Genomic DNA, 42,918 nt, shown 5'->3' with positions numbered 1-42,918 from the left:
GCAATACTTACCTTAAAACTCGCTTCATACACCGCTGGGCGGCCCATGGCTTTCTTTTTCATAATTAGTAATTTAATTTAGCTTACGCTTCTTACCAAATATGTAAAGCCAATCCTGAATTAATACATTTCGGGGGGGCCAAAGTCCGGGGTTAACCTTCCGTCGACATTCGGTCAAGGTAGGCTCATCCTCCCTTCATCTTCCGTTCCGGAACGGAAGATGAAGGGAGGATGAGGCTAGGTTGACTATATGTCAAGTAAATAAAAGTAAACCAGATCGACTTCGGCAGCACTATCTTACAAACGGCTTTGTGATGTAATCATAATCGTTCTTACCCCTCTCTCAGCGTTAGTTTAACATTGTTTAGAAAAATCCGCGTTATCAGCGCGTCCGGATAAATATCCATTTCGTTAATGGGGCATACGCCCGGCAGCTTCTGTATCACTAAGCGGAATGACGAATAGCAATTATGATTAGCACGGTGCAAGCCCCAAAGGCAATAACCGGGGAAACAAAACGCCGATAGGCTCCGTTAGGAGCCGCAGTGTTTGTAGCGCGGGGTTTTCAACCCCGGGGATAGACGGGTTTCAACGCCATGATGATGGTTTAACGCCGGAATGAAACCCCGGGGATAGACGGGTTTCAACACCATGATGATGGTTTAACGCCGGAATGAAACCCCGGGATGAACGGGTTTACCCCGGAATGCAATCCCAGAGCATGCCCTGGTATCACCACCGGAAATCCCAGGTTTAACACATCCAATTCTTCAATATCCCGTTGATCTTTTCAAATTCAATGAGGAACCCGTCATGGCCGTAGGTAGAATCTATCTCATAATAGGTGGCCTGCGGGATATGTTGGGAGAGGAACAGCTGTTCTTCCGGCGGACAAAGAATATCACTCGTGATGCCTACGATCAGGGCGGGCTGGGAGATGAGGGCAAGCGCTCCTGCAAGGTCGGTATTGCGGCCGCGGGATATGTTGTGACTGTCCATCGCTTTGGAGAGTAGCCAGTAAGACTGGGCATTGAAGCGCTTCACCAGTTTATCGCCCTGGTATTCGATATAGGAAGAGGCCCTGAAATGATCAGTCTTTTCATTGTCAGGGTCTGACTGTGTACGTACGAAGGTCTGGTAGTTACGGTAGGTGAGCATACCGATCGCGCGGGCTGCTTTTAAACCTTTGGCGCCGGCGGCATAATGGTCTTCCTGCCAGGAGTGGTCGGCCTCGATGGCCAGTCGCTGGGCCGTATGAATGGCAATACTCCAGGCGCTTTCGGAGGCGCCGGTGCACAGCAGGCCGAGACGGGAGATCACTGCCGGTTCCAGCAAAGCCCATTCCAGGGCCTGGTAACCGCCCATAGACCCACCCAGCAGCAGTTTTACCTGCTGTATACCCAGGTGCTGACGGAGCAATACATGCGCATTCACCATATCCCGTATCGTTATCTTCGGGAAGGAATGGAAATACGGCTTGCCGGTAACAGGATTGTGGGAGAGCGGTCCGGAGGTGCCATAACAGGAGCCCAGAATGTTGGCGCAGACAATAAAGTCTTTCTCAGGATCAATCGCCTGACCAGGCCCAATCAGTCCCTTCCACCAGTCCATCACGTCAGAGTTGGCCGTCAGGGCATGACAGATCCACACCACATTGCTCCCTGTACTGTTCAGCGTACCATACGTATGATATGCAACATGCAATTCCGGCAGGACGGCGCCGGATTCTAAGGTAAATGGCTGTTTATGATGGAAGTTATGTACTGTCAATGCCCCTGAAAAATTTGCGCAAAGCTAAGTTAAAAAATGCTTAATGCATAATGACCTTGAGATAAGGGGGTATTTGGGATTTGCCTTCGGGAGAAGTATCTTTGGTAAATAATTTAGCTACAAATGAAGATATCGCTACAGAGAATAGATGATGCGTTCAACATGGAAGCAGTTGACCAGAACGGACATAAGGTTTTAATGGATTCTTCCGTGGAAAACGGAGGAAAGAACAATGGTGTCAGACCTATGCAGATGCTCCTGATGGGACTGGGTGGTTGTTCTGCCATTGACGTGGCCATGATCCTGAAGAAACAACGTCAGGAACTGACCGATTTCCGTATAGAGATTGACGGGGAAAGAGAAAAAGGCAAGGAGCCTTCCATCTGGGAAAAGGTACACGTGATATTTCATCTCAGTGGCGATATTGATCCGGATAAAGCAGCCCGCGCTGTGGAACTGTCTATGACTAAATATTGTTCCGTTGCGGAAACCCTGCGCAGGGCAGGCGGAGACCTCACCTGGGAAACAAGAGTGAACGGGTAACCGTGATCCTGATAAAAGATGCCGGACAGGTATAACATGACCTGAACGGCTTATTATTCTTATCAATCAATATAGCAGCATAAACCGATGGAGAAAAACCAATACCGGCCGGAGACCAATGCCGTAAGGATACAGACAGAAAGGACCTGGCAGATGGAACACTCTACGCCGCTTTTTCTGACTTCCAGTTTTACGTACGACAGTGCGGAAGAAATGCGCGCCACCTTCGCGGATGAGACGGATAATAATATCTACACCCGTTTCAGTAACCCGAACGTGGATGAATTTGTACAGAAAGTCTGCGCCCTGGAAGGTGCTGAAGCAGGATACGCTACTGCCTCTGGTATGAGTGCGGTATTTGCCAGTTTTATGGCGCTGATGAATGCAGGCGATCACCTGATATCCGCCAGCTCTATCTTTGGATCTACTCATACCGTTATCACTAAATTCCTCCCTAAATGGGGTATTGAATACAGCTATTTCGATATCAATAAGCCCGAAACCGTTGAAGCGCTGATCAAGCCTAATACAAAGATGATCTTCGTGGAAACACCTTCCAATCCGGGCCTGGAAATAGTAGATATGAGCCTGCTGGCCAATATCGCCAATAAACATAACATCATCCTCAACGTAGACAACTGCTTTGCCACACCGGTATTGCAGCGTCCTATCGCGGATGGCGCACATATCGTGACCCACTCTGCCACCAAATGGATGGACGGACAGGGGCGTGTATTAGGAGGCGTTGTAGTGGGCAAAAAGGAACTGATCAAAGAGATCTACGCCTTCTGCCGCAGCACAGGTCCTGCCATGTCTCCCTTCAATGCATGGGTGCTGAGCAAGAGCCTGGAAACATTACACATCCGTATGGCCCGTCATTCAGAAAGCGCGCTGGCCCTGGCGAAGGGATTGGAAGGCAATCCGCATATCAGCTGGGTGAAATACCCCATGCTGGAAAGTCATCCGCAGCATGCTATCGCCAAAAAACAGATGAGCGGCGGCGGTGGTATTGTATGCTTCGAACTGAAAGGCGGTCTGCAGAGCGGTACCCGCTTCCTCGATGCGCTGAAGATGCTGACACTCACCGCCAACCTGGGCGACAGCAGAAGCATCGCTTCTCATCCTGCCAGCACTACACACGCGAAGCTGACCGATGCTGAACGTGCGAAAGTTGGTATTACACCCGGAATGATCCGCATTTCCGTTGGATTGGAAAATGTGCAGGATATCCTGGAAGATATTCTGCAGGCACTGGAACAAAGTAAATAAAGATATAGCAGCCGGGAAGTATCGCTCGTACTTCCCGGTATATATTTCCCTCGTTACCCGATCTGCATAACCCGAAGAGAAGGTCTCCAAGCAGATATGACCTTGTATCAGATAATATCATCCGCTAATATTTCTTATCTTCCCATATATGAAATCCGTACCTCGTTTTATCCTCATTATTGTGCTCAGCTTTCTGGGTGGTTATTTCTTTTCATGGTGGACCGTGGCAGTAGCGGCATTCCTGGTAGCGGTATTGATACCATTACCTCCCTTACGCTCTTTCCTGAACGGCTTTATCGCCGTGTTCCTGTTATGGCTGGCATTGGCATTCTTCAAAGACATCCAGAATGACCATATCCTGGCCAACAGAATGAGTGAATTGATCGTTAAAGTAAGAAACCCAATCCTGATCGGCCTGGTCAGCGCATTCATTGGCGGCCTGGTGGCTGGTCTCGGCGGACTGACAGGCAGTTACCTTCGTTATAAGAAAAAGGCGGTTGCCTGAATCACAGGTAGCCTTATCACCCACCTGTTAAAATTGAGATAAAAGCACTGCGGCGTACCCGCGTATTCCCCGTAAACAGTATATTTATCCGGTAGAATGCTCCACAGGAGGTGGAAACTTATTACCTATAATTATCCGATATGCCCAGAACGTTACTAGCCTTTATTTTCCTTTTGATTGCATATCATACCCAGGCAGGTATCATACGGGGTAAAGTGACCAATGAAAAAAAGGAAGCGCTGCCTTTTGCTTCTGTATTCATTAAGGGAACCACTAATGGTACTACCACTAATGCAGCCGGACAGTTCCATCTCGATGTGCCGGCAGGGACCCATATATTGGTCTGCCAGTATATGGGATATAAAAAGGAAGAAAAGCAGGTAACAGTTACAGCTGCCGACCAGGAGATCGATTTCGTGCTTGCTCCACTCAGTCTTCAGATCAAAGAAGTAGTTGTAAAATCAGGTGGAGAAGATCCTGCCTATGCCATTATCCGTGAGGCGATTAAAAAACGGTCTTTCTATCTGGACCAGGTAAAGGAGTATACCTGTAACGACTATATTAAAGGTATCTTTAAGATGCGGGATATGCCCAATAGTTTCCTCGGGCAGAAGATCGATAAGGATGACCTGGATGAAATGGGACTCGATTCCACCAAACAGGGCGTTGTGTTCCTCTCGGAGTCGGTCACCAAAGTAGCGGTCAAAAGGCCCGATGATGTGAAGATAGAAGTATTGTCGGCCCGTCAGAGTGGGGGCGGTTTTGGCTTTAGTTTTCCGGCGTTCATTGATTTCTATGAGAACAACGTGACCGCCATGGTCTCCCAGTTCAATAAACGGGGTTTCATATCACCCATTGCCGAAAATGCATTGTTCTATTACAAATACAGGCTGGAAGGGGTCTTCCAGGATGATGGCAAAACAGTGAATAAGATCAGGGTGATCCCCCGGCGTAAATATGAACCCCTGTTCTCCGGTTATATTTTTATCACGAATGATGACTGGCGCATTCACAGTGTCGATATGATGGTGACACAGGAATATCAGCTGGAGATCATGGATACATTGCATATCACCCAGATACATGTTCCTGTAAATGCTGACGTATGGCGTACAAAAGACCAGGTCATCAATGTAACGATCAAGCAGTTTGGTTTCGACGTAGTGGGTAGCTTTGTGAACATTTATTCCAATTACAATCTCACACCCAATTTCCGGAAAAAATATTTCGACCGGACCATCATGCGCTATGATACCGCTTTTGACAGGAAGCAACTGGCCTATTGGGATAGTGTGCGCCCGGTACCATTGGAACCGGAAGAAGTGTCAGATTTCCGCAAAAAAGACAGTATAGCACGTGACAGGAGAGACAGTGCACGATCTGCCTGGCGGCTGGACACTTTGCGCAGCAGGCAGAAACCGGTTAATCCGCTGAAACTGTTGTATAGTATGGGGGGAGTGGAACATAAGTTCTACTTCAAGCGGGATACCGGTATTTACTATCATACACTGGAAATCAAGTCCTTACTGACACAGCTTGAATATAATACCGTAGAAGGCATATCCGTCAACCTTGAACCCAGGTTGACATTTGATCTGCCGGGAAAACAGGCACTGAAGATCACTCCCCGCATAAGATATGGCTTTAGTAATACCCATTTGAATGCATATACATACCTGTCATGGCAAAAGGAGGCAAAACTGGCAGGACGGTATGGAGACAATACCTGGACGATAGGAGGAGGGAAACGCATCTCCCAGTTCAACCGCGACAACCCTATTTCGCCGGCCGCAAACATCTTTTACACCCTGCTGTTCAAGGAAAACTATATGAAGCTGTATGAGAACTGGTTCGGGGAACTGCGTTTCAGGCGCCGGTTTGAGAGCAGTGCCACTATTACGGCGGGCGTCTCTTACGAAGACAGGATCCCGCTGGTGAATACGACGGACTACAGTTTCCGGAAAGACAGCAGCAAACATTTCCTGCCCAATCACCCTTACGAGCTGGCAGCCATTCCTTTTAACAGGAATCAGGCCCTGGTACTGAACCTGGCGTTTTCTTTCCAACCCGGACAACGGTTTATTGAGCTGCCGGACCGGAAGGTGGCCATCGGTTCAAAATACCCGGTATTTCGTGTAGGGTACAGTAAGGGGATTCCCGATATTGCGGGCAGCGACGCTAATTTCGACAAATGGAATTTTGAGATGCGGGACAACGTTAACCTGAAACTTTTCGGGGAATTTCAGTACCGTTTTGGGGCGGGCGGATTCCTCAATAGTCAACATGTGGACATCCCCGATTTCCAGCATTTCAACGGCAACCAGACTTTTTATAATATCAATTACCTGAACAGCTTCCAGCTGGCGCCCTATTACAGATACAGTAACACCGCCTCCCTGTATGGAACGGCAAATGTAGAGCATCACTTTAACGGCTTGCTGACCAATAAGATACCTTTATTCAACCGGTTGAAATGGAACCTGGTGGCAGGGTCAAATGCTTTCTATATTAATCGTGATAACAATTATGTAGAAGTTTTTGCGGGACTGGAAAATATTCTGAAAGTGATCCGCGTTGATGTAATTGCAGGATATCAGAGTAAAGACGATACCCGGATCGGTGTAAGGGTCGGTTTCGGTGGATTGTTCGGCGGCCTGGTAAGACCACAACAGGAAGAATAGTGCAAAAAAAAGGGAAAGCCGTTTTGACTTTCCCCTGCTTGCCTAAAATCTTTCCTTTCTTGCTTTATAACTTTCTTTGGGATCCCGATCGTAGAAGTAAGCAAGTAGGCGGTAAATCCATAAACCGACTATAAAATAAAGGATGTAGAGAAGAACTGTACTCATAAATTCACATTTTTGGGTTAATCTGTTTTTTGCTTGTCCGATACCTTAATTTCAAAAAGGATGCCAAGTCTTACTATTATTTTATATACGATAATAATCAAATAGTTATAAATGATGGGATATGTTCAAAGTTAACTGAACAATTTCCCGGTGTTTCACGTTGTAGTAAGTGTAAACATATTTTAAGCCAGTTTACCTGTGTATCGTATAACATTTTCATGTGAATTCTCTAACTCAATTATCCCTCATGAAAAGAATTGCAATGATTGCCTTTATTCTTGGTATTTTGATGGCAACCCTGGCCTATGTGGCACAAGTGAATGACTGGAACGGTCTGCCTGAATACCTCACTGTAGGGTTTGCCGGTTATGTGCTGATTATCAGTGCTACCGCTTACTATCTGACAGCGATCCTGTACGAATGGTCCAGGGAAACGGAGACCTGGCAGGGAGAACTCTGAGAATTTTCTTAACTTTGCGGCGCCGAGCCAGTTTTAGAGGTTTAGACAGACTTTTGGTCAGACTTTTCTGATCTGTCTATTAAAACTCAATGCTGGTAAGGCGATAACTGAAATTTTGCTCACAAGGCAAGTGTTCTTAAAATTTCTTTACGCAAAATGGCATTACACAACAGAGTATCTGCCGCCGAACTCAAAGTACGGCTGGCAGCCGAGACATTCCGGCGCGTCACTACATCTTTCTACCAGTACGCAAAGATCGAAGATCCCAACGCTTTCCGTGACGAATTATACCAGCGGCTTTTTGCCCTGGGTGTATTCGGCCGCATCTATGTAGCCCACGAAGGTATCAACGCACAGGTCAGCATTCCCGAACACAATTTTGAGGCTTTCAGGGACACGCTTTATTCTTATTCTTTTCTCAACGGCATCCGCCTGAACATCGCTGTAGACGATGATGGTAAATCCTTTTGGGTGCTGAAGATCAAAGTGCGCGATAAGATCGTGGCAGACGGTATCGAGGACCCTTCTTTCGATATGTCCACAAAAGGTAAGTACCTGGACGCCAGGAGCTTCAACGAGCTGACTGACGATCCTGATACAATTGTGGTGGACATGCGCAATCACTATGAGTATGAAGTAGGACATTTTGAGAACGCTATAGAAGTGCCTTCTGACACTTTCCGCGAACAGCTGCCCATGGCGGTTGATATGCTAAAAGACCAGAAAGACAAGAACATCGTGATGTACTGCACCGGTGGTATCCGTTGTGAAAAAGCATCCGCATATATGCTGCACAACGGGTTCAAAAATGTATTCCACCTGGAAGGCGGTATCATTGAATATACCAACAAGGCAAAGGCCCAGGGACTTCCTCTCAAGTTCAAAGGCAAGAACTTCGTCTTTGACGACAGGCTGGGAGAGCGTATCACAGATGAAGTGATTGCGCAATGTCATCAGTGCGGTAAACCCTGTGACACCCATACCAACTGTAAGAATGACGGTTGTCACCTCTTATTCATCCAGTGCGATGAATGTGCCACTAAGTATCAAGGTACCTGCAGTGATGAGTGCCATACGGTGGTACAAATGTCTCCCGAAGAACAGGAAGAGCTGCGCAAAGGAGTAGATAAGGGAACAATGTTCTTCAACAAATCCAAACAAAGATTGAGGCCCAGGTTGGGAGAAAAGTAAGACTACCACATTTAACCACATGACATGATCATTCGCTTCGATAGGCTCCGTTAGGAGCCTTGGTCTTTGTAGCCCGGGGTTTTCCACCCCGGGTGGCATAACGGATTCATTCGCATCGATCGGTCGCGCCAACTAGGCGGACGATTGTCGTGTTGTTGAAAGCATTTATCATAATTTATTGCAATTCCCATGGGGTGAAACCTTCGCGCAAAAAAAAACCGCCCCGCGTTGTTTCTTCTGCGGCGGGGCGGAGTAATTGAGCATGTAGAACAGTTCAAACAAATGATAACACCTGTAAGAGCTGCGCGTAGCATGTCCATTCTATCAACCTATATGCGAACTAAAACCTTGTTGATCAGCGTTAATTGTCACTCAATGCTTCGTATATCTGTTGCTGATGTGCAGATATGACGTTTTCTCCCACATTCAATCCTCTGAGGATGTAAATAATATCACCGGTAGTAGTATACGTTTGTACTTCCCTCACCTGGATATTATATTTATCTTTAAACACAAGTACGAAATTCTTGCTATGGTCGGCTATGACAGCCGTTTCGGGGATGGCCACCATATCATCGCCTGCGCTGCAGTGAACGATGACTGACGCTTTCATCTCAGGCTTCAGCCATGCCTCCCGGGTGGCCAGCAGTATGTCCAGGCGCCCATCTGATGAATCTTTTGCAGGATAGACCGTCTCCACTTTTCCATAAAACACTTTTTCGGGAAGGCCTGCTGTAATAATCTCTGCTTCATTACCTTCTTGTACATTCTTCAGATCAGCCTTTGCAACATCTATCAGTACATCTGTTTTGCGGGTACTCCGGTTATTGCGGACTACCTTACCCGGTAGCTGTAACTCCTTTGGCACGGGTTTCAGACTGGCGGTATCTATTCTGATCGTTTTCAACATGGTATCACTCAGCACGAACGTCTTCTTTTGGGCTCCTCCATCTATCTCCGGGTGCTTACATGCAGTCAGGCATAGGCTGGCAACAAATAAGAGGAGGATGAAGGAAATGCATTTCATGTCGTATCTCAGAATTAAGGCAAAGCTCCGCAATCCTACTTAAAGAGGGCTTTAAAGACAATTAAAAAGAGATTAAAATGTGGTGGGGATGAATATCTTATTGATGCCTGTGAGGTAAGATAATGGTAAAGGTAGTTCCCTGTCCTTCTACAGATTCGACAGAGATCTGTCCCTTATGCAGCAGCACAATCCTTTTGCAGATGGAAAGTCCCAGCCCATGACCGCGTACCTGGTGAGAGTTGGTGCCCCTGTAGAAAGGTTCGAAGATCTTCTCCAGATCTTCAGTGGCAATGCCGATACCTGTATCTTTCACCTGTACGTGTATATTGGTCGGCGTGAAGTCAATGGTGACGTAAACGGTATTGTCTGACGAGAATTTCAGTGCATTATCCAGCAGGTTCAGGAAGAGTACTTTCAGAAGACTTTCATTGCCTTCGCAGATCAGTTCTGTATCCAGCTCAGGTACTTTAAGGAAGCGGATATCTACCCGGGGCGTTTTATACGCTTCTGTGCCGGGGGCGGCGGGTGCATGTTTCAGTTTGATCAGGTTGCCCATATCCAGCAATAGTTCATCTATCCTGACTTCTGTAAAGACAAACTGCTGTTCATCCAACCCGGATTGTGCCAGCTGTAAGAGTCCGTTGCTCAGGTCTGACAGGTGCTGTGCATCTTCCAGTACCGATGCCAGGATATCCTGGTATACTTCCTTGCTTCTTTCCTTCGACAATGCTACCTGCAACTGGCTGATGATAGATGCCAGCGGAGTTCTCAGTTCGTGCGAGGCGTTGCTGACGAAACTCTTCTGCAGGTCAAAGCTATTGCTCAGGCGTTTCAGCATGGTATTGAAATTGGCGCCCAGCTGGGCTATTTCATCCCTTCCTTTGGCATGTACCGTGGTTCCCTGAAGATTGTTGGCGTTGATGGTCTGTACCTGCGTGACCAGGTTATCGATGGGGCGCACCATTCTTCTTGCAAAGAAATAACCGACCACCACCAGCAGTATGACTGCTACTATCATCTCAATGAGCAGGATCTGCCGGAGGTTCTGCAGGTTCTGGAAGCCGTATTTATCGAACGATGTGACCAGTACGATCACAGACACCTTACCTTCTGTATAATATACGCCTACCAGTTCACCATTATCACGCTCATGACTATACTCACCGTTCTTTTTGATATAGTCTAGCAGGTGACGGGAGGTACGAATAGCAGTATCTTTTATATTGGAGTAAAGCAGGTCGTAAGCAGGGTTGTAAACGAGGATCGTTTCTTTGTATAAGTCCTGGAAAGTGGTTTTATCCAGTTTCCGCAGCAGGTCTACCTTTACACGATCATCTTCAATGATCACATTGGCGATAGAGCGGGCACGGTATTCCAGGCGTTCCAGGTATTCCGCTTTACGGGATTGTGCAGAGAAATAGTAAGCCAGGATGGCAAAAGTATTCAGCAATACGAATGCTGAAATAGAATAGGAGAGCGCTATTTTATATTTGATCTTCACTCTTCGGCAAGGTAGTATCCCATTCCTGTTTTTGTATGGAGCAGCTTATTATCAAAGTCTTTGTCGATCTTCTTCCTGAGGAAGTTCATATATACTTCTATCACGTTGGTACCGGTATCAAAGTCGATATCCCATACCTTTTCGGCAATCACCAGTTTAGAGATCACTTTCCCTTTGTGCAGGGCGAGGAATTCCAGCAGCTGGTATTCCTTAGCGGTCAGGGCGATCTTTTTACCGGCCCTGGTTACTTCTTTTTTCTCCCGGTCTATTTCGAGGTCGCCGATCACGATCTTATATTGTGTATTTTCCTGTACTTCGGAACCTGCCCGTTTCAGGAATACCCTGATACGGGCCATGAGTTCTCTGAAGTCGAAGGGTTTGACCAGGTAGTCATCTGCTCCCAGCTCAAAGGCCTGCATTTTGTCGTCCATGCCGCCCAGGGCGGTGAGCATGATGATCGGAATGGCGTTATTTTTCCTGCGGATCACTTCACATACTTCATAGCCGTTGGCATGGGGCAGGTTCAGGTCCAGGATCACCAGGTCATAGTTATTGCTGGCGCCGAGGCTTTTGCCCATTCTGCCGTCATAGGCAACATCGACCTCAAAGCCGTTCTCTTCTAATCCCTTTTTCACGGTATTAGCTACTTTGATTTCGTCTTCTACTACGAGTATGCGTTGCATATGTTATCCAGTTAGTTCGCTGTGTTGAAGATACGAGTTCTGCCGATATATTGCGTTGTTCTATTTCAGGCAGTTGTTGTCTAGCGCCGGTTTGCCTGCTTGCGTTTTGCCCCGTTGCTGTGTTTGTTGCGGTTGGCTGTGTTTTGCTGCGGTTTCAGGTGGGACCCCGGGCTGTATCCCTTTGCGAGTCTTGCTATATAGCTTTTTCAAGCGTGTTTGGCTTTGGGATATTTATTGAACCCCTGTCAGGCGTGTCGGCACTCTCCAAGGGATAAGGCCCTTGGGTCTCCACCTGAAACCTCCTCCCTTCAAGCCTCCACCTGATAGTTGAGCGTCCAACAGCACCCACACCAACGTCATCATTCGCATCGATCGGCTCCGTAGGTGCCGTGTGTTTGTAGCGCGGGGTTTCAACCCCGGGGCGACGACGACAACGAACACGAATCTGGGAATGCGGATGGAACAACACCAACGTCATCATTCGCACCGATCGGCTCCGTAGGTGCTGTGTGTTTGTAGCGCGGGGTTTCAACCCCGGGGCGATGACGCCAACGAACACGAACACCGGAATGCGGATGGAACAACACCAACGTCATCATTCGCACCGATCGGCTCCGTAGGTGCCGTGTGTTTGTAGCGCGGGGTTTCAACCCCGGGACGACGATGACGACAACGAACACGAACACCGGAATGTGGATGGAACACCACCGACACCCGATATCAACCCTCGAGCTCCATCAGTTTCTCGAACGCTTTCTCATAATCCTCGTTCACCTGCTTCAGTTCTTTACCCAGTTGGGCGTATTCAGATTCCAGTTGCTGGAAGCGCTTTTTATCTGAATAGGTCTGAGGGTCGTTCATGGAAGTTTCCAGGGACGCCTTCTTTTCATTAAGACGGGCCAGTTGTTCTTCCAGTTGCTGGAACTGACGCTTGTGTTTCTGCAGCTCTTTCTGCTTTTCCTTGTCTATGGGAGCGTTCTTCGGCTGGCTGTTGCTGTTGTTATTGCTGTTATTGTTACTGTTGTTCTTATTGTTATTATTGCCGCTGTTGTTGTTGGCGTTATTATTATTCGGCCGCTCGTTCTTTACTTCTTTTTTTTTTGACTCGTTGGTGTTCTTGTCGGCGGAGGCGAGTTGTTTGGCGTTTTCAGCCTGACGCTTTTTATACTCTTCCCATTCCGCATAGGTGCCTTTGAATTCCTTGATCTTGCCGTCTACGATCTCCCAGATCTTGTTGGCGGTCTGACTTACAAAGTAACGGTCGTGCGATACCAGTACGTAAGTACCGTCGTATTGTGCCAATGCGTCAATCAGCATCTGTACGGAGTTCATATCCAGGTGGTTCGTCGGCTCATCCAGGAGAAGGAAGTTGGCCTGGCTGATAATGGTTTTTGCCAGTGCGACACGTGCTTTTTCACCTCCGGACAGGATCTTGATCTTCTTGTAAACATCATCTCCTGTAAAGAGGAAACAACCCAGGAGGGCGCGGAGTTCTACTTCCGTACGGCCGCTGCCAAAGTTTTTTAATTCATCCAGGATCTCGCTGTTCAGGTCCAGGCTTTCCAGCTGGTGCTGAGCATAGAAGCTGGGCACGACGTTATGTCCGCCGATACGTTCACCTTCCATAGGTTCTGTACCTGCAATCACACGGAGGAGGGTGGATTTACCTTTACCGTTCGCACCGATCAGGGCTATTTTATCGCCGCGGTTGATCTCAGCGCTGGCGCCTTCGAGGATGGTGAGTTTACCGAAACGTTTGGTGACATTGTTCAGGGTAGTGATGATCTTACCTGGTATTCTGTCGGGCGTGAAGTTGATACGGATCTTGGAAGGACCGCTATCTACCTGTTCCACTCTTTCGAGTTTGTCGAGGCGTTTGGCAATACTCTGTGCCTGGGCAGCTTTGGAGGCTTTAGCCTTAAAACGCTCTATGAAGCGTTCCTGCTGGCGGATATAGTCCTGCTGATTTTCATAAGCACTCTGCTGCATTTCACGGCGCAGTTCCTTTTCGACTTCGTAGTCTTCGTAGTTACCCGCGTAGTGGTGTAACTGTTGCTGATAGAGTTCTACTATTTTGTTGACCATCCTGTCCAGGAAATAACGGTCGTGCGATACGATGATCACAGCGCCGCTGTAGCTCTGAAGATATTTCTCCAGCCATTCGATGGAAGGGAGGTCAAGGTGGTTGGTCGGTTCATCGAGCATGAGCACATCCGGCTGCTGCAGGATCAGTTTAGCCAGGAGTACACGCATACGCCAGCCTCCGGAGAACTGGCTGTAAGGACGTTCCAGGTCGGCAGTGGAGAAGCCGAGACCTTCCAGTACCTGGGCGGTCTTATGCCGCATATTGTAACCGTCAAGTACCTCAAACTCATGAAGTTTGTCTGCATACTCCATCAGTAAGGCTTCTTCCTCGTTGGTTTCCAGTTCTTTAGTAATGCGCTCCAGTTCTTTTTCCAGTTTGAGGGCCTGCTCAAAGGCGGTCATGCCCACATTCAGGATAGATTCATCAGATTCAAAGCTGAGGAGGTCCTGGTTGAAGAATCCGAGAGAGAGGTTTTTGATCTTGTTGACACTTCCTTTCGAAACAGTGTATTCACCATTGATAACGCGTAAAATGGTAGATTTACCGGTACCGTTCAATCCGATCAGACCCACACGGTCGCCCGGTACAATATGCCATGAAGCGTTTTCAACGATGGCCCTTGCGCCAAACTCAAAAGTTATATCCTGTAGTGCGATTAGCATTGCTAAATAAAATTGAAGGTGCAAAGGTAGTGCTTTTAGAGGAGAGTCCATAGGCCTGGTGAGTAGTTCTATCGACTGTTTCGATTATCTTTGGACGCAAAAGCAAAATAAAACATGAGGTCAGCTATAATTCTGGTTATCACCGCATTCTTTGCCTGTAATGAAGCCGCTAAACAACCCGCAGCTACGCAGGCGGATAGTGGTCCGCTGAAAGCTCCCTATGCTGCTCAATTCTATGATTCCCTGCAAACAACGATGGATGCTTATTATGACCTGACCGATGGCCTTTCACAGGGCAATATTACCTATACTGACAAGTGGGCGGCCGTTCTGCGGCAACATGTCGACAGCCTGCCACTGGGTATGCTCCAGATGGATTCGGCCAGACTGGGGGCGATCCGTACTGCTACCGGCAGCATCAGTGCGGAGCTGACGGGATTGCTGGGCGAAAAGGACCTGGAAGCGAAAAGGGCTGGTTTTGAGGCGGTGTCTGATATGTTGTACGATATTATCCAGACGACAGGACTGAAGGGAAAGACCATCTACCGGCAATACTGCCCGATGGCATTCAACGACCGGGGCGCGTACTGGATGAGCCGGAGCAGCAAGCTGCAGAATCCTTACTTTGGTAACGGAATGTTGGGCTGTGTGGAGGTTACAGACAGTTTGCGCTATTAAGAAAGCCACCTGAGGTAAGAATGCAGTGAGGGCCATTACATTTGATATACAAAAATGCCGTCATTTTTCTTAACTTCGCAAGCCGATTTTATAGGCTATTTAAAATCAATATAAAAGCAACGCAGCAAAATAGCTGTAGGTTAACAGCTCAAATCGTATGATCAACATTACATTACCGGATGGCGCAGTTCGTCAGTATGAAGCAGGAGTAACTGCAATGGATGTTGCCAAATCCATCAGCGAGGGATTGGCACGTAAAGTTTTGGCCGCAAAATTCAATGGTCAGGTGACGGATGCGTCCCTGCCAATTACAACGGATGGCACGCTGCAGTTACTGACGTGGACAGATACCGATGGTAAGGCTACCATGTGGCACTCTTCCGCCCACCTCATGGCAGAAGCGCTGGAAGCACTGTATCCCGGGGTGAAATTTGGTATCGGACCCGCTATCGAAAACGGGTTCTATTACGATATTGACCTGGGAGGACGCAGCATTTCCGACGAAGATCTGCAGAAGATCGGCGATAAGATGGCTGAACTGGCTAAAAAGAACAGCACTTACGAACGCCGTGAGGTAAGCAAGGCAGAAGCAGAAAAATATTTCACTGAAAAGAACGATGAGTACAAGCTGGAACTGATCAGGGACCTGCAGGATGGTACCATCACTTTCTATACACAGGGTAACTTTACAGACCTTTGTCGCGGGCCTCACATCCCAAGTACAGGGTTTATAAAGGCTATCAAGCTGACCAACATTGCCGGCGCTTACTGGCGTGGTAATGAGAAGAACAAGATGCTGACCCGCATTTACGGTATCACTTTCCCTACCCAGAAAGAGCTGGACGATTACCTGCACCTGGTAGAGGAAGCAAAAAAACGTGACCACCGTAAGCTGGGTAAAGAACTGGAGCTGTTCACCTTCTCTGAAAAGGTAGGCCTTGGCTTGCCTTTGTGGCTGCCAAAAGGGGCCATGCTGCGTGAACGCTTGCAAAGTTTCCTGCAGAAAGCACAGATCGAAAGCGGTTATATGCCGGTTGTAACACCACATATCGGTAACAAGAACCTGTATGTTACCTCCGGTCACTATGAGAAGTACGGTAAAGACAGTTTCCAGGCTATCCATACGCCGGAAGAAGGCGAGGAGTTCATGCTGAAACCGATGAACTGTCCGCACCACTGTGAGATCTATAAATCCAGCCCGAAGAGCTATAAAGACCTGCCGGTGCGTTTTGCGGAATTCGGTACCGTATACCGCTACGAACAGCATGGTGAATTGCATGGTCTGACCCGTGTACGAGGCTTTACTCAGGATGATGCACACCTTTTCTGCCGCCCTGACCAGGTGAAGGCAGAGTTCATCAAAGTAATCGACCTGGTGTTATACGTATTCAACAGCCTGAATTTTACGGATTATACGGCCCAGATCTCCCTGCGCGACCAGGAAGACAGGTCAAAATACATCGGAACTGACGAAAACTGGAACCTGGCTGAACAGGCTATTATCGAGTCGGCTGCCGAAAAAGGCCTGAAAACGGTAGTGGAATATGGGGAAGCTGCCTTCTATGGTCCGAAGCTCGACTTCATGGTAAAAGATGCACTGGGACGTAAATGGCAGCTGGGTACCATCCAGGTGGACTACAACCTGCCAGAGCGTTTTGAACTGGAGTATGTAGGGGCTGACAACCAGAAGCACCGCCCGGTAATGATCCACCGTGCGCCATTTGGCTCACTGGAACGTTTCATCGCGGTACTGATAGAGCATTGTGCCGGTAAATTCCCGCTGTGGCTCACACCTACCCAGGTGAAGATCCTGCCTATCAGTGACAAGAACCAGGCATATGCAGAAAAAGTAGCAGAATTGCTAAAAAATGCGGAAATTCGCGCAGAAATAGACGACCGCAACGAGAAAATAGGGAAAAAGATCAGGGAAACTGAACTTGCAAAAATTCCTTATATGCTCGTATTAGGTGAGAAGGAAACTGCTGAAGGCAAAGTTGCGGTACGCAGACAAGCTAAAGGCGACCTCGGTGCAATGGACCTCGAACAGTTCATGGCGCTGGTAAAAGAGGAAGTAGTCAGCAGGAAACCATTCGAATAAGTCTTTTCTCTACAAAAGGTCATAAAATATATTTTTAACTAATTGAACTTTTGTATTTTCGGGTACGTTAATTGCTTTTATAGTCCATAGACGACAGATGCACGTCTGCAGATGCAATCCTCCCGACGGAAGATAAATCATTAAGACTTTGTTCATGGACTATGGACGACTACTGACAATTATTAATTTGTAACTTTATTTTTTTTAATGCCACAAGGACCCAGACCAAGTTTTAACAACAACAGTAACAACAGGGGTAGAAACCCCAATTTTAGAAGAGAACAACAGCAGGAACACCGTACGAACAGAATGATACGTGTACCTGAAGTACGATTGGTAGGTGAAAATATAGAAGTCGGGGTATACCGAACGGAAGAGGCCCTGCGTATGGCAGAAGAACAGGGACTGGATCTCGTAGAAATTTCCCCAAATGCTGTACCGCCGGTATGCCGTATCATCGATTATAATAAATTCCTTTACGAGAAGAAGAAGAAGGAGAAAGAGATGAAGGCCAAAGCTCATAAGAGCGAGGTAAAGGAAATCCGGTTTACGCCAAATACGGACGATCACGACTTTGACTTCAAGGCGAAACACGCTGAGAAATTCCTCAAAGACGGTAATAAAGTAAAAACATATGTACAGTTCAAGGGCCGTGCTATCATGTTTAAAGAACGTGGTGAGTTGATCCTGCTGAAGTTTGCTGAAAGGCTGGCAGAAGTAGGCGCCCTCGAAGGAATGCCGACCATGGAAGGCAAACGTATGATCGCCATTTTCGCTCCTAAGAGTGCGAAAAAGAAGATGGATACCAAAGAGCAAAAAGAAGACCGTATACAGCAAGCGAGAGAACCTCGTCCTGCCCCAGCGCCTTCTGAAGCTAAACCTGAGCAGGGAGCATAGTCCTTTACGCTTTATTTACTTGGTGCAATTATATCAAATGAACCCGGAGCCCTGCGTTCCGGGTTTTTTTATTGATCTATAAACAGATGAGTAGTGAAATTAATGTATATTGGGTAAGTTTTGACACAGTATGCAGGAGAAGATCATTTGCTTTCTGATTGATGATGATCATGACGACCAGGAAATTTTTTCTCTGGCGCTGAATGCCATAGATGAGGATATAGCCTGCATTACAGCCAATGATGGCGTGGATGCGCTTAATAAATTGCGTAAGGATCGGGGATTTACTCCACATTTTATTTTCCTCGATCTCAATATGGTGCGTATGAACGGCAGGGAATGCCTTAAAGAGATAAAGAAAATCCCACATTTGAATAATATCCCTGTTATCATTTACTCCACTTCCACAGAGCAGAAGGACATTACTGAAACAAAGCTCCTGGGGGCTTCAGACTATATTGTGAAGCCGCCAAGCATCTCTATACTCACAAAAAGATTGGAGCAAGTTTTGAGAAAGGAATAATGTTGATTCAGCTTATTTATGGAACTAACGAAGACTGTAATCCCTGAATTTCTTACCGGCGGTGGCGAGATGGGGGAACTTATACGCTCCAGGGACTGGTCTGAAACACCGTTGGGCCCCGTTGACACCTGGCCTCAAAGTTTGAAAACCTGCGTACGCATTATTCTCACTTCGCGGCAACCCATGTTTGTCTGGTGGGGGCCTGATCTGATCAATCTATACAACGACGCATACAGAAGCATTCTGGGAGGAAAACACCCCCAGGTACTGGGTATGCCTGCCAGTAATGTCTGGAAAGAAATATGGGACCAGGTAGGGCCCCGTGCGGCAACCGCCATGCAGGAAAATGAAGGCACCTACGACGAGTCCCTGTTGCTGATCATGGAACGTAACGGATACCCTGAGGAAACCTATTATACATTCTCCTATAGTCCAGTGCCAGGCGATGCCGGCGGCCCGGGAGGTATTATCTGCGCTAATACCGACGATACCCTGCGTATTATTGGCGAAAGACAGCTAATGACCCTGAAGGACCTGGGTAAACACCTCCCGGACAGTATCAGCGACCAGGATGTATACGAGAGAACTATTACCATCCTGAAAGAAAATCCCGCCGACTTTCCTTTTGCCTGTATTTACCGGACAGACCTCAAAGTGGGGACGCTTGACATGGTGGGAAAAACTGATAGCTCCATCGGCGATAATATACTGCCGGCTTACCTGGAGATCGGCTCCGATCTGGCTGCCGACTGGAAGTTCGATCAGATCGTTCATACCAATAAATCGGTGATTGTCAACGGATTGAAGGAGAGATATGGTCAGTTGCCTTCAGGTAACTGGACCATCAGTCCGGACCAGGCGTTGGTGATACCCATTATACAGAGCGGACAGGTATGTCCTTTTGCCCTGCTGATAGTAGGAATAAGCCCTTACCGGCAACTGGATGAAAAGTACCGTAGCTTTTTCCAGCTGGTGGCCGACCAGGTAGCAGGTGGTATCGTAGCCGTGCGTACGGTTGAAGAAGCCCGTAAGAAGGCGGAAGCGCTCATGGAAATAGACCGGGCTAAAACAGCCTTCTTCAGTAATATCAGTCACGAATTCAGGACGCCGCTTACACTCATGTTAGGCCCACTCGAGGAATTACTGGCTCAGCGGGAAGGCACCCTCAGCATGGAACAGGAAGCACATCTGATGGCGACGCACCGTAACGCTTTACGCCTCTTACGCCTCGTGAATACATTACTCGACTTCAGTCGTATAGAAGCAGACAGGGTGCAGGCACGCTTTTCTCCGGTCAATCTCTCCACACTTACAGAAGATATTGCAAGCACTTTCAGGGCGGCAGTAGAGCATGCAGGACTACAATTTGTTGTAAGCTGCAGCCCCCTGATGACTGGAGCTTACGTAGACAGAGATATGTGGGAGAAGATCATTCTCAACCTGTTATCCAATGCATTTAAATACACACTGCAGGGTAGCATTATGGTGTCCCTGGAGCAGACAGACGACCGCGCTATGCTGCGCGTGAAAGACACAGGCGTCGGTATTCCGCCAGAGGAGATCCCGCATATGTTTGAACGCTTCCATCGTGTCAAACATATCAAAGGACGCACCTATGAAGGGACGGGTATCGGTCTTTCGCTTGTAAAAGAACTGGTGCTGCTGCATGGAGGTGAAATCATTGTAGAAAGTGAAGATGGCGCAGGCACCACTTTTACCGTTTTCATTCCACTGGGAAGCGCACACCTGCCGGAAGACCGGATAATGGAGGATGATTACGAAATGTATATGTCAGGCCTGAGTGAGGCATATGTCAACGAAGCGTTCCACCTGGGTAGCGAGAGTGGAACCAGCACGAATGGCAACATCCCCGTGGGAGAAGAAAAGGCCCATATCCTCATCGTCGATGACAACACTGATATGCGCAACTATCTGCAACGCCTGCTCGAAAAACAGTATTCCGTTGATACAGCTGCCAATGGCAGAGAAGCATTGGAGAAGATCTCTGCCTATCCTCCGGAATTGGTGGTCAGTGATATCATGATGCCGGAGATGGATGGCATTGAGCTCTTACATCATATCAAACATGAACCGGCAACAAGTTCATTACCAGTGATATTGGTGTCTGCGAGGGCAGGTGAGGAAGCAAAAATCGAGGGGTATGATATTGGGGCAGACGATTATCTGACCAAGCCTTTTTCTGCAAAAGAATTGCTGGCCAGGGTCCGTGCACAGATCAGGATCTCCCGTTTACACCAGCAGGCCATAGACATCCTGCAACATAGTGCGGATGAACTGGAAAAGAAAGTGGGAGAGCGTACAGCCGAATTGCTGCGTAAGAATTCAGAGCTTGAGCAGTTTGCTTACATTGCCAGTCATGATCTGCAGGAACCACTGCGTAAAATCAGGACCTTCTCTGAACTGTTGGAGAAAGGCCTGGCGAAAGGTACACCGGTAAACAACTATTTTGAAAAGATCCAGTCGTCTGCTGCACGTATGTCACAACTGATCAACGATGTGCTGGATTATTCCCGCTTGTCCAATACAGATGTGCGGTTCGTCTCCACAAATCTTAACAATATTCTGCAGCAGGTAAGAACAGACTTCGATCTGCTGATTGAACAGAAACAGGCCATTATCAGCAATAATGATCTGCCGGCAGTGAAAGGCATTCCTTTGCAGTTATTGCAACTGTTTACCAATCTGATAGGTAACTCATTGAAGTTCTCTGATAAACAGCCGATTATAACAATTACAGGTACAGCATTGCAGGCAGCTGAACGGCCGCTTTATCGGGGATTACAGGACGATATTGCTTATGTCAAACTGCAATTCACCGATAATGGTATCGGGTTCGAACAGCAATTTGCAGAGAAGATCTTTACCATCTTCCAGCGTCTGAATGAGGGAAGAGTATATGCAGGTACAGGTATCGGGCTTGCCCTCTGTAAGAAGATCGTAGAAAACCATCATGGTGTGATCCAGGCCAATGGACACCTGAATGAGGGGGCAACGTTTACGGTCATACTGCAGGCAGACCATTAAAAGCATAGTATCAATAAAAAGAGCGCCGCGGTGATCATCGCGGCGCTCTTTTTATCAGTTATGTTATTGCGGGAATCCCGTAAAGAAGAAATCGGGATGTTCCACACTTTTCAGTTGGCCCAGTCGCCCGTTCCCTCCCTGTGTATCTATAATGAAATCCATCGTGAAGCGGTCGTTGCGGATATAATCCAACAGTGGTTTCATGTCATTGGCAATCAAAGCTGCATTGCCGCCGAAGGTCTGTCCCGTAAAGTTGAATACCCCGCTGCTGGTCTTGGTGTAAGTGAATGGAAACTGCGCCAGGTAAAGTGAATTATCCTGGATGACATATACGTCTACATTCATGACCTGCTGACTAACATCAAACGCGAACTCGGTATAATACAGCGTTAATCCGTAAGGTCCGTTCAGCAATGAAGTGGCAATACCGGCATAGATGCTGGTAAAGCTGGCAGACCATCCCGGTAGCTGCTGCGGAGGTACAATCAGTGAAGAAAAGTCTACTCCCAACAGTCTGTGCATAGGCACTACCGATGTGGGAGCGACTTTTACTTCTATCCGTTGACCATCAATAGTCACATAAAAGACCTTCTTGACGCTGTCCCAGAACACTTCATGGAAGGTATTACCGCCATAGGTGATCGGCTGCTGCAGATAGATGCCATTCAGTGTGTAGTAGTAAGGGCTGGGCAACAGCTGCACCTGGTCGGCGTCATCAATATAGATCAGGGTAAAGGTCTTGGTGAAGGTGTTGACACTCACCTGCAGGCGATTTCCGTCACTGAACTGCAGATATAGCCATGGGTTCTGCAACATATAATTCTCCATACCGGCGATCACGTTCGCATAACTACCAGCGGCATATGCTTCTGCTTCTGCCTGGGTTGCTTTTACGAGGACCATCTTTGTACTGAAAGAGATACCTGTCAGCTTGATAGTATCAGCAGTAACAGTGTCTATAGCATATTCAAAATCAACCGCATAACCTGATCCTGTCTCGCCTCCGTAAACGTTCGGGTCGGGGTCAGACAACAGGTGGAGATAGGAATAGGTGTCAAACAACAGGGATGGCCTTTGTACCGCTTTCAGGCGATAGGTGCTTTCTTTGCCGGTGGCGGCTGCATCCGGTGTAACATCACTATACATGGTTACCCGGTCATTGGTGCCAAACCTGAAGAAGAAGCTGTAAGCGCCGCCTGCTGAAGGGGAAACGACTGTTTTCCATCCATAGGTGCTGCCGGTAAGCGTGGCCTTGTATTCCGCCAGGGCTTTCTCCATACGCTCTTCCGGTTTCTCGCCGAAAAGCGAGGTCGTTTTATCTTTTGTACATCCTGCAAATAGGATAGCCAGCAGGATGATATATAGTCTGTTATGAAGCATGTTTCCTGTTTTACAAATGATCAATTGCGTCCTGTACCCGTGTCTGGAGACTGTAGAACTCAATGTTCCAGTTCTCTTTGAAATACCGGACGATAATCTCTTCCTTCTGCCGGAACTTGGCCTGGGCATCAGCAGGAGCCGATGCGACAATGGCGTCATATCCTCTTTTGCCTTCTACCAGCATAGTAGCTATCATTTCTACAAAGTCTTCGTCCGGCGCACTACGGGCATACTGCGTGATAAACCCTCTTTCCAGCGCTTCGCCCAGCGTATAGTCATTCCAGCTACCGGTATAACCGGTGGAAATGCGTTTATACTCCACAGGGTATAAGATGGTCTGATGCAGGATGTGTGCAAACTCGTGGTGGATGGTATGGAGCATTTCCCGCACAAATGGCTTGTCAGTGATAACAAAATCGTTGAGCCAGAACAGCACGATCTTGCGGCCACCTTCCGCTGTACCCAGGGTGATGGTATTGTTGGAGTTGAACTGCGGACTGCCTACCAGTACAAACTGCTTCTGGCAATAGGTTTTAAAGAAGGTTTCCCCGGCTGAAGCAATATAAGGTGCTGCCCAGGTCTTCAGGATGGTAGACATCACCGGCTCCACATTTTCTTCCTTCACAGGTACCAGTGTTTTGTCCAGCGCCAGTTCATACCGTTCGAAACGGTATTTCACTTCAATGTTGTACGGACGGGTAAAGACGGAATCCAGCCAGAAATCGATCGGGCCTTTTTCCCAGGTCTCGCCGCCCAGCCCCGGAATGTTTACACTATCAATGCTATCGTCCTTAGAGCAGGCCAGGAGGCTACTAAGGAAGACAAAGGCCAGTAACAATTTTATATGCATTTGTTTCATAGTCAATTAATTTAAGCGGATTAACGGGGATTCAGTTCAATACCTGCCAGTTTCACTTCCTGCGGAAGCTGGAACAAGCGGCGGGGATCAGTCGGGGTGAGTGTTTCTGATTCACCGGCCACATTGGTATGGCTGACAGTGATGCCGTAACGTAGTATATCAAACCAGCGCATGCCTTCCTGGATGAATTCCGCCTGTTTAAAATCCAGGACGGTATTGATCAGGGCAGTCTTTAGATCCGATGTGCCATAATAGTTTGTCAGTTTGGAATCCGTGATCCTGTAGGTAGTGCTGTAATTCTCAATGCGCATGCTGGCATAGTCGTTCAGGTCCTGTTTGGCTGCTGTGAAGTTGCCCAGGTAGATATTGGCCTCTGCGCGGTTAAACAATACTTCTTCTGCTGTGAAGAGCGGGAAGATGGTATAAGGAACACCGATATTCGCATTGGCGCTGGAGCGCACAAAGTGTTCGCGGAATTTCAGTATCAGCCAGTTCTCCGTATTGCCACCGGAATAATAGAGCGGTTGTACCCAGGTGGCGCCGGTTACATTCCGGAAGACGAAGAGGGAATATACCAGGTCTGTTCTCAGCCCATAGCGGTACGAGCCGTAGGAGCGTGCCCAGTCGGAGGGTGCTTCCACCAGCAGCAGATTGGCGGTCTCGGTGGCCTTTGTATAAATGGCTTGCATTTCTGTACCCGTCAGCTGGCTGTATACCGTTACCCAGGGGCGAAGGTTTGATTTGATATTTCCGCCTGGGAATACATTGTCTGCATAAGTGATCACCTTCTGATAATCCTTTTTATACAGGTAGAAGCGGGCGGCAAACGCATTTGCGGCGGCTCTGTTAAAATGATATTTAGGCACCTTGTAGGAGGTATTGTCAATCAGCGGCATACCGGCCAGAAGGTCCTTTTCTATCTGTTCGTATACATAAGCAACGGTCCTCCTTTCGTACTTACCATTGACCACTTTTTCCGGGGTGGTGACGTAAGGAATGCCGGGGTCCTGACTGGCAGTAGTGGGATCATAGATCCTGGAGAATAGGGTCACCAGCATGAAGTGGTTGTAGGCCCTTGCTACCAGTGCCTCGCCTTTCTGAGCGTCGTAATCGGCCGGATTATCTGCTTTACTGATAGCGTCGAGCGCCTGGTTAGCCGCGGCGATCGCCCCATAACAGGCATTCCAGTAATAGTTCGGCGAGCCCTGGGTCCTTTCCGTTACATCCCGGAAAAAGAAAGGGTTCGTATTGATCTCCTCACTCACGGTACCGCCGGAACCTTTGTCGGCGGCATTATCAGACGCTGCTTCAGTAAAGGTGGCATAATCTGCCTGCGGATAGGCAGTAGCCAGTAACTCAGCCACTTTTTCCACCGTATTGAGCTGGGTACGCTGGTCGGGTGCCTGCTCCAGGTATTTTCTACATCCGGCTGAGAGGAGTAAGGCGGCAGCAAGTATATAGTAGGTTGTCTTTTTCATCTGTCAGTATTTTACGTTATAAACCTGCTTTCAGAGAGAATGTGAACTGTCTTGGTATAGGCAGGGCTACACCACCTGAATTGAAGAATTCCGGGTCCTGGCCATTCAAACGGTCATCTGAATAGATCAGCCAGACGTTGTTGGCTACCAGGCTGACAGACAGATTGTTAAAGCCCGCACGGCGTATCATTCTCGGCGGCAGATTGTAGGACAGTGATACCTGTTTCAGCCTTACAAAATCTCCATCAGCCACGCGGGCGGTAGAGTAGTTGTAGTTGTTGTAAGGGGTGGCGCCATTCAGCAGGGACTGGCTAAGCTTATCCATCACAGAAGGCACGTCGGTACGGTTCTCATCACCAGGTAATGTCCAGCGGTTCAGGAAGTCGTTCGAGCTGGCGTCCAGATCGGAGTAGATCTGTTTGAAGCCGGGATTCAGCCGGATCTTGTTACCCGTGCTGTAGGTCACCAGGGCAGAGAGCGCAAAGTTGCTGTAACGAAGGCTGTTGTACCAGCCTCCTGTCAACGTTGGATCTACCGGGCCGTTGTACACCAGGTTTTCTACCTTAGGGCTCTGCAGATATACATTGCCACTTTTGATACCATCCTGGTTGGTAAATAGCGGGGTACCATCTTTGGGGTTCAGGCCTTCAAACGGTATGGAATAAAGCCCCCGTACCGGATGACCGACAGTAGCTCCGCCTTCTGCCACCACGAGGTCCCAGATGATAGGAATGTTCTGCAGGTTGGTGATTTCCCCTTTGTTATAACCCAGGGTCAGCTGGGTGCGCAATCCCCATTTGCTTTCATTGACGATATTATAACCGATGGTTGCTTCTACCCCGTGCGACTTCATGTCCCCATAGTTAGCGATCTTGATGCTCTCGCCGCCAATACCGGAGGTACGGATAGGGCCTATCAGGTCAAAGCCCTTACGGAGATAACCATCCACGGTAATGCTTAGTTTATCCTGGAACAGACCTGCGTCAATACCGACGTTGGCTTCGTATTGTTTCTCCCATGTCAGCTCAGAGTTTTCCAGGCTCTGTATGTAGATGGAAGATTCTATTTCGGAAAGATAAGGGCGGTCGGTGCTGCGGTTCTGCAATACTACACTTGAGTTCCGCGCATTACCCATACTGCCTGTAAGACCGTAGGTGGCTCTCAGTGTGAGCCTGTTGACGGTGTTCTGTCCCCGCATAAAATCTTCCGTGTCCACGTTCCACGAACCGCTTACATTCCAGGTAGGCAGCCAGCGTGCTGTACGGGATTCCCCCAGCAGGTTCGACCCGTCATAGCGGATGCTCGCGTTAAAGTTATATTTCCCTTTATAGGAATAGGCAGCATTGGCCAGATATGCCAGGTAGCGGTCATAGTTCATGCCCATGCTGTAGTAGTTGAAGTTATTTTCAACATTCTGCTTGATAATATTCGGATCTATGAAGGGCACGCCGCCTTTGTCAAACTGGTAGCCATAACCATCGAATTGCCTGTTCTGCCGGTTGGCATAGCGCAATTCCTGTGCTCCGAGGAAGTTGATGAGGTGAATGTCATTCCAGTTCTTGCTGAACTCTACTGTATTGCGGAAGTAATAGCTCACCAGGTAATCATCCTCCGTAGTATAAATACCGCCATAAGGCAATACTACCACAGGTTCTGCCTCCGGATCATCAGGATTGCGGTAAAGGAAGCGGTTCCTGTCCCGGATGGTGGCATCGCCGGCTGCCCGGTAGGCCTGGGGCATATTGGAGTTTTCCCTGATCTTGTGTTCCTGGGAGGACTTTACATAACGAATGTTGCCCAGGAATGTATATTTCAGGTTCTTCAGGACCTTATAGGAGAAATCGCCTTGTAGTTTAATATCGAGCTGACTGAGGTCGATGTTGTTGTTGCGTTGCTCATTTACAATATTGAAAGGGGCGAAGTTGCGTGTAAAATATTCCAGCTTGCCGCTTTCGTCATATGCGGTGAGCGCGCGGCTGGTATTGAGTGCGTAGCTGTAAGGATTGATGTCAAAATCGCGGTCGAACTGCCCGGTAACAGGATTGCTGTTCCTGTTCAGCGTACCCGCCACCCGCTGGTCGCGGATCACGGCCTGTGTGATGAATCCAAATGATACTTTGTCGCTGATATTGTAATTGGCCCTTACGTTGCCGGTAAAGCGCTTCAGTTTATCTGCTATCGTCCAGCCCTGGTCCTGCAGGAAGCTGGTGGATACGTAGAGCTGTGATTTATCTGTACCGGAGGACACGCTCAGGGAATGTTCCTGCATAAAAGAATTGCGGAACAGTACATCGAACCAGTTGGTATTGGCCTTCGCGTATCTTTCCAGGAACTGGCGTTTGGACTCGGGGCTGTTGTACAAGCCGAACTGGCCGTTGGTGGCATTATAGGTGTCAATGAGATTGTACATCTTGGTATAGACGCCGCCATTCTCTGCACGGGTGGCATCGGAGTGGTTCAGCCAGCCCTTCAGGGACAGTTCATTATAGAACGCCATCTGGTCGTCAGACTTCATGATGTCGAACTGGTCGTAGGTAGGCTTGAGATAAGTTGAGAAGTTGCCGGTATAGGAGATAACAGGTTTGCCGACCTTTCCTTTTTTGGTAGTGATCACCACTACGCCGTTCATAGCGCGGGCACCATAGAGTGAGGTAGCGGCGGCATCTTTCAGGATCTGGAAACTCTCGATATCGTCGGGGTTCAGTCCTGCCACAGAAGAACCCAGCAGGGTAGCAGGGTTACCGGTGGAAAGCTGCTCGTTGGAAACATTGATCACATCTTCCAGTACAACACCATCCACCACCCAGAGCGGTTTATTGTCGCCGGTAATGGAGGTAGCCCCACGCACGCGGATCTTAGGTGCAGCACCAAAGGTACCGGATACGTTCTGTACACTTACACCTGCCACCTGACCTTCCAGCATACGGCTGGCATCAGTAATACCATCACGTTTAACGTCGGAGGCTTTGACGCTGGCAGCGGCGCCGGTAAAGAGTTTACGGTCAATGGTCTGGTACCCGGTCACCACCACTTCTTTCAGAGCGCTGATGTCTTCCTCCAGGATGAGATTGACCGGTGTGGCGGCCGAAACCCGCAATTCCCGGGACTTATATCCGACCATGGAAAAGGTAAGGGTAGCGCCCTTTTTCACCCGTAACGTATAGGCGCCGGCGGCATCGGTAACAGTGCCGTTGACGGTGCCTTTTTCAATTACATTGATGCCGGGAATGGCCTCGGGACGCCCGCTCTTACCGTATACGCGAACAATACCGGTAACAGTTTCCGTGGCAGGCTGCTGTTGCTGGAATGATCCGTAACTGTCTGGTGAGACAGCTTTACTGGTCAGGGGAGAGGCGTTTGCATGGATTTCGCAGAATGCACTGCATACAAGCAGGCATAACCACTTTGCTTTTGGGTTTAAAATGTACATACTACAGATTTTGGTTGCCCATCAAGGAGCTGAAAGAAAAACGATTACACTATAATACTCAGGATTATTACTTACTAAGGATAAATCAACGCAATTCTACATACAGTTGTCAGTCACAGAACCCTCTACTAACTTACGCAATATTTTCCTTTTCTTTGTGGATCAATCCATCACGTTTTGCAGAGAAGAGAATTACGCGTTATACTGGTATCACTCATCGTCAGTTTTATTCTGACGGGAACCAAATTCGCGGCATGGTACGTGACCAATTCTGTCGCTATTCTATCTGACGCCCTCGAATCCATTATTAACGTCGTTGCCGGCGCTTTTGCCTGCTACAGCATTTACCTGACGGGGAAGCCAAAGGATCAGAATCATCCTTACGGACATGGAAAAGTAGAGTTTTTCTCTATCGGTTTTGAGGGGGCCATGATCTTTATTGCCGGCCTGCTTATTCTTTTCAAGACAGCACAGTATTTCTTCGATCCGACATCACTTGACAAACTGGACAAAGGCCTATGGCTGGTGGCAGGTACCACGCTGGCCAACCTGGTATTGGGAGTATTCCTGGTGCGGGAGGGTAAAAAATTGTCTTCACTGACCATCTCCGGAAATGGCCAGCACATTATGACAGATGTGTACAGTAGTGTGGGACTGATAGCCGCCCTGTTGCTGATCCATGTAACCGGCTGGCAATGGATAGATCCGCTGGCATCATTGCTGATGGGCGTGCTGATCTTACGGAAAGGGTATCAGTTGCTGAGAACCTCTATTTCAGGTCTGATGGATGAAACAGATATGCGTGTAGTGGACAGGGTGATAGCCATCCTGAGTGCTCACAGACGCGCTAACTGGATCGACATACACAATATGAGAGTACAGCAATATGGAAATAACTATCATATAGACTGTCATCTGACCCTGCCTTATTACCTGGAGCTCAGCGATGCGCATGACGAGTTAAAAGCGCTGGAGCGACTGGTAAATGGTGAATTTTCGTCCGGAGAAGTCGAATTCTTTATACATACAGACCCCTGTATCCCGCTCTGCTGTCATTATTGTCAGCTGACAGACTGCCCGGTAAGACAGGATAAATTTACAGGACTGATCGGGTGGACAAGAGAGAATGTGTTACCTAACCGGAAACACGGTGAATAATTATTCTTCCCCATCCTCAGTGCCATGCCCCAGGATGGCGCTGATCGGTTTTACTGCACGGTAGATGTTGCGATTATATTTGTTACCCAGGATGATGATGGTAGAAGTATCTTTAATAATACGGTTGAATACTGTATTGTTGCCATGCCACCAGCCATTGTGATACACTATTTCGCTGCTGTCCGGATTGACCAGTAATCTCCAGCCTAGGCCGTAATTGCGGATGCCTGGTTTCTCATGACTGTAAGGAGTGTAGGCTGCTTTGATGGTTTCTTCCGTGAACAGCTCGCCGCTGTAAAGCGCCTGGTCCCATTTGAGCATATCTCTGGCAGTACTGTAGATGCCTTTGTCGCCTACCACACCATCGAAATATGTATCGGGCTCCAGCTGGCCATTGTATTTATGACTGGCGGTCTGATGAGGACGTACGGCTGTAGCAGGGGCGTACACAAAGGTATTGGTCATGCCCAGGGGACTAAAAAAGGTCTTTTGCATGAAGTCGGCATACTTCTGTCCGCTTACCTTTTCGATAACGGATCCCAGCAGCATATAGTTGGTGTTACAATACTGGAAATGCGTGTTGGGAGTATGTTGCAGACGCGGACGGTGTTTGATCATCAGCTGGATCACATCGTCATTGGAGAGAAACCTGTCCTTGTCGGGCCAGATGCTATCGCAGAAGTAGAGGTAGTTGGGCAGGCCACTGCGGTGAGACAGTAGCATCTGGATCGTAATACCTTTATATGGAAATTGCGGATAATATTTCTGTACGGAATCTGTCAGACTGAGTTGCTGTTTCTCCATCAGGTAGAGAATGCCCATAGCTGTAAAGGTCTTGGACACGGATGCCAGCTGGAAGGAAGAACTATCGTTCAATGCTGACTTTTTGTTCCGGTAGTTCTCAAGACCGTGGTAGCGTTCGAATATCACCACACCTTTTTTTGCCACCAGCATGGCGCCATTGAAGCCGGATCGGACGAGATTCTGATAAAAAGCTGTCAGTTCTGTCTGTTGTGCCTTGGTTACGGATGAGTTAAGAACGGCGAGCGCTGCTTCGCTCAATACTTCAGCCCGGGGAGTGTCTGTTGTTTTGGATTTACGATAGCTATTAGCCGCATTACTCTGGCATGCGGTAATGGCATATAAAGCAATACCTGAGATGGTCAATACAATATAAGCTGCTTTCATTCTGCTAGTTAGACTCTGTTCTGTTTCTGCTTAATTTTAAAGGCGCTAAAATTAGGCCCTAATGATCTGTTACACAAAAAAAACAGTCCTGAAAATCCGATTTTAAAGGTATTTTAAGATTTAAACCTCTAAAACGGTCAAAAAAGGCCAAATGTGATATAATTTTTGACGAAATCAAATTTGAAGGACCGACTGTTTGATAATTGCTTAACATCTTTTAGGTTTGTGCCTTCGTTTGGCCATATAACAATTATTAAGCCAATTGTTTATTGCAATTGGTAACACATAAAATAAAATCATGGATCAGCAAAAGTTGACAAGTTATCCGAAGGAGAAGATCAATATTTTATTGTTGGAGAATATCAGCGATGCCGCAGTGGCGGAATTTACATCGGCAGGATATGCTAATGTAAAACGACTGTCGGGGGCATTGGGCGAAGAAGATCTGATCCGTGAAGTAAAAGATGTTCATCTGCTGGGGATCCGTTCCAAGACCCAGATCACAAGGAAAGTACTGGAGGCCGCTCATAAGCTGCAGGCAATTGGCTGCTTCTGTATCGGCACCAACCAGGTAGACCTGAAGAGCGCCCGTGAGATGGGGGTAGCAGTGTTCAATGCACCTTATTCAAATACCCGCTCTGTAGCGGAACTGGTGATCGGCCTGTCCATTATGCTGATACGCCGTATACCAGACAAGAATACAGCGGCACATGAGGGTGTGTGGATGAAAGAGGCTAAAGGTAGTTACGAACTGCGTGGCAAGTCGCTGGGTATTGTGGGCTACGGTAACATCGGCAGCCAGGTGAGCGTACTGGCAGAAGCCATGGGTATGAACGTGTTCTACTATGATGTGGAAACCAAACTGCCACTGGGTAATGCGGTACAGATCCGCAGCCTGGAGTCGCTGTTCGAAATGGCGGATATCATATCCCTGCACGTGCCGTCCACCAAGACCACTGCCAATATGATCAACAAAGAGACGCTGAAATACACCAAGAAAGGTGCGATCTTCATCAACTACGCCCGCGGCGAGGTAGTGGAGCTGAACGACCTGAAAGATGCGTTGACCAGTGGACACCTGTCAGGAGCTGCTATTGACGTATTCCCTGTGGAGCCGGAAAAGAATGGCGCTGCCTTCTCGACGCCACTGCAAAAGCTGCCTAACGTCATCCTGACGCCGCACATCGGAGGAAGCACAGAGGAAGCACAGCACAACATCGGGCTGGATGTGAGCAGCAAAATGCTGAACTACCTGGAAAAAGGGGCCAGCTTCGGTTCTCATACCATTCCTGCTATCAGCGTACCGGCTATTGATCATACGCACCGTATCCTGCATATTCACCAGAACGTGCCGGGTGTGTTGTCTGAGATCAATACGGTGTTATCCCAGAATAAGATCAACATCCTGGGGCAGTACCTGAAAACCAACGATACCATCGGTTACGTGGTATTGGATGTAGACAGTAAATTGTCCAAGGAAGCATTCTCCTTACTAAGGGAAGTGAACCATACGATCAAAGCAAGACTGTTATATTAATAGCAACGGTCTGTAAAATATAAGGGTGTCCGCCATTTGGTGGACACCCTTTTGCTTTTTTGATCCTGCTATGAATCGTTATTCAGCTTTCTGCACTTTAACTCGCTGGTGATAGCTACCGCTGGAAATATCCAGGATGTACATGCCTCTTGGCAGACTGCTCACGTTTAAGAAATAAGTGGATTGTTTAGATCTAACCACAGTGCGTAATACCTGCTTTCCTGAGAAATCATAGATCGCAACAGTGTGGGAAGAGATCTTAGCTGGTAATGTGTAGTTGAGTTGTGAGCCAAATGGGTTCGGGTACACAATACCTGCTGCAGGTTGTGCTGCTTCTACCGGAGCGGATACGGCCAGTGTAGCAGCTGAAGCCACAGGACCCACTATGGTGAAATTGAATTTCTCCCATCCGTCAATCGTAGCTCGGTTACAGTTCATGGCCTGCTCTGCGTTTTCGGAAGAAACATACATACCATTATTCCCTCTCAGTGAAATGGTTCCGTCGGCGTTGGTGATCCAGTCGAATGCTTCATAGGAAGCAGCCGTTGTACGGTTACAGTTCATCGCTTTGGTGCCATTTTCAGAAGAAACGAATTTACCCATGCTGCGCAGGTTTACTTTCCCGTTGCCGGCATCGAGAACGGAAAACTGTTCCCATGTCTGCGGAGCAGGTCTGTCACACATCATGGCTGTAGTGCCATTCTCACCGCTTACATAGAGACCATTGCTGCCTCTCAGGGTGACCACCTGGCCAATAGGGATGACAGACGGCGGATTGGTAGCTGAAGAGAAACGGAGCCAGTTAAGATTGAAACCGGCTGCTGCCACCTGCACACGCAGTGTCTGTTCGCCTGCTGTCAGATCAACTGTGTCGGTCACAGTAGCCCAGGTTTGCCATGCACCGGTAACCGGTACAGTAACGCTGCCCAGTACTGCACCATCTTTTCTCAGTTCGATAGCGCCGCCGAGGGTCTGGCTGGCAACCCTGAATTCAACCTTGTAAGATCCTGCAGTCTGAACGTTCACTTTGTAATCGAGCCAATCACCGGCATCGGTATAACCGATATTCTGTCCGCCGCCGGCATCAGTTGTCGTTTCCATCTGAATACCGCTCATCGTGGTGAAGTTCTCTGCCTGCACGGTACCGGGAACAGGGATGGCAGGAGCGGGGCCCGGGTCTACGCCACCCAGCCACAGTAATCCGTCAATGAGGAATCTGTTCTGGATCTCGCTGGCGAAGGTTGAAGATGTCTGTGTGTTGGTCTGGTAGTTCATTGCGTTATGCCCGAAGTTGGCATAGAGCATTTTGTAGTTCTTGTTGGTCCACATAATCGGATAGTAACCACTATACCAGATATTGCCGGCCTGGTTTCCCAGTGGGAAGCTCACAGGATCTACAGATGCGAGCACCCTGATGTTGCTGTTGTTGCGCAGGTCGTTCTGCCAGCCATACCATTCGCTGACAGCGGAGGTGAATGTAGCCGGCAGGCGCAGTGTGCTTGGGTGTGTACGGTCGTCAACACGCAATGTAGCGCTTGACGGTCCCCATGTGTTGGTACGGAAATTACCGGTGCCGAGGAACGTGTTGTGATACCAGCTCCAGGCGTTAGCATTGTCTGTGTACGCACAAACATGGAAACCCATCCATCCGCCGCCATTCTGCATATAAGTCTGGAATGCGGAGCGTTGCGATGCGGAGGCTGGTAAGTCATCCAGGAAGAGCACTACCTGGTAGTTTGCAAGGAAACCGGCGTTCAGGTTGTCCCAGTTGGTGGTGGCTTCATAGGAGAATCCGTACTGGGCGGCAATTTGCGGAAACCACTGATTGGCTTCTTTTACGAAGGCAATGTGTGCCGCATCATAAGTGCCGTGGTAGAAAGCGATAACCTTGAAACGGGGCGTTTGCGCCCTGACGTGGAATACTGCAGACAGCAGCAGAAATACGAATAATGCGAACGCACGCATTACCCGCTTGTAATGGAAATTGCAGGTTGTCATGAGGGACAATTTAATAGTTATTACGAGGGTGGTATAGGTACCTATCAGTTCCAAATTAACTAAAATTACTATACCAGACAAAAAGAAAGGCGCCCCGGAATAACCGGGACGCCTTTGCCTATTGTACTTTACACTTCTACTATCTGATAGCGGTTACTTCACCTTTCACGATATTCACTGCACCACCGAGCACTTTCTTGTAGCTCAGCATCCATACGTAAGTACCATTTTCAACCAGGGCGCCTTTGTATCGGCCATCCCATCCGGTTTTCTGGTCTTTACTCAGGAAGATCAGCTCACCCCAACGGTTGTAGATACGTAAGTCGTAATCGTACATCGGACCTCTAACGACTGGTTTGAAGATGTCGTTATGTCCGTCACCATTTGGTGTGAAGCCATTCGGGAAGTGAGGCTTCGGCTCACATGGCTGGTAGCTTACAGCTATCTGGTCCGTCAGAGAGCCACATTCGTTAGACACTGTGACAGTATAGATTCCAGGACCGGTTACTTTGAAGGTAGATCCGGTAGAACCATCCTGCCAGCGGATACTGTTGCCAGCACCTGCGTTAACTCTCAGTGTCAGGTCTTCACCGATACACAGTGTGGTGTCACGACCCAGGTTGATCTCAGGAATACCTGCTACAGTTACATTCACACTATCCATGGTTATTCTTGAACAGAACCTGTCCATAACAGACACTACATATTTACCAGGCATTACTATTTCTCTGATCGGAGTGGTCTCACCGTCATTCCAGAGGTAAGAGATCGCATCAGGGTGGGTAGCATCTACTACTACACGTCCACCGGTACAGAACTCTCTATCTGGTCCGAGGTCAATATCCAGATCAGGTCTTTCAGTTACAGTCACCATATCTGTAACCACACAACCATTACGTGTTACGGTTACTTCATAAGTACCTGCTTTTGATACAACGATAGAGTTGGTTGTTTCACCGGTGCTCCAGCGTACGCTACCACCGTCTGGTTCAACGGTCAGCAGCAGGGTTTCATTCGGACAGATCTCTGAATCATCAGTCAGCGTGATAGCAGGAGGCGTACCCACTGTTACTGTAGCTTCCTCATGAGTCGTACAACCGTTCAGTGTAACATCTACACTGTAAGTGCCCGACATGTTTACTGTAATTGAAGCGGTAGTTTCACCTGTGCTCCATACATAGGTAGCACCCTGTACATAAGCGTTCAATCTGACGGACTGGCCTTCACAGATCGCAGTATCCGGGATGTTCACTACAGGAGGCATATTTACTGTCACATTGATAGCGTCTGTTGTAGAACAGATACCGTTTGTAACAGTTACGGTGTAGGCACCGGCAGTTGTTACGTCGATGGTCTGGGTGGTTGCACCGGTTGACCAGCGGATGTCGTAAGCTGCGTTGTCGACACCAGCATCGAGGGTGATGCTGCTACCCTGACAGATAGCTACATCGGCGCCCAGTTCAACTACTGGTTTAGTTACATACTGCAGGTCGTAAGTGATAGGATCGGATACACAACCTGTTACACCGTCGGTTACGATGAAGGTAGCCTGTGTAGCACCGTTCAGGTCGAACACGTTGCTGCTCTGTGTCAGCGGTGTGCTTACTGCGGTAGCAGGAACTACGCTCACCAGGGTGAATCTTGGTCTGCTCACCTTGTTCTGCAGCATGATCGCAAACTTGGTGTTGTTAGAACAGTTAGCAGGCAGTTGAGGATCCAGAGCCGGTTTAGGACAAGGATTCACAGTGATTGTCTGCACACGTTCGATAGCCGCATTGCCACATGCATCGGAGATGGTCCATCTTCTTGTGATGGTATAACCGGCACACAGGTCAACTGTAAACGGATCCTGTGTCATAGTCGCCTTCTTAGGGAAGGTAGCATCACAGTTGTCGCGTGCATACAGGGTAGCAGCAGCAGGGATAGCATCACCACAATTCAGTGTTACGTTTGCCGGAGCAGGATCGATCACTGGTCTGGTGGTATCCGTTACTGTTATTACCTGACGGATAGTCGCGGTATTGTTACATTGATCCTTAGCGGTCCAGATACGGATCAGGCGGTAGTTGCTTGCGCATGCACCCGCAATGGTTTCGCGTGTCTGAGTGTAAGAGATCTTCACAGCGCTGCAATTGTCTGTTGCTCTCAGGTTGGTAGGCGGAGCAGGAACTGCATCACAGCTTACTGTGGTATCGGCAGGAGGTACTACGGTGAATACCGGCCTTGTTGTATCCTGTACAGTGATCACCTGTTGCATGGTGGCAGTATTACCACAATTGTCGGTGGCTGTCCAGGTACGTGTTAATCTATAGTTGCTGGTACATACAGAAGAGAGGAACTCTTTCTTCTCAGATACCTTCACTGCTACGGCAACAGTACAGTTGTCTGTGGCTGTTATCGTTGCTACGGCAGGCACTTTATCACAATCAACAGTGAGCGCCGGAGGCAGTGCCATAGAGAATCTTGGTTTGATAGTATCCTGTACAGTGAGGGTCTGCGTCAGTACGGTTTTGTTACCGCAAAGGTCAGTCGCTGTCCAGGTACGGATGATCTGGTAGTTGTCAGCACATCTGCTACCGGAGAGGTTCTTACGTACATCAACCGGCATTACAGTGATAGTACCAGGCGTACAGTTGTCAGTAGCGGTCAGCGGCTGTCCTGCAGGCACCTTATCACAATCAACAGTGATATTGGCAGGAGCAGGGGCAGTGAACACAGGAGGTGTCATATCCCTTACGGTGATCACCTGTCTGAGTGTATCGCTGGCGTTACCGCATGCATCTACAGCAACCCATTTGCGGATCAGCTGATAGTTGCTTGCACATGCACCTGGCTGATCAACTCTTACTTCGATCGGAACGATATTCAGTATACCGGTACAAGCATCGTTTGCTGTCAGGTTTACTGCTGCAGGCACTTTATCACAATCAACAGTGATGTTGGCAGGAGCTGTACTTGTGAATACAGGTGCAGTTCTGTCTACCACAGTGATAGTCTGTTGTGCCTGAGTTGTCAGACCGCAACGGTCAGTTGCTGTCCATGTACGCATGATCGTGAAGGTACAAGCGTCAACAGTTACAGTTACATCGTTATAAGTAATAGTCAGTGGCTCGTTGTCGTAAGGAGCGTGACTGAATACCGGAGTACCGAATCTGGTGGTGTAGTCAGTACCCTGTACGCAATCCACTGTCAGCGGACCAGGTACGGATATCACAACAGGCGGAACGTTCATCAGGGTCAGCATTACTGCGTTGCTGATGTTGCCTGTACATGCACCTGACATTACCACACGTCTGTACCAGGTATTCTGTGTGATCATTGGAGGCGTATAAGTTGCATTTGTACCGTTGGTAGCCACATTTACGAAGCCGGTAGTAGCACTTGTGGTGCTCACCTGCCATTGGTAAGTGAAGGTACCGTTACCACCACTCAGGGTAGCGCCCTGCAGGGTAGCAGGAGTCTGGTTAGCACAAAGCAGCTGATCTGCGGTGATGGTGTTACCCAGGATTGCAGCCTGGTTAGTCAGCACCACATCATCAGGAACTGAAGTACATGTTCCGTTGGTCAGTGTCCAGCGGAGGGTTACTGTACCTCCGGCAGGTACTGTCACACGGGTAGATGGACTGTGAATGTCAGCGATAGTAGCTGTACCGCTCACGATGGTCCAGGTACCGGCAGCGGTAGCAGGAGATGGCACGTTAGCCGCCATTGTGAAGTTAGGATCGTCACAATGAGTCTGATCTGCACCGGCAGCCGCGTTGGCTGGCATTTCGTGGTTGGTCAGTGTCACATTATCAGATGTGGTACAAGTACCATTTCTGATAGTCCAGGTCGCTGTTACAGTTACACCCGCAGGTACTGTGATCACAGCGTTCGGATTGTTCCAGTCGGTAGCAGCGATGCTTGCAGTTGTACCCGCAGGCAGGCTCCATGTACCCGTACCAACAGAAGGCGTGTTAGCAGCCATCACGAAACGGTCGTTATCGCAATGGATCATATCACCACCAGCGTTAGCAGCAGTTGGCTGTACGTAGTTGGTCAGCACAACATCGTCGGAAGTTACACAGTTACCGTTTCTGATAGTCCAGGTAGCAGTTACAGTTACACCGGCAGGTACAATGATCGCCGCATTTGGATTAGTACTGTCGGATACAGCGAATGATGCAGTAGTTCCGGCAGACAGGCTCCATTTACCTACACCAACAGATGGAGCGTTAGCCGCCATTCTGAAGGCTGGTGTGTTACACTGTTCCTGGTCAGGACCAGCAGCAGCCGCAGTTGGCTGTTGGTAGTTGGTCAGTGTTACGTTATCGGTAGTAGTACATACTCCGTTGCGGATAGTCCATGTGGCTGTTACGGTCACACCGGCAGGTACAGTTATTACCGCATTTGGATTAGTACTGTCTGCAACAGCGAATGAAGCAGTAGAACCAGCAGGCAGGCTCCATTTACCCACACCTACAGATGGCGTATTAGCAGCCATAGTGAAGGTTGGTGTGTTACACTGTGCCTGGTCAGGACCGGCAGCAGCAGGAGCTGGCGCAACATAGTTGGTCAGTCTTACAGTGTCGTTAGTAGTACATACACCGTTGGTAATAGTCCAGATAGCCTGGGCTGATTGACCCGCAGGTACGTTGATCACCGCATTTCTGTTAGTGCTGTCGGCAACAGCGAAGGAAGCTGTAGATCCAGGTACCAGGCTCCATTTACCCACGCCTACAGATGGTGCAGCAGCAGCCATGGTGAAGGTTGGTGTGTTACATTTTTCCTGGTCAGGACCGGCAGCAGCAGGAGCTGGCGCCGCATAGTTAATCAACACCACATCGTCAGTTAAAGAGCAGGTACCGTTAGTGATAGTCCAACGCAATGTTACTGTGGTACCGGCAGGTACATTAACAGTCGCAGTCGGGTTGTTTACACTAGCCGCAGGGATGGTGAATCCTGCAGGAGTAGAAGATACCACGCTCCACGCACCTGTTCCTACAGTTGCTACGTTAGCAGCCAGCGTGAAGGAAGGAGTGTTACATTGTGCCTGATCTGCACCAGCAGCCGGAGTGGTTGGCAGCGCGAAATTGATCAGTGTCACATCATCCGTAGAGGTACATGTACCGTTAGTGGTAGTCCAACGGAGTGTTACGGATGTACCGGCAGGTACAGTGATGGTAGCAGCTGGGTCGCTTATGCTCGCCGCAGGGAAGGTAAATCCTGCAGGAGTAGAAGAAACTACGCTCCATGCACCGGTTCCTACAGTTGGCGCATTAGCAGCCAGTGTGAAGGAAGGAGTATTACATTTTGTCTGGTCTGCACCAGCAGCAGCAGTTGTTGGCGGAGCATCATTTGTCAGCACTACATCGTCGTTGAGCGAGCAGGTACCGTTAGTGATAGTCCAGCGCAGCGTTACTGTTGAACCAACAGGTACAGTGATGGTAGCAGTTGGGTTGCTTACACTAGCCGCAGGGAAAGTGAATCCTGCAGGAGTAGAAGAAACTACGCTCCATGCACCTGTTCCTACAGTTGGTGCGTTAGCAGCCAGTGTGAAGGAAGTATTGTTACATTTTGTCTGATCTGCACCAGCAGCCGGAGTAGTTGGCGGTGCATCGTTTCTCAGCGTTACCGCATCAGAAACAGTACAAGAGCCATTTACTACAGTCCAGGTAGCCACTACAGAAGCACCTACAGGTACGTTGATCACAGCGCTTGGGCTGTTCTCCTGACCGGCAGTGATGGTTGCAGTAGAACCAGCAGGCAGTGTCCAGGTACCGGTACCAACAGCAGGCGTATTGGCAGCCATGGTGAAGGCGGTAGTGTTACACTGAGCCTGGTCTGGACCAGCAGCAGCAGTTGGCAGAACGTCATTCGTCAGCACTACTTCGTCAGAAACGGAGCAGGTACCATTTACAACAGTCCATGTAGCGGTTACAGTTACACCGGCAGGTACGTTGATTACCGCGGTTGGGCTGTTCTGCTGACCGGCAGTGATGGTAGCAGTAGTACCAGCAGGCAGTGTCCAGGTACCTGTACCTACCGCAGGTGTATTAGCGGCCATGGTGAAGGCAGTAGTGTTACACTTAGTCTGGTCTGCACCAGCAGTTGCAGTTGGCAGCGCGTCATTAGTTAAGGTCACTGCGTCAGAAGTGGTACATACTCCGTTAGTGATAGTCCATGTAGCTGTTACGGTTACACCGGCAGGTACAGTTATTACCGCATTCGGATTAGTACTATCTGCAACAGCGAATGAAGCAGTAGAACCAGCAGGCAGGCTCCATTTACCCACACCTACAGATGGCGTATTAGCAGCCATAGTGAAAGTGGTAGTGTTACACTGTGCCTGGTCAGGACCGGCAGCAGCAGGAGCTGGCGCAACATAGTTGGTCAGTCTTACAGTGTCATTAGTAGTACATACACCGTTGGTGATAGTCCAGATAGCCTGAACTGATTCACCCGCAGGTACGTTGATCACCGCATTTCTATTAGTACTGTCAGCAACAGCGAATGAAGCTGTTGATCCAGGTACCAGGCTCCATTTACCCACGCCTACAGATGGTGCAGCAGCAGCCATAGTGAAGGTTGGTGTGTTACAATTTTCCTGGTCAGGACCGGCAACAGCAGGAGCTGGCGCCACATAGTTGGTCAGTACTACGTCGTCTGCAGTTGAACATGAACCGTTTGTGATAGTCCATGTAGCAGTTACAGTCACACCCGCAGGTACGTTGATCACTGCATTTGGATTTGTACTGTCTGCAACAGCGAAGGAAGCAGTGGTGCCTGCTGTCAGGCTCCATTTACCTACGCCTACAGATGGTACGTTGGCAGCCATAGTGAAGGCTGGAGTGTTACATTTTTCCTGGTCAGGACCCGCAACAGCAGGTGCTGGCAGTTCATCATTGGTCAGCAGCACGGTGTCAACTGAAGGACAAACACCATTAGTGATGGTCCAGATAGCTGTTACAGTGGTACCGGTTGGTACGTTGATCACAGCATTTGGATTGTTTTCATCACCCGGAGTGATTGAACCAGGAGATCCTGCAGCCAGTGTCCAGGTACCGGTAGCACCAGGAACATCCGGAGCGTTGGCTGTCATGTTGAATGTAGGAATGTTACATTCACGCTGATCAACGCCTGCATTAGCAGGTGCCGGAGTCAGGAAGTTAGTCAGTGAAACTTCATCGAAGTTTTCACACAGACCATTCTTGATAGTCCAGCGGAGAACAGCAGTAGCACCGTTTGCAACAGTGATGTGCGCTACAGGCAGGTTCTCTTCGCCAGCCTTGATCGTAGCTGCACCGCTGATCACGGTCCAGGTACCTACAGCGCCAGGCACTGTTGGTGTATTTGCAGCTGTTACGAAGTCAGTACCAGCACATTTAGACTGGTCAGGACCTGCATCAGCTACGTCTGGTTGCGCGTAGTTAGTCAGCACCACATCATCGTTAGTAGTACATACACCGTTGGTGATAGTCCATCTCAGGGTCAGGACTGTACCAGCCGGAATGGTGATGCTGGCAGCAGGGTTATTCACCTCAGCCGCAGGGAAAGTATAGCTGGCAGGGGATACTACAGTCCATGTACCGGTTGCACCAGCCACAGACGGAGCATTAGCCGCCAGGGTAAAGGTTGAAGTATTATTACATTCTTCCTGGTCAGGACCTGCATTTGCAGGAGCTGGCGCTGCATAGTTAGTCAGCGTCACGTCGTCGCTTAAAACGCAGGTACCGTTAGTGATAGTCCAGCGGAGTGTCACGGTAGTACCAGCAGGTACGTTGATGGTAGCAGTTGGGTTGCTTACACTAGCCGCAGGGAAAGTGAATCCTGCAGGAGTAGAAGAAACTACGCTCCACGCACCGGTTCCTACAGTTGGCGCGTTAGCAGCCAGTGTGAAGGAAGGCGTATTACATTTTGTCTGATCAGCACCAGCAGCCGGAGTGGTTGGCAGTGCATTATTGGTCAGCACAACATCGTCTGTAGTTGTACAGCTGCCGTTAGTGGTAGTCCAACGCAGTGTTACCGTTGTACCGGCAGGTACGTTGATAGTTGCGGTTGGGTTGCTTACACTAGCAGCAGGGAAGGTAAATCCTGCAGGAGTAGAAGAAACTACGCTCCATGCACC

Annotated in this window: 25 protein-coding genes; 13 read left to right on the top strand and 12 right to left on the bottom strand. The window is 48.7% G+C overall.

The features are described from left to right. Positions 1–752: 752 nt before the first annotated feature. Positions 753–1,769, bottom strand: coding sequence for a homoserine O-acetyltransferase MetX (gene metX, locus L3C95_RS34795; protein WP_236395281.1), 1,017 nt, complete (start codon positions 1,767–1,769; stop codon positions 753–755). 123 nt (positions 1,770–1,892) lie between these two features. Here metX and L3C95_RS34790 point away from each other — a divergent pair, with 123 nt between their 5' ends. The 6 genes from L3C95_RS34790 (at position 1,893) to L3C95_RS34765 (ending at position 8,583) form a co-directional block, all read left to right on the top strand. After that, the gene (locus tag L3C95_RS34790) at positions 1,893–2,312 is read left to right on the top strand and encodes an OsmC family protein (protein WP_199658972.1); all 420 of its coding nucleotides are present in this window, start codon (positions 1,893–1,895) and stop codon (positions 2,310–2,312) included. Between the two features lie 87 nt (positions 2,313–2,399). Continuing rightward, positions 2,400–3,581: a trans-sulfuration enzyme family protein gene (locus L3C95_RS34785; RefSeq protein ID WP_236395280.1), complete on the top strand. Its 1,182-nt coding sequence runs from the start codon at positions 2,400–2,402 to the stop codon at positions 3,579–3,581. A gap of 148 nt (positions 3,582–3,729) precedes the next feature. Continuing rightward, on the top strand, positions 3,730–4,086 hold the full coding sequence (locus L3C95_RS34780; RefSeq protein WP_236395279.1) for a hypothetical protein: 357 nt from the start codon (positions 3,730–3,732) through the stop codon (positions 4,084–4,086). Between the two features lie 140 nt (positions 4,087–4,226). Then, positions 4,227–6,767 carry a DUF5686 and carboxypeptidase regulatory-like domain-containing protein gene (locus L3C95_RS34775; protein WP_236395278.1) on the top strand — a complete coding sequence of 847 codons (2,541 nt, stop codon included), beginning with the start codon at positions 4,227–4,229 and terminating at the stop codon, positions 6,765–6,767. Between the two features lie 412 nt (positions 6,768–7,179). After that, positions 7,180–7,392, top strand: coding sequence for a hypothetical protein (locus L3C95_RS34770; protein ID WP_236395277.1), 213 nt, complete (start codon positions 7,180–7,182; stop codon positions 7,390–7,392). A gap of 156 nt (positions 7,393–7,548) precedes the next feature. Then, a complete protein-coding gene (locus tag L3C95_RS34765) occupies positions 7,549–8,583 on the top strand; it encodes a rhodanese-related sulfurtransferase (protein WP_236395276.1) in 1,035 nt (344 codons plus the stop codon). Between the two features lie 361 nt (positions 8,584–8,944). On the opposite strand, the gene L3C95_RS34760 is transcribed toward L3C95_RS34765, so the two are convergent. The 4 genes from L3C95_RS34760 to L3C95_RS34745 all read right to left on the bottom strand — a co-directional run bounded on the left by L3C95_RS34760 (position 8,945) and on the right by L3C95_RS34745 (position 14,542). Further along, entirely contained in the window at positions 8,945–9,610 is a 666-nt protein-coding gene (locus tag L3C95_RS34760) for an efflux RND transporter periplasmic adaptor subunit (protein WP_236395275.1), read from the bottom strand. A gap of 97 nt (positions 9,611–9,707) precedes the next feature. Beyond that, positions 9,708–11,111 carry an ATP-binding protein gene (locus L3C95_RS34755; RefSeq protein ID WP_236395274.1) on the bottom strand — a complete coding sequence of 468 codons (1,404 nt, stop codon included), beginning with the start codon at positions 11,109–11,111 and terminating at the stop codon, positions 9,708–9,710. Further along, positions 11,108–11,794, bottom strand: coding sequence for a response regulator transcription factor (locus L3C95_RS34750; RefSeq protein ID WP_089836354.1), 687 nt, complete (start codon positions 11,792–11,794; stop codon positions 11,108–11,110). The genes L3C95_RS34755 and L3C95_RS34750 overlap by 4 nt, the downstream gene beginning before the upstream one ends. 720 nt (positions 11,795–12,514) lie before the next feature. Then, positions 12,515–14,542: an ABC-F family ATP-binding cassette domain-containing protein gene (locus L3C95_RS34745; protein WP_236395273.1), complete on the bottom strand. Its 2,028-nt coding sequence runs from the start codon at positions 14,540–14,542 to the stop codon at positions 12,515–12,517. 114 nt (positions 14,543–14,656) lie between these two features. Here L3C95_RS34745 and L3C95_RS34740 point away from each other — a divergent pair, with 114 nt between their 5' ends. From L3C95_RS34740 to L3C95_RS34720, 5 genes are all read left to right on the top strand, one after another. Continuing rightward, positions 14,657–15,220, top strand: coding sequence for a hypothetical protein (locus tag L3C95_RS34740; protein ID WP_236395272.1), 564 nt, complete (start codon positions 14,657–14,659; stop codon positions 15,218–15,220). A 157-nt stretch (positions 15,221–15,377) separates the two neighbouring features. Beyond that, a complete protein-coding gene (gene thrS, locus L3C95_RS34735; protein WP_236395271.1) occupies positions 15,378–17,318 on the top strand; it encodes a threonine--tRNA ligase in 1,941 nt (646 codons plus the stop codon). A 207-nt stretch (positions 17,319–17,525) separates the two neighbouring features. Further along, entirely contained in the window at positions 17,526–18,215 is a 690-nt protein-coding gene (infC, locus tag L3C95_RS34730; RefSeq protein WP_262916034.1) for a translation initiation factor IF-3, read from the top strand. A gap of 130 nt (positions 18,216–18,345) precedes the next feature. Continuing rightward, positions 18,346–18,738, top strand: a complete 393-nt coding sequence (locus L3C95_RS34725) for a response regulator (RefSeq protein ID WP_236395269.1) — start codon at positions 18,346–18,348, stop codon at positions 18,736–18,738. Between the two features lie 18 nt (positions 18,739–18,756). After that, the gene (locus tag L3C95_RS34720; RefSeq protein ID WP_236395268.1) at positions 18,757–21,783 is read left to right on the top strand and encodes an ATP-binding protein; all 3,027 of its coding nucleotides are present in this window, start codon (positions 18,757–18,759) and stop codon (positions 21,781–21,783) included. A gap of 63 nt (positions 21,784–21,846) precedes the next feature. Here L3C95_RS34720 and L3C95_RS34715 read toward each other — a convergent pair whose 3' ends face one another. The 4 genes from L3C95_RS34715 to L3C95_RS34700 are packed head-to-tail and all read right to left on the bottom strand — an operon-like array spanning position 21,847 to position 28,930. Further along, positions 21,847–23,163 carry a DUF4302 domain-containing protein gene (locus tag L3C95_RS34715; protein WP_236395267.1) on the bottom strand — a complete coding sequence of 439 codons (1,317 nt, stop codon included), beginning with the start codon at positions 23,161–23,163 and terminating at the stop codon, positions 21,847–21,849. 10 nt (positions 23,164–23,173) lie between these two features. Then, positions 23,174–24,022, bottom strand: a complete 849-nt coding sequence (locus L3C95_RS34710) for a putative zinc-binding metallopeptidase (RefSeq protein ID WP_236395266.1) — start codon at positions 24,020–24,022, stop codon at positions 23,174–23,176. 20 nt (positions 24,023–24,042) lie between these two features. Continuing rightward, the gene (locus L3C95_RS34705; RefSeq protein ID WP_236395265.1) at positions 24,043–25,500 is read right to left on the bottom strand and encodes a RagB/SusD family nutrient uptake outer membrane protein; all 1,458 of its coding nucleotides are present in this window, start codon (positions 25,498–25,500) and stop codon (positions 24,043–24,045) included. 16 nt (positions 25,501–25,516) lie between these two features. Continuing rightward, positions 25,517–28,930: a SusC/RagA family TonB-linked outer membrane protein gene (locus tag L3C95_RS34700; protein ID WP_236395264.1), complete on the bottom strand. Its 3,414-nt coding sequence runs from the start codon at positions 28,928–28,930 to the stop codon at positions 25,517–25,519. A gap of 177 nt (positions 28,931–29,107) precedes the next feature. On the opposite strand from L3C95_RS34700, the gene L3C95_RS34695 reads away from it, so the two are divergent. Then, entirely contained in the window at positions 29,108–30,088 is a 981-nt protein-coding gene (locus L3C95_RS34695) for a cation diffusion facilitator family transporter (RefSeq protein ID WP_236395263.1), read from the top strand. Here the strand turns inward: L3C95_RS34695 and L3C95_RS34690 are convergent, their stop codons facing one another. After that, positions 30,089–31,276, bottom strand: a complete 1,188-nt coding sequence (locus L3C95_RS34690; protein WP_236395262.1) for a serine hydrolase domain-containing protein — start codon at positions 31,274–31,276, stop codon at positions 30,089–30,091. Positions 31,277–31,574: 298 nt separating this feature from the next. Between L3C95_RS34690 and serA the strand changes: the two genes are divergently transcribed. Then, on the top strand, positions 31,575–32,813 hold the full coding sequence (gene serA, locus L3C95_RS34685) for a phosphoglycerate dehydrogenase (RefSeq protein ID WP_236395261.1): 1,239 nt from the start codon (positions 31,575–31,577) through the stop codon (positions 32,811–32,813). 78 nt (positions 32,814–32,891) lie between these two features. On the opposite strand, the gene L3C95_RS34680 is transcribed toward serA, so the two are convergent. Continuing rightward, positions 32,892–34,811 carry a carbohydrate-binding protein gene (locus L3C95_RS34680; RefSeq protein WP_236395260.1) on the bottom strand — a complete coding sequence of 640 codons (1,920 nt, stop codon included), beginning with the start codon at positions 34,809–34,811 and terminating at the stop codon, positions 32,892–32,894. A gap of 139 nt (positions 34,812–34,950) precedes the next feature. After that, the coding region (locus L3C95_RS34675; protein ID WP_236395259.1) for a gliding motility-associated C-terminal domain-containing protein at positions 34,951–42,918 on the bottom strand (7,968 nt) is incomplete at its 5' end.

The sequence above is a fragment of the Chitinophaga filiformis genome (assembly GCF_021646545.1).
Classification (GTDB): domain Bacteria; phylum Bacteroidota; class Bacteroidia; order Chitinophagales; family Chitinophagaceae; genus Chitinophaga; species Chitinophaga filiformis_A.
This window is presented reverse-complemented; position numbering and strand designations above follow the sequence as displayed.

What these genes read in the sequence shown, in the direction of transcription:
- L3C95_RS34750 (WP_089836354.1), bottom strand. Translation starts at nt 11,794, where the DNA reads ATGCAACGCATACTCGTAGTAGAAGACGAAATCAAAGTAGCTAATACC.
- L3C95_RS34715 (WP_236395267.1), bottom strand. Translation starts at nt 23,163, where the DNA reads ATGCTTCATAACAGACTATATATCATCCTGCTGGCTATCCTATTTGCA.
- L3C95_RS34780 (WP_236395279.1), top strand. Translation starts at nt 3,730, where the DNA reads ATGAAATCCGTACCTCGTTTTATCCTCATTATTGTGCTCAGCTTTCTG.
- serA (WP_236395261.1), top strand. Translation starts at nt 31,575, where the DNA reads ATGGATCAGCAAAAGTTGACAAGTTATCCGAAGGAGAAGATCAATATT.
- L3C95_RS34775 (WP_236395278.1), top strand. Translation starts at nt 4,227, where the DNA reads ATGCCCAGAACGTTACTAGCCTTTATTTTCCTTTTGATTGCATATCAT.
- thrS (WP_236395271.1), top strand. Translation starts at nt 15,378, where the DNA reads ATGATCAACATTACATTACCGGATGGCGCAGTTCGTCAGTATGAAGCA.
- L3C95_RS34725 (WP_236395269.1), top strand. Translation starts at nt 18,346, where the DNA reads ATGCAGGAGAAGATCATTTGCTTTCTGATTGATGATGATCATGACGAC.
- L3C95_RS34765 (WP_236395276.1), top strand. Translation starts at nt 7,549, where the DNA reads ATGGCATTACACAACAGAGTATCTGCCGCCGAACTCAAAGTACGGCTG.
- L3C95_RS34705 (WP_236395265.1), bottom strand. Translation starts at nt 25,500, where the DNA reads ATGAAAAAGACAACCTACTATATACTTGCTGCCGCCTTACTCCTCTCA.
- infC (WP_262916034.1), top strand. Translation starts at nt 17,526, where the DNA reads ATGCCACAAGGACCCAGACCAAGTTTTAACAACAACAGTAACAACAGG.
- L3C95_RS34700 (WP_236395264.1), bottom strand. Translation starts at nt 28,930, where the DNA reads ATGTACATTTTAAACCCAAAAGCAAAGTGGTTATGCCTGCTTGTATGC.
- L3C95_RS34785 (WP_236395280.1), top strand. Translation starts at nt 2,400, where the DNA reads ATGGAGAAAAACCAATACCGGCCGGAGACCAATGCCGTAAGGATACAG.
- L3C95_RS34745 (WP_236395273.1), bottom strand. Translation starts at nt 14,542, where the DNA reads ATGCTAATCGCACTACAGGATATAACTTTTGAGTTTGGCGCAAGGGCC.
- L3C95_RS34690 (WP_236395262.1), bottom strand. Translation starts at nt 31,276, where the DNA reads ATGAAAGCAGCTTATATTGTATTGACCATCTCAGGTATTGCTTTATAT.
- L3C95_RS34790 (WP_199658972.1), top strand. Translation starts at nt 1,893, where the DNA reads ATGAAGATATCGCTACAGAGAATAGATGATGCGTTCAACATGGAAGCA.
- L3C95_RS34680 (WP_236395260.1), bottom strand. Translation starts at nt 34,811, where the DNA reads ATGACAACCTGCAATTTCCATTACAAGCGGGTAATGCGTGCGTTCGCA.
- L3C95_RS34720 (WP_236395268.1), top strand. Translation starts at nt 18,757, where the DNA reads ATGGAACTAACGAAGACTGTAATCCCTGAATTTCTTACCGGCGGTGGC.
- L3C95_RS34740 (WP_236395272.1), top strand. Translation starts at nt 14,657, where the DNA reads ATGAGGTCAGCTATAATTCTGGTTATCACCGCATTCTTTGCCTGTAAT.
- L3C95_RS34710 (WP_236395266.1), bottom strand. Translation starts at nt 24,022, where the DNA reads ATGAAACAAATGCATATAAAATTGTTACTGGCCTTTGTCTTCCTTAGT.
- L3C95_RS34760 (WP_236395275.1), bottom strand. Translation starts at nt 9,610, where the DNA reads ATGAAATGCATTTCCTTCATCCTCCTCTTATTTGTTGCCAGCCTATGC.
- L3C95_RS34770 (WP_236395277.1), top strand. Translation starts at nt 7,180, where the DNA reads ATGAAAAGAATTGCAATGATTGCCTTTATTCTTGGTATTTTGATGGCA.